The sequence below is a fragment of the Micromonospora sp. Mcm103 genome (assembly GCF_024519755.1).
GTDB classification, from domain to species: Bacteria; Actinomycetota; Actinomycetes; order Mycobacteriales; family Micromonosporaceae; genus Micromonospora; species Micromonospora aurantiaca.
In genome coordinates this window covers 280,337-335,279 of record NZ_JALJRJ010000005.1, presented here as the reverse complement: position 1 = coordinate 335,279, position 54,943 = coordinate 280,337, and the positions used below count along the sequence as shown (strand labels likewise).

Sequence of the window (54,943 nt, the reverse complement as noted above, 5' to 3'; positions counted from 1 at the left end):
GCAGATCGCCGTCAACGCCGGCATGGAGGGTGGCGTCGTCGTCGAGCGGGTTCGCAACCTCGACCCGGGTCACGGCCTCAACGCCGCGACCGGCGAGTACGTGGACCTGCTGGCCGCGGGCATCATCGACCCGGCCAAGGTGACGCGTTCCGCGCTGCAGAACGCCGCTTCGATCGCCGCGCTGTTCCTCACCACCGAGGCCGTCGTCGCGGACAAGCCGGAGAAGACCCCGGCCGCCCCGGCGGGCCCGGGTGGCGGGGAGATGGACTTCTGAGTCCAGCTCCATCCAGTACGCCGAAGGGGGCGGGCCGCGTCAGCGGTCCGCCCCCTTTCCGCGTTTCCGGTTCAGGTGGGCAGCGGGCGCTGGTTGCGCCGCTTGTGCGCCCTGTCGTACGGCGGCGGCAGTCGCCTCGGCTCGTCCACCGGCTGCCGTGACTCCTCCACCGGTGGCCCGTCGCCGCCGGTCAGCTCGGCGAGCTGTTCGGCGTCGCCGACGTCGAGCCGGTCGAACGGAAGCTGGCCGGGAAGCTCGTCGGACGGGCGCCGGCCCGCCGCCGGATCCTCGGCCCGTTCGTCATTCGTGGTCATGCACCGCCTCCTCTGCTCCGACCGTAGAGCCCGGTCGATGGCGAAGGAGGCCGAATGGCGCTATTGACGTCTATGCCCCTTTGACGGCTTTCCGATAGAGGAAGAACACCCGCTCGATCCGGGCGCCCGCCGCGTTCGAGTAGAACGGCACCGGCCCCACCCAGCCGATCTGCGCCGCGGTGATCCCGGCGGCCGCCTGGTCACGCAGGCAGCGGCGCAGCAGCACGCCGCCGATCCCGGAGCCCTCCGCCGCCGGTGCGGTGCCCATCGGCCCGAACCAGCTCGGCCGCGCCGACCCGTAGGCGGCGAACCCGAGGATCTCGCCGTCCCGCTCGGCCAGGTGCACACCCGCGTCCGGCCGCCCCACCGAGCCGGCCAGCTCACCGTCCCAGGTGCCGCCGAACGTGGACCTGGCGAACGCGGCGAGCGCCGGCAGGTCGTCGGAACCGGCCCGGCGTACCGTCACGCCCCGCCCGGCCAGCCGCTGCTCGGCGGCCTCGGTGGGACGCAGCGCCGCCGACCCGTCGGACAGCTCGGCGGTCATGTTCCAGGCGGTACGGTCCTGCCGGTAGCCGAGCCGCTGCGCGGCGCAGACCGCCGGGGTGTAGCGCACGTCGATACCCGGCCAGGCGTAGTGCGGCGGGTTGCCGGCGAGCAGCACCTCGGCCGCGCCGAGCGCGCCGAGCCGGCTCTCCGCCTCGGTCAGCAGCGCCCCGCCCACGCCCTGGCGGCGCTCTGTGGGCGAAACCGCGACCAGGTCGACGTGGCCGAGGCGCGGATCGGCCGCCGACAGCGACCCGACGAGTACGCCGACCAGCGCGCCGTCGCGTACCGCGCCGAGCACCACGACCGGCCGGTGCGCCGCCGCCCGCCGGGTCAGAGTGTCCACGATGCCCGGCGCCTCGGCCGCGTCCTCGGACAGGTCGAGCGCGCGCCGGCACAGGTCGACAACCGCAGGCGACGGCTCGGGCGGCAGATCGGTGATCTCCACGTTCATGGCTGCCGACGGTAGCGCCCTCCACCGGACGACGGGTGTCGGACCCGGTCTCTAGGCTGCGCCCGTGAGCATGAACGGGAATTGGACCCGGGTGACGCCCGACGAGTTGGCGCGGGCCAGAGCGGACCACGCCTGGGCCTACGAGTTCGCGCAGGCGGCGGCCGATGCCGAAGACGTGCGGCACGCCGGCACGGGCAAGGCCTGGCAGGCACTGCAGTTCCTGCTGGAGCGGCGCGGCGTCACGGTGCCGCTGGTCACCGGCGGCGAGCTGCTCGTCGCGCTGCCCGACGCCCCGCCGGAGGGCATGGACTGGGCGGAGTTCCTCGAGCCGTACGACTGGGGCTACGGCCCGCCGGCCTACCTGACGCCGGAGCAGGTGGCCGAGGCGGCGACCGCGCTGGCCGGGATCACCGAGGAGGACCTGCTGCGGGGCGTCGACCCGGCCGAGCTGACCGCTGCGGACATCTATCCGCTGATCTGGGACCGCGACGGTGAGCTGGACTGGGTGGCCCACCACCTGCCGTACGCCCGGGACTACTTCGCCGCGGCGGCGAAGGCGGGCGACGCGGTCATCTGCTGGCTCGACTGACCGGCGGGGCGTCGCGGTGGCCGGTGGTACGGCGGTGACGACGGGCGTTCACCCGGCCCGGGCCGCGCGCACCGCCGCGTACGCGTCCACGAGCCCGGCGCCGGAGACGTCCTGCGGTCCGCCGCAGGTGCCGGCGGGCGACGCGACCGGCTGGGCGGTGTCGCGCAGGATGGCCCGGGTCCGTTCCAGGTCCCCGAGCAGCGCGGGATTCGCCGACCACATCAGCGCCACCACGCCCGCTACCTGTGGCGTGGCCATCGAGGTGCCGTCCAGGGCGGCGTAACCACCGCCGGGCATCGCCGAGACCACAGCCGCACCGGGGGCGACCAGGTCCGGCTTGGCCTGGCCGTCCGGCGCCGGGCCCCGGCTGGAGAACTCGGTGACGCGGCGCTGCCGGTCCACCGCCCCGACGGTCAGCACGTCCGGGTACGGCGCGGGCGGGTCCGCGATCGAGCCGCACGACGGGCCGGTGTTCCCGGCCGCGGCCACCACCAGGATGCCCGCCGCGGTCAGCGCGGCGGTCGCCGGTCGCAGCGCCCCCGGGTCGCACCCCTCCACCGGCGGGCAGCCCCACGAGTTGGTGAGCACGTCCGGGGCGCGGGAGGGACGGCCGTCGGTCAGCGGGTTCCCGCCCGGCGGGAACGGGGCCAGCATGAACTGGAGGCAGTCGAGGTAGCGGGCCGGGCTGCCCATGTTGCGGTCCAGGTTGACGCAGCCGACCCAGCTCGCGCCGGGCGCGACGCCGATCCCGTCCCGGCCCACCGCGCTGCCCAGCGTGTGGGTGCCGTGGCCGCCCCGGTCAGCCGGGGCGCGGCGGCCCTCCCACGGGTCGTACCAGGAGTCGTCGCCGCCCCGGAAGCCGGACGCGAGCGCCGGGTGTCGGCCGTCCACCCCGGAGTCGGAGCTGCCGACCACCACGCCGGAACCGGTGACGCCCAGCTCGGACCAGACCCGGTCCGCGCCGATCAGCGAGATGTTCCAGGCCGGTCCGGCCGGTGCCGGCGCGTCGCCACGCGCCTGCGGGGCGAGCGCCGGCAGCGGGCGCACCCGCTGGCTCACCAGCACCCGGGCCACCTCGGGACGGCTGGACAACCAGGCCCGCACCGCCGGACCGCCGTCCGTCTCGATGGCGTTCACCAGGTAGTACGGCGTCGGGTTCAGCCGCATCCGGGTGAGCGTGCGGCGCAGGTCGCCCTGCGTGCGGTCGGCTGTCGCCACCAGCCGCCGGTAGACCTCCGTCGCCCGGGCGTCGCGCCCGGCCCGGCCCGGCGTCCCGGCCGGCAGGCCGGTCAGGTCGGCCTGCTCGCGCAGCACCACGAGCAGCCGCTCGCCGTACAGTCCGGGCTGGCCGGGGCCCACGTACACCACGGCGACGGCGGCGAGCAGCGCGGCGGCGGCCAGCGCGGCCGGACCGCGCCGGGGCGCGCGGGCGCGGGACCGGGCGAGCAGCACGCCGTACCCGACTGCGAGCAGGACCGCGACGGCGAACGCCACGCCGGTGCCCACCGCGACCCAGAACGGCATGTCGCGGGTGGCGGAGAGCAGGAGGCTGATCTCCTCCGGGTCGGTGAACGCCAGCGGCCCCAGCAGGGCGAGACCGACCAGCCGGCGCACCGGCGCGGGCCCGGCCGGACGGCCCGCGTGGCGGGCCGCCGCCTCCAGCGCGGCCAGCACGAACCCGAGCGGCGGCAGCAGGAGCAGCGCCGGCAGCTGCACGCCCGTCTGCCCGGCGCCGGCCGCGAGCGGTGTCAGCGCGACACCCGCGACCAGGCCGCCGACGAGCACCAGCCGGACCGGGCCGGGCCCGAACGCGGCCCAGAAGCCGGCGCCGAGCAGCGCCCCGGCGAGCGCGCCCAACGCGGCGGCGGCCAGGGCGGCCAGCAACGTCTCCAGCGCTCCGCCGAGCGCGCCCACCCAGGCCCACGGCAGGAGTACGGCCAGCCCGGCCGCGATCGCCAGCAGCGACACCGAGCCGAACCGGCCCTCCGGGGCCGCGTCCACGACCACCGGTGGCCGGACCCGGCCGAGACGGACGGCGACGAGCGCGAGCACCGCGGCGGTCACCGCGAGCGCGGCCAGGTACGCCTCGTGGTGCACCGGTGGCACCGTCCGCAGCAGCGTGGTCACGCCGAGCGCCACCACGGCGGCGGTCCAGGCCCGGCCGGTCGCCCGCAGCGCGGGGGAGCGGGGCGCGAGCGCCAGCGCCAGCGCCGGGGCGCCCGCCAGCAGCACCGTGGCCACCGCCACCACCGGCCAGGCCGCCACCGGCCGGTCCGCGCCGATGACCAGCGCCACCTGGTCGACCAGCCAGCCGGTGACCTGGCCCGGCACGGTGACCAGCACGATCCACACCCCGGTCGCCACCGCCGCGACGACCGGCCACGGACCGGTCTCGCGCGGTGGCGGCGGCGGTACGGGGGCGAGCGGCGGACCGGTCAGCATGGTCATCACGGTACGGCCGGGCCGTGTCGCCGCGCGCCCGGGACGGTTACCGTTGACTGGTGCGTGACCCGAGTGTGTCCCGATCCACGGCCGGCCGGCTGTCCCCCGAGCGCCGCGCCGACGACCTGCGCCGGCTCCGGGCCGAGCGGTTCGACGTGCTGGTCATCGGCGGTGGCGTGACCGGAGCGGGCGCCGCGCTCGACGCCGCGTCCCGAGGGCTGAAGGTGGCCCTGGTGGAGGCGCGCGACTACGCCGCCGGCACGTCCAGCCGGTCCAGCAAGCTGATCCACGGCGGCCTGCGCTACCTGGAGCAGCTGGAGTTCCACCTGGTCCACGAGGCGCTGACCGAGCGCGGCCTGCTCGCCACCCGGCTCGCGCCGCACCTGGTCCGGCCGGTGCCGATCCTGGTGCCGCTGCCCGCCGAGGGCGGCGCGCGTGACCTGCCCCGGCGGTTCTTCCGCCGCTCCTACTACGGTCTCGGCGTGGCCGCGTACGACGCGTTCGCCGGGGTCTTCGGCGGCGGGCGCGGCATGCCGCTGCACCGGCACCTCACGCGCGAGGGCACCCGCCGGATCTTCCCCAGCCTCCGGCCGGACAAGCTGGCCGGCGCGATCCGCTACTACGACGGCCAGGTCGACGACGCCCGCCTGGTGGTGACGCTGGCGCGCACCGCGGCGAGCCTCGGCGCGACTGTGGTGACGAGCGCCCGCGCGGTCGGCCTGACCCGGCAGGCCCGGGAGGTCACCGGCGTGCGGGTCCGCGACCTGGAGGCGCCCGCCGGTTCGCCGGACGCCGAGTTCGAGGTACGCGCCCGCACCGTGATCGCCGCCACCGGCGTGTGGAGCGACGACATGTCGCGGATGCTCAACGACGTCGGGCTGCGCCCGAAGCTGCGGGTCCGGGCCTCCAAGGGGGTGCACCTCGTGGTGCCGCGCTCGGCGATCGTCGGCGAGACCGGCCTGATCCTGCGTACCGCGACGAGCGTGCTGTTCGTGATCCCCTGGGGCGGGCACTGGATCATCGGCACCACCGATACGGACTGGCAACTCGACAGGTCCCACCCGGCCGCGACCGCGAGCGACATCGACTACCTGCTGTCGCAGGTCAACACCGTGCTGGACCGGCCGCTGACCACCGCCGACATCGAGGGCGTCTACGCCGGGCTGCGCCCGCTGCTGGCCGGCGAGGCGGACTCCACCTCCAAGCTGTCCCGCGAGCACGCCGTGGTGGAGCCGATGCTCGGCCTGCTGCTGGTCGCGGGCGGGAAATACACCACCTACCGGGTGATGGCCTCGGACGTGGTCGACCGCGCCATGCACCGGCTCGGCCGGACCCGCTCCTCGCGTACCGCCGACCTGCCGCTGCTCGGCGCCGACGGGTACGCCGCCATGTGGCGGGACCGGGCCGACCTGGCCCGCCGGCACGGGGTGGCGGTCGGCGTGGTCGAGCACCTGCTGGAGCGCTACGGCAGCCTCACCCTGGACCTGCTCGCCCTGGTCGACGCCGATCCGCTGCTCGGCTCGCCGCTGGCGGGCGCGCCGGAATACCTCGCCGCCGAGGTGACGTACGCCGCCCGCGCCGAGGGCGCGCTGCACCTGGAGGACGTGCTCACCCGGCGTACCCGGATCTCCATCGAGACCAGCCACCGCGGCCTGGAGTCGGCGGAGCACGCCGCCGAGCTGATGGGTGCGGTGCTCGGCTGGGACGCGGCGACCCGGGACCGGGAGGTCGCCCACTACCGGGCGCGGGTGCTGGCCGAGCGGGAGTCGCAGCTCATGCCGGACGACATCGCGGCCGACGCGGCCCGCCTCGGCGCGCCCGATGTGCGCGGATTCGCGGCAGACCGAGGGATCGACGGCCCGGGCGTTGAACTTCCGGCCTCCCCCAGGTAGGGGATCCCCGACCCGGGCCGCTCGGCTGCTGGTGCGCGCTACCTACGGAAGTGTAGGTTTCCCCGCGTGGTCCGCCCATCCTGGTTGCGCGTCCCCGCCCTGTCCGCTGTTGTGCTGCTGGCAACCGCTCTGACCGGCTGCTCCTTCGGCCGGGCCGAGGGCGCCACCACACCCGGGGCGGCCGGCACGGCGAGCCCGGCACCGGACGGCAGACGCGTCTCCCTGGTGCAGCGGCTCGGCGACGGCCCGGTCCGCAACCTCGACGTGGACCCGTCCGGCCGCTGGCAGTGCCGCGACTGCGCCGGCGACGGCGTGGACGCCACCGGCACGCTGAGCCCGGACCAGACGCGGCGGCTCCAGCGGATGCTCGCCGACCCGGCGATCGCGACGGAGACCGACCAGGCCCGCAACTACAAGCAGGGCTGCATCGGCGTGCTGACCTCGACGCTGCTCGTGCCGCCGGACCTGACCGTCACCATCCAGGACTGCCCGGGTGAGCCGAAGCCGAAGGTGGCCTACGACGTGCTGCTGCTCGTCACCCAGGCCACGCCCGCGGAGGACAAGGGCTAGAAAACCTTGCCGGGGTTGAGCAGCCCGGCCGGGTCCAGCGCCGCCTTGATCGCCTGGTGCACGCGTACGCCCACCGGGCCGATCTCGCGGGCCAGCCAGTCCCGCTTGAGCAGCCCGACGCCGTGCTCCCCGGTGCAGGTGCCGCCCAGGTCGAGCCCCAGCCGCATGATCTCGTCGAAGGCCTGCCGTCCCCGGGCCAGGCTCGCCGGATCGGCCCGGTCTACCACGATGTTCGGGTGCATGTTGCCGTCGCCGGCGTGGCCGACCACCCCGATCGGCACCCGGCACGCCTCGGCGATCCGGGCCACCCCGTCGAGCAGCTCCGCCAGCCGGCCGCGCGGCACCGCCACGTCGTCGATGACCAGGCCGCCGTTGCCGCCCGGGAACGTCTCGGCGGCGAACCGCTCCATCGCCGGGTGGGCCAGCCGCCGCGCCTGGAGCAGGGCCGCCGCCTCGGTCGCGTCGGTGGCCGCATAGACCTCGTCGGCGCCCGCCGCCGTGCACACCTCGGCGAGCCGGGCCAGGTCGTCGGCGGCCCGCGCACCGGTGTCCACCGCCGCGAGCAGCAGCGCCTCGGCATCGGTGCGCAGACCCATCGGCCGGTACGCCTCGATCGCCAGCAGATGCGTCCGGTCCAGCAGTTCCAGCAGGCTCGGCGTGAGCCCGCGCTCGGCGATCCCGGCGACCGCGCCACCTGCAGTCGCCACGGTGGGGAAGACCGCGACCAGGGTCAGTGACTCCTCCGGGGCCGGACGCAACGCCACGGTCACCTCGGTGATCACGCCGAGCGTGCCCTCCGAGCCCACGAACAGGCGGGTCAGGTCGTACCCGGCGACCCCCTTGGCGGTACGCCGCCCGGTGCGCAGCACCTCGCCGGAGGCGAGCACCACCTCCAGGCCCAGCACGTACTCGCTGGTCACGCCGTACTTCACGCAGCACATGCCGCCGGCGTTCGTGGCCACGTTGCCGCCGATCGTGGACGACTCCCACGAGCCGGGGTCCGGCGGATACCAGAGGCCGTGCTCCCGTACCGCGCGGGCCAGCGCCGCGTTCACCACCCCCGGCTGCACCACAGCGATCCGGCCGACCGGGTCGATCTCCCGGACCGCGTCCATCGCCACCGTGCTCACCACCACCGCGCCGTCGACCGCGTTCGCCGCGCCGGCCAGCCCGGTCCGCGCACCCTGCGGCACCACGGGTACGCCGTGCCGTCCGGCCGCGCGGACCACCGCCACCACCTCGTCGGTGTCGCGGGGGCGTGCCACCGCCAGCGGGGTGCCCGAGTCGCACAGGTCGGCCTCGTCGCGCTCATGCCCGGCCAGCAGGTCCGGGTCGGTCAGCACGGCGGCGTCACCGAGCGCGGCCCGCAGGTCGTCGAGGAGGGGATGGGCGGCCATGCCGGGAAGGCTACCGGCGTACCGTCTGTTGCCGTGCTCTACCTGGACCCGCCCGCCGTGCCCTGGCGCGGCCGGCTCTGGTCGCACCTGATCAGCGACGTCTCCTACGCCGAGCTGCACGCGTTCGCCGAGATGCTCGGCGCGCCCCGGCGCGGCTTCGACCGCGACCACTACGACGTGCCCGCCGAGCGGTTCCGGACAGCGGTCTGGCTGGGCGCCACCGTCGTGCCCTCGCGGGAGATCGTCCGCCTGCTGCGGGACGCCGGTCTGCGCCGCCCGAAGCACCGCGTCTCAGGTGAGCGCGGCCAGCTCCCGGGACAGGTTGGCCCGGGCCCGGTCCTCCCAGCGGGCGTGCGGCTCGGGTAGGCGGTACAGCGCCGGCAGGTCGAGCAGGTGCCGCAGCACCGCGGCCCGGCCGGTGCGGAAGTCCGGATCGGGCACGTGCGCGTACTCGGCGCGGATCGCCGCGGCATACCTGTCGTAGCGCTCCGCCGGGGCGGCGAGCACCGCCAGGTCCGCGTCGCACAGCAGCGCGCCGTCCTGGTCGTCCGGCCCGACCGCGTGGCCGGCGGTGAGCAGCACCAGGCGGCGTACCCCGGTCACCGTCGCGGCCGGGAGCCCGGCGGCGGCCAGCAGTTCCCCGGCCAGGCCGGCGCTGGCCCGCTCGTTGCCGTCGCCCGCCGCGCGCGGGTCGTAGACCGCGTCGTGGCACCACGCCGCCAGCCGGACCAGGTCCGGGTCGCGGGCCAGACCGGCGTACGCGTCGACCACGTCGAGCACCGCCCGCAGGTGCGCCTCGTCGTGGTAGCGCCGGTGCGGCTCCCGCCAGCCCGCCAGCAGCCGGGCACCGGCCCGGTCGACAGCCGCCGGATCGGTCGCGCCCGCCGCCCGTGCCGTGTCCCGCCAGCGTGCCGTCAGGTCGTCCATCGGGTGCAGTCTGCCCCACTCCGGCCCGGTCGGAGGGATTCAGCCGGAGCGGTACGGGTAGTACCGGCCATGGCCCGGGACGGACGACTGCAGTTCCTGCGTCGTGGCAAGCTGCGCGAAGGGCTGGCGGACCGGGACGGGCAGCGGATCGCCTCCGCGATGGAGGAACTGCGGCACCGGGGCAAGGCGACGCTGCACGACCGGCTGCACCGGGTCCGTACCGCGTTCGGCCTCGCCGTGCAGGCCGGCCTCGCGGCCGGTCTGGCCTATCTGATCTCGCACCGGCTGCTGAAGAACCCCCAGCCGGTCTTCGCCCCGATCTCCGCTGTCGGCACGCTCGCCGCCTCGGTGGGGCAGCGGTTCCGGCGTACGGTCGAGCTGATCGTCGGCGTGGCCGTCGGCGTGCTCGTCGGCGACGCGCTCATCTACTTCGTCGGCACCGGCGCCTGGCAGCTCGCGCTCGTGGTGACCTCGGCGATCCTGCTGAGCATCTTCGCCGGGGCGAGTGTCGCCATCGTGATCCAGGCCGCGGCCACCGCGGTGCTGATCGTGACGCTCAGCCCGTCCACCGAGAACCTGGAGTTCCCCCGCTTCATCGACGCGTTGCTCGGTGGCGGCATCGCGCTGCTGGTCACCGCCATCCTGCTGCCGCTCAACCCGCTACGGGTGATCAACCGGGCCGCCCGGCCCGCGCTGGACCTGCTCGCCGGCCAGCTCGACGCCTGCGCCGACGCGGTGCGCAACCGGGACCGGGACGCGGCCCAGCGGGCGCTGTTCCGGCTGCGGGAGAACAAGGAGGAACTGGCGGCCCTCTCCGAGGCGATCGAGGGCGCCAAGGAGACCAGCACGCTCTCCCCGGCCCGCTGGCACCGGCGCAGCGAGCTGACCCACTACGCGGAGGCGGCCGACCCGATCGACCGGGCGATGCGCAACAGCGGCACGCTGATCCGCCGCGCGGTCACCATGATCGAGGACGACGAGCCGGTCCCCGAGCCGATGCCGGACGCGATCGGTCACCTGGCCGAGTCGGTGCGCCTGCTCCGCCAGGAGTTCGCCGCCGGGCAGGAGCCGCAGGAGGCCCGCGAACGGTCGCTGCGCGCGGTGAGCGAGGCCGGCCGGGCGTACGCCGAGGGGGTCGGCTTCTCCGGCAGCGTGGTGATCGCGCAGGTGCGTACCACGGCGAGCGATCTGATGGTGGCCTCCGGGATCGAGCAGGAGGAGGCGAACCGGCTGGTCCGGCAGGCGTTCGGCGAGAACCGCCAGGGCGAACCCGCAGCCCAGAACCCCGCCGCCCACCCACCCACAGCCCCACCCGTCGGCTGACCCCGCCCCGCCCCCCGCCCTCGCCGCCGCCCCCGCCCCGCTCCCGCCCCCCGCCCCCGCCTTATCGCGTTGATCAAGGAGTTAGTGGACTCCGAGGAGATCAACTAGTGCACAAACTCCTTGATCACCGCACGTGGTCCGGGCGGGGGTGAGGCTGCGCGGGGGCGGGCTCGCCCGGCTACCCGTCCGGCGGCGATCATGGAGTTGGCTGCCGGGAAAGCGCTTTCCGGGCCGGTCAACTTCATGATCGACGAGGCGGGGGAGTGAGTGGGTGGGGTGCGGCGGGGGAGAGGGCTAGGAGAGGTGGGTCAGGGCCGTCAGTAGGGCGTCTACCTCGCTGGGCGTGGTGCCCAGGCCGAGGCTGGCGCGTAGGGCTGTGGGGGGCAGGTCGGTGCGGCCGGTACGGGCGGCGGCCTCGGCCAGCAGGCGCCGGGTCAGCGGGTGGGCGCAGAACAGGCCGTCGCGTACCCCGATCCGGTGCCGGCTCGCCAGGTGGGCGGCCACCTCGGCGGAGTCCCGCCCGGCGACCACGAAGCTGACGATGCCCACCCGCGGCGCTTCGGGGGAGAACATGCGCAGCTCCACCACGTCCGGCAGCGCGGCCAGGCCGGTACGCAGCCGGGCCAGCAGCGCCTGTTCCCGGGCGTGCAGCGCGTCCCGGTCGGCTGCGCCGAGCGCCTCGCAGACCGCGGCGAGCGCCACCGCGCCGAGCAGGTTCGGAGTGCCGGCCTCGTGCCGGGCCGGGCCGGTCGTCCAGCGCACCTCGTGCGTCGCCGCGCCGACGTGGCTGGTGGCGCCGCCTCCGGCCAGGTACGGCGGGGCCGCGTCCAGCCAGTCCGCCCGCCCGGCGAGCACGCCCGCGCCGAACGGGGCGTACAGCTTGTGCCCGGACACTGCCACGTAGTCCACGTCCAGCGCGGTCAGGTCGACCGGGGCGTGCGGGGCGAGCTGCGCGGCGTCGACCAGGATGCGGGCGCCGTACCGGTGCGCCACCCGGGCCAGTTCGGCGACCGGCCAGCACTCGCCGGTGACGTTGCCGGCGCCGGTGACCGCCACCAGCACCGGCAGGCCGGGCCGGGCGTCGCGGGCCAGTTCGCCGAGCGCCGCCGCGAGGGACCGGACCGCGCCGGCCGGGCTGTCCGGCACCGGCAGGCGTACCGAGCCGCGCGGCCAGGGCAGCAGGTTGGCGTGGTGCTCGCCGCCGAACGTGATCACGGTGGTGCCGGCGGGCAGCGCCCGGGCCAGCAGGTTCAGTGCGTCGGTGGTGTTCCGGGTGAAGATCACGTGGTCGTCGGGGCGGGCGCCGAGGAAGTCGCCCACCGTCTGCCGGGCCCGCTCGTATGCCAGCGTGCAGCGCCGCGACAGCGCGCCGGCGCCCCGGTGCACGCTCGCGTACCAGGGAAGAAGCCCGGCCACCGCGTCGGCCGCGGCCCGCGCGCACGGCGCGCTGGCGGCGTGGTCCAGGTTGATCTCCCCCGGTACGCCGAGCACGCCGAGCGGGCCGGGCCGGGCCGGCGCGGGCAGCACGGGCAGCGAGGGTACGAGGGTGACGGTCATGCCGGAGCCTCCGGGTCACAGGGACCCCAGGCGTGCCGGGACGGGGTCCGCGCTTGCCCGGCACGCGGAGCGGCACCGGGCCCGGTCATCACCCGGGGCACCCCACCGCGAACCTCGACGAGGGTTGCCGGCCAGCAAGCCGGGGCTTGACGCTGGCGCTCGTGACCTGTTCGGGAGCATAGCCGTGACGATGCGACCGGACCAGTGGGTCGCGGGTGACTACGCTGACCGCATGGCCGACACCCCGCCCGGCGCAGCACCGCCGCCACCGCACGCGCCCGCCGCCCCGCCCGCGGGGGCGCCGACGCCCGGGATGCCGTCGCGCCGGTTCGGCTGGCGACGGGCGTCGGTGCTGGCCGGGGTGGTGCTGCTGATCGCGGCCGGCGCGCTCTACATGGTCTACGAGCTGAGTGAGAGCCTGGGCGCGGAGGCGCTCCTGGTGGGCGCCGTCGCGGCGGTCCTGCCGGTGCCGGTGCTGGTCGCCTGCCTCCTGTGGCTCGACCGCTACGAGCCCGAGCCGCTGCCCTACCTCGTCTTCTGCTTCGCCTGGGGTGCCTTCGTCTCCACCGCCATCTCGCTGAAGGTCAACCAGACCGGCGCGCAGATCTTCGACGACCTGGGGCTGCCCGCCGCGCTCACCGCGGTGCTCGTCGCCCCGTTCATCGAGGAGCTGACCAAGGCGGCCGGCCCGCTCCTGCTGCTGATCTTCCGGCGCCGCGAGTTCTCCGGGATCACCGACGGCCTGGTCTACTGCGGGCTCTCCGCGGTCGGCTTCGCCATGGTGGAGAACATCCTCTACCTGGGCGGCTACGGCTACCGCACCGGCGTGGAGCAGTACGGCCCGGCCACCGGCACGCAACTGGTGATCGCGCTGTTCATCGGCCGGATCCTGCTGTTCGGCTTCGCCCACCCGCTGTTCACCTCGATGACCGGCGTCGGGCTCGGTATCGCGGCGCGTACCGCCGACCGCCGGGTACGGGTGCTCGCGCCGCTCGCCGGGCTGCTCGTGGCGATGATCCTGCACGGCACCTGGAACCTGCTGCCGACGCTGGCCCAGGCCATCGGGCAGCCGGTGATCGCGCTCTACGGCTTCATCGGCCTGATGATGCCGATCTTCTTCGCGATGGTGGGGCTGGCGATCTGGCTGCGCGCCTGGGAGGGCCGGCTCACCGAGCGCACGTTGCCCGACTACGTACGCGCGGGCTGGCTCACCCCGCCCGAGGTGGCGGCGCTGGGGAGCCTGGGCCGGCGGCACGCGGCGCGTACCTGGGCCCGGCGGGTCGCCGGCGAGGGCGGGGTACGCGCGATGCGCGGCTACCAGTTCGCCGCGACCCGGCTGGCGCTGCTGCGTGACGGGATGCGCCGGGGACTCGATCACAAGCCCGCCGAGCGGGAGCGGACGGCACGGGAGGAACGGGAGTTGCTGGACGCGATCACCGCGTACCGGTCTTTCTTCGTCGGTCGTGACCCGCAGGCGCCGGTCGGGGTCTGGGACGGTCAGCGCTACCACCTGCGGTTCCCGGACGGTTCGCAGCGCCCGGTGGAGGCGCCGGACGACCCGGTGGTGCCGATCCCGGTGGTGCTGGCCCCGCCGCCCGCCTTCCCGCCGAGCGGCTACGGCCCGAGCGGCTACGGCCCGAGCGGTCACGGCCCGGGCGGCTGGCACGACCCGGGCGCGCCCTGGCACCCCGGGCGCTGAGGCCGGCCGGTTCGTCGGGGACGCCGGTCAGCTCATCAGGCCGGTCAGGAAGTCGCCGAGCCCCTGGGCGATGGCCATCAGCGCGGCCCCGATCCCCTTGAACACCTGCGCCGCACCGTCCGGCCGGAACGCCATGAAGTAGATCAGGAACGCGAGGAATCCCCAGGCGAGGATCTTCTTGATCACTACCGGCATGGTGTCCCTCCCCAGGGCGCGCTGAGGTGCCTGGGCTTCCCGCCGGGCAGCGCCGCAAACGGCACCGCCGCGGAGCGAGCGGCGTCGGAGGGAGGACTACAGGTAGAGACCGGTGGAGCCGGCGGCGGTGCTCTCCACCCGCTCGGCCGCCACGGCGTGCACGTCCCGCTCGCGCAGCAGCACGTACGCCCGCCCGTGCAACTCGACCTCGGAGCGGTCGTCCGGGTCGAACAGCACCCGGTCACCGGCCACGATCGCGCGGACGTTCGGCCCGACGCCGACCGCTGTGGCCCAGGCCAGCCGCTTGCCCACGGCTGCCGTCGCGGGGATCACGATGCCGGCGGTGGAGCGGCGTTCCCCCTCCGCACCCTCGGTACGCACCAGCACGCGGTCGTGCAGCAGGCGGATCGGCAGCCCGGCGTCGAGACTCTGGTCGGCGGTCACGCGAAGACGCTACCGCGTGGCCGTCCGTCGATTCCGGCGTGGTTGGTGAGAGCGCCGGGAGGGCAATGTGTGGCCGAGTCGCCCTAGGGTGGGGCGTACGGACGTATCCTGTGCCCCCTGTGACCCGGTGGGGCCGATTTGCCGGAGGTGCGCTTGAGCCGCATGGAGCGGATGCGCGGACGGCTCCGCCGTGCGTACGAGTCGGGCCGCGAAGCCGCCCGGACCCGGCGGGCAGCCACCGCGGAGGCGGCGGACGGGGGCGTGGCCACGCCCGCCTCCCCGGGCCCGGCCGCCTCGCCGGAGGCGACGGTGGTGGGCGTCGAGCCGCCGGCGGCGTTGCACTCCTCGACTGTGAGCCGGGACGACACCGAGGTGCCGCACGCGCTGCGCATCGCCGCCGCGTGGTGCTGGCGGCTGATCGTGATCGGCATCGTCACCTGGGCCCTGCTCAAGATCGTCGGCACGATCAGCATCGTGATCATCCCGTTGACCGTGGCGCTGCTGCTCTCCGCGCTGCTCGCCCCGGCGGTCGGCTGGCTGCTCCGGGCCCGCCTGCCCCGCTCCCTGGCCACCGGTGTGGTGCTCGTCGGCGGCCTGGCCGCCGTGGTGGGCACGCTGACGCTGGTGGTCAACGAGTTCATCAAGGGCGTACCGGAGCTGAGCGAGAAGTCCTCGCAGGGCGTTCGGCAGATCCAGGACTGGTTCAAGACCGGCCCGCTGCACCTGTCCGACAGCCAGCTCGACCGCTACATCAACGAGGCGCAGAACTGGATCAACGGCAACACCGAGCGGTTCACCAGCGGTGCGCTCAGCACCGCCGCCACGCTCGCCGAGGTGCTCACCGGCACCGTGCTCGTGCTGTTCGCCACGTTCTTCTTCCTGCGTGACGGCAATTCGATCTGGCGGTTCCTGGTCCGGCTGCTGCCGGTCGCGGCCCGCTGGAAGGTCGACGACGCCGGTCGCGCGTCGTGGGCGACGCTCGGCGCGTACGTGCGGGCCACGGTGCTCGTCGCCTTCATCGACGCGGTCGGCATCGGCATCTTCCTGGTGCTGTTCGACATCCCGTTCGCGTTCCCGCTGGCCGCGCTGGTCTTCCTGGGCGCGTTCATCCCGATCGTCGGCGCGTTCCTGTCCGGAGTGGTGGCCGTGCTGGTCGCGCTCGTCGACAGCGGCCCGGTGACCGCCCTGATCATCCTCGGCGTGGTGGTCGGCGTGCAGCAGGTCGAGGGCCACGTGCTCCAGCCGCTGATCATGGGGCGCGCGGTGGCCATCCACCCGCTCGCCGTGATCATCGGCATCGCCGCCGGAGTGGTGCTCGCCGGCATCGCCGGCGCGCTGGTCGCGGTGCCGCTGATCGCCGTCCTCAACACCGCGGTGCGCCGGCTCGCCGCGCGTACCGTGCCGGACACCCCGCCGGACGCGGTGGTGGTCGCCTCCCAGGCGCCCTGACCAGGCACGACCCCGCCGACGCCCGCGTCACCCCGCCCGGGGAGGCGCGGGCGTCAGCTCTTGGCGAGCCGTTCCAGCGCGCCCCGGGCCACCTCGGGCCGGGTGGTGTACCAGAACGGCGGCAGCGAGCGGCGCAGGAACGGGCCGTACCCGCGTGCCGTCTCCAGCCGCGAGTCGAGCACCGCCACCACGCCCCGGTCACCGGTGGCCCGGATCAGCCGGCCGACACCCTGGGCCAGCCGGACCGCCGCGATCGGCACGCTCACCGCCGCGAAACCCGAGCCGCCGCCGGCGTCCACCGCCGCCGCCCGCGCCGCCGCGAGCGGCTCGTCCGGGCGGGGGAACGGCAACCTGTCGATCACCACGAGCTGGCAGGCGTCGCCCGGCACGTCCACCCCCTGCCAGAGCGACATCACCCCGAACAGGCAGCTCTCCCGCACCTCACGGAACCGGCGTACCAGCAGCGGCAGCGCCTCCTCGCCCTGGAGCAGCACGGGCAGGTCGGTCCGCGCGCGGACCAGCTCCGCGGCCTGCTGCGCGGCCCGTCGCGACGAGAAGAGCCCGAGGGTACGACCACCGAGCGCCTCGACCAGCGCCAGCAACTCCTCACCGGCCGGTCCGGGCAACCCGGAGACGCTGGGGCGGGGAAGGTGCGCGGCGACGTACAGGATGCCCTGCCGGGCGTAGTCGAACGGCGAGCCGACGTCGAGCGAACTCCAGCCCGGCCCCTCGGTCGCGGGGACGGTGCCGATCGACGCGCGGCTGCCCTCGGCGGCGGCCACCGGCGTGACCGGGGAACGGCCCGCGGCGGCAGCGGTGGCGATCGCGGCGGCGGCCGGTGACGGCGGGGCGGGCGGCGGCGCGTCCAGCCCCAGCGCCCGGGCCACCGTGTCGAAGCGGCCGCCCAGCGCCAGCGTGGCCGAGGTGGCGACCACCGTGCGCTCGTCGTACAGGTGGGTGGCGAGCGTGCCCGCCACCGACAGCGGCGCGACGACGAGTGCCCGGCGACTGCCGTTGTCCGGCTTCTCGACCCAGGCGACGTCGTGGTCGGCCTCCTCCAGCAGCCGCTGGGCGGTGGTGGACAGCTCGTCCAGCACGGCCTTGGCCTGCTGCTTGCGTACCGGATCGGGGTCGTCGGCCTTCACGTCGCCGATCCCCTCCAGCGCGGCCCGGGTCGCCGAGTCCAGCAGCGTGCACGCCTCGCGCAGCGCGGGCGGCAGACCGGCGGTGAGCCGCCCGGCCGGCGCCTCGGCCAGCCCCACGGCGAGCGCGTCACCCGCCTCGGTGAGCCGTTCGGCCACGTCGGGACGCAGCAGCGGCCGGGCCCGCCGGGTGGACCTGTCGATCAGCTCTGGCACCAGTTCCGCCTGGGCGGCCGACGAGACCCGGTCGGCCAGCTCGTGAGCCTCGTCCACCACGAGCAGCTTGTGCGGCGGCACGATGTGCCGCCCGGCGAGCATGTCGACGGCGAGCAGGCTGTGGTTGGTGACCACGATGTCGGCCTCGCGGGCGCGCGCCCGGGACGCCTCCGCGAAGCACTCCTGCCCGAACGGGCAGCGGCTCGCACCCACGCACTCCCGGGCTGGCATGGACACGCTGCGCCACACCTGGTCGTCCACGCCCGGATCCAGCTCGTCGCGGTCGCCGGTGGCGGTCTCCTCGGCCCAGTCGCGCAGCCGCTGCACCTGCTTGCCCAGCCGGCCCGCCTCGCCGAGCCACTTGGTGCCGCCGCTGTTGCCGGCGCGCGGCGCGTCGAACAGCGCGTCGTCCGGTTCGTCCTCGACCGAGCTGTCCAGCCGGGCCAGGCAGAGATAGTGGTGACGCCCCTTCAGCACGGCGAAGGTCGGGCGGCGGCCCAGCACCGGCTCGACCGCGTCGGCCAGCCTCGGCAGGTCGTGCTCGACGAGCTGGGACTGCAACGCCAGCGTGGCGGTGGAGACCACCACCGGCCCGTCCACTGTGAGCGCCGGAGCGAGGTACGCCAGGGACTTGCCGGTGCCGGTGCCGGCCTGCACCAGCAGATGCTCGCCGGAGGCGATGCTGCGCTCGATCGCCTCGGCCATCTGCTGCTGACCCGGCCGGGCCGCGCCGCCCGGAACCGCGCCCACCGCGGCGGTCAGCAGCTCTCCGGCACCGGCGCGGCCCTTGCGGCGCTTCTTCGGGACGGCCGGGCCGGTGGCGGTGCGGGACGGGGTCACCGTGCGACCGTACCCGCCGGCACCGACGGGGGTCCGGCCGCTCCGACGGCGTGGCGGGACGGCGGGTCGCGTCCGGTTACCTCCCGATCGCGTGGCGTGGCCGGAATCGGTTAGGGTGCCAGGCATGCCGAGCGATGTGGTCCGCGTGATCTACCGCAAGTACGACGGCAGCGCACACCGCGACTACCCGGCCCGCCGGCTCGCCGAGGACGATCTCGGCGTCTGGCTCGGCGTGCCCGCCGGCACCGAGTCCGTCTACCACGGCCGCCCGTCGGTCGAGCGGATCCCGTTCGTCCTGCTGGTGCCGCACCACGGCTGGTGGACCGGCATGTTCAACCCGCCGCCGCGCACCAGCGAGGTCTACTGCGACATCGCCACCCCGGCCCGCTGGGAGGGCGAGGAGACGGTCCACCTGATCGACCTCGACCTGGACGTGGTGCGCCGCCGCGAGACCGGCCTGGTCGAGCTGCGCGACGAGGACGAGTTCGCCGTGCACCGGGCCCGCTGGGGCTACCCGGAGGACGTGGTCACCGAGGCCGAGGCCGCGTCCCGCTGGCTGCTCGGCGCGCTCGGCGACGGCACCGAGCCGTTCGCCACGTCGTACCGGAAGTGGCTCGCACTGGTGGCCTGAGCCGGCTCACCAGCGCGGCGGCCAGGCGGCGTCCGGTCCCAGCGGCGGCAGCTCGCCGACCTTGGCCGGGTTGAGCTGGTTGAACACGCCGGTGACCCGCCCGTCGTGGACGGCGAACGAGGTGACCATCCGGATGGTTCGCCCGTCCCGGTGGAAGAACTCGGTCTGCCATCCCAGTGTGCCGTCCACCAGCACCGGGCGTCCGCGCAGGCCACCCCGCTGCCGGGCTTGGCCGTACAGGCCGAGGAGCAGGCGGGCGACCGAGTCGACGCCGACCACCGGCCGGCGGCCGGCCGGGAAGTGGCCGCCGGCGTCGCCGATCGACACGACGTCCGGGGCGAGTACGCGGACCAGCTGCTCCAGCTCACCGGACTCCACGGCGGCGGCGAACGCGGCGAGCACCCGCCGCTGTTCGGCGAGGTCGGCGCTGTGCCGGGGCGCGTCCGGCCCGTGCACCGCCCGGCGGGCGCGCGACGCCAGCTGACGGGCCGCCTCCGGCGTCACCGCGAGCACGTCCGCCACGCCGGAGAACGGCACCGCGAACACGTCGTGCAGCACGAACGCCACCCGCTGCTCCGGCGTCAGCCGTTCCAGCACCACCAGCAGCGCGGTGCCGAGCTGGTCGGCGCGTACCGCCCGCTCGGCCGGGTCGGGCGCGAACCCGTCCGCCGCCGGCACCGCTGTCACCATCGGCTCGGGGAGCCACTGACCGGGGTACGCCTCCCGGCGCACCCGGGCGGAGCGGAGCACGTCCAGGCAGATCCGGGAGCAGGTGGTGATGAGCCAGCCGCGCAGATCGCGTACGCGGGCGCGTTCCTCGGGGTCGCTCAGCGCGCCGGAGAAGCGCAGCCAGGTCTCCTGCACCGCGTCCTCGGCCTCGCTGCGGCTACCGAGCATCCGCTGCGCCACAGCCAGGAGACGCCCTCGTTCCGCCTCGAACTCCCCCGCAAGCTCGTCCACCCCCTCATTCTCCCGCCCCACCCCTCGCCACGGCACCCCACCCACCCTCGCCGGCACCCCACCCACCCTCGTTGATCTTGCACTTGCCGCCCCGGCAAACGGTGCTTTCCGGGCGTATCGGGGGCCGCAACCGCAAGATCGACGGGGCGAGGCGGGCGGGGACGGGCTCCGGGGGTGAGGATCGGGGGATGAGTGAGGTGGTGCGGCCCGTCGGTGGGCCCATGCGGGAACTGCTTCGGGTTTCGCCGGGCACTGTGGATCTGGCGGCTGTCGACCCCCGGTCGACGCCGGGGCTGCCGGTGGCGGCCGGACGCGGACCGGCGCGCAAGGAGTGGGCGCGGGCCCAGGTCGAGCTGATCGGCGCGGAACTCGGGCGGCAGCAGGAGATGCTGTACGCCTCGGCGCAGGGCGCCGCCGGCCCGGGCAGCGCCACCAGCGCTCCGGCGCAGGCGGACGCCGGGCTGGACGGCGACCGGCCGCGCCGGGTGCTGCTGGTTCTCCAGGCGATGGACTGCGGCGGCAAGGACGGCGCTGTGAAGCGGGTGGCGGGCGCGATGAACCCGCTCGGGCTGCACATCCGCTCGTTCGGGCCGCCGACCGAGGAGGAGTTGCGGCACGACTTCCTGTGGCGGGTACGCCGGGCGCTGCCGCCACCCGGGTACGTGGGCGTGTTCAACCGCTCCCACTACGAGGACGTGCTCATCGCCCGGGTCGAAGGGCTGGTCGACGAGGCGACCTGGCGGTCCCGGTACGCGATCATCAACGACTTCGAGCGGGAACTGACCGAGCAGGCGGTCACAGTGGTGAAGGTCATGCTGCACATCTCGTACGCCGAGCAGGGCGAGCGGCTGATGGAGCGGCTCACCGACCCGACGAAGTTCTGGAAGTTCAACCCCAGCGACCTGGACACCCGGGCACGCTGGGGCGACTACCAGGACGCGTACGCCGAGGCTCTCCAGCGTTGTGGCACGGACGCCGCGCCCTGGTTCGTGGTGCCGGCGGACCGCAAGTGGTACCGCGACTGGGCGGTCGCCCACCTGCTGCGGGAGACGTTCGACGGGTTGGATCTGGGGTATCCGCCTGCCGATTTCGACGTCGAACGGGAGCGTGACCGGTTACGGAACCAACTCGGCGGGTGACCAGATGAACGGAAGGTGAACGAGCGGTGAATCGGGCCTGACCAGGGGTGGGCCGATCGAAAGTGGGTTCGGCGCGGTCCCTAGCATGCGCAGAGCAGACGCCCGGGGGGCGACGGCCACCCTTCCACCGACACGACGAGGTCCGTGCTGTGAAGTTTTCCTTCCGTCCCACCGAGGGCGCTTTCTACGAGCTCTTCACCAGGGCCGCGCAGAACCTGGTGAAGGGGACCGAACTGCTCAACGAGCTGGGTCTGCCCGGTGCCGACGTGCAGTCGATCAGCGAGCGGCTGACCGACATCGAGCACGACAGCGACCAGATCACGCACGAGCTGTACAAGAAGATCAACTCCACGTTCATCACGCCGTTCGACCGGGAGGACATCTACCGGCTGGGCTCGCTGCTCGACGACGTGATGGACCACCTGGAGGCGGTCGGCAACCTGCTCTACCTGTACGGCCTGACCAAGCTCCCGTCGCTTCCGCGCGAGCTGCACGAGCTGGTGAACGTGCTCGACCTGCAGGCCAAGCTCACCGCCGAGGCGATGCCCCGGCTGAAGTCGATGAAGGATCTCGAGGACTACTGGATCGAGTGCAACCGGCTCGAGAACGACGGCGACCAGGCGTACCGGATGCTGCTGGTACGCCTCTTCTCCGGTGAGTACGACGCGCTCACGGTGCTGAAGATGAAGGAGGTGGCCGACGAGCTGGAGGCCGCCTGCGACGCCTTCGAGCACGTCGCCAACACCGTCGAGACCATCGCGGTCAAGGAGTCCTGATCCAGTGACACCCGAACTCATCGCCGTGCTGGCGGTGATCGCGGTCGCCATGGCGTTCGACTACACGAACGGCTTCCATGACGCGGCGAACGCGATCGCCACCAGCATCTCGACCCGGGCGCTGACCCCCCGGATCGCGCTCGCGCTGGCCGCCGTCGGCAACTTCGTCGGCGCGCACTTCGGCGCCGGGGTGGCCAAGACGGTCGGCGACGGGCTGGTGACGTTGCCGACCGGGGTGGAGAGCCTCGGCGTGGTCTTCGCCGGCGTGCTCGGCGCGATCATCTGGAACCTGATCACCTGGTACTTCGGCCTGCCGTCCTCGTCCTCGCACGCCCTCTTCGGCGGCCTGGTCGGCGCCACCCTGTTCGCCGCCGACGGCATCGTCCAGTGGGGCACCATCATCGAGAAGGTCCTCGTCCCGATGGTGCTCTCGCCGGTGGTCGGCCTGATCCTCGGCTTCCTGATGATGCTGGCGATCATGTGGCTGTTCCGGAAGGGCCAGCCCGGCAAGCTCAGCCGCGGCTTCCGGTGGGCGCAGACCGCGTCCGCCGCCGCCATGTCGGTCGGCCACGGCATGCAGGACGCCGCCAAGACCATGGGCATCATCGTGCTCGCGCTCTACACCGGTGGTTTCCAGGAGAGCAAGACGCACATCCCGGGCTGGGTGTTCTGGACCTCCGCCGCGATGCTGGCGGCCGGCACGTACGCGGGCGGCTGGCGGATCATCCGGACGCTCGGCCGGAAGATCATCGACCTCGGCCCCGCGGAGGGCTTCGCGGCCGAGACCGTGGCCAGCGCGGTGCTCTACTTCAACGCGCTGGTGCTGAAGGCGCCGATCTCCACCACGCACACGATCACCTCGGCGATCATGGGTGTGGGCGCGACGAAACGGCTCTCCGCGGTGCGCTGGAACGTGGCGGGCAACATCGTGATCGCCTGGATCATCACGTTCCCGGCTGCCGCCGCGATCGCCTGCCTCGCGTACCTGCTGGTCCGGCCCTTGTTCTGATTGAGCTGACGCCGAGGGGTTCCCCGCCGTGGCGGGGGACCCCTCACGCGTAGGAGACGCCGATCCGGGCCTTGATGTCGTCGATCAGGCCCATCACCTCGAGCGTGGCGGAGTGCGGCACCAGCGGGCTCTCGGTCAGTCCGGCCGCCAGGCAGCGCTGCACCTCGATCGCCTCGTACTGGTAGCCGCCGCCGGTCAGGTCCGCCGGGATCGTCTCCGGCTCGGCGCCGGCTCGGTGCAGCACCACGTGCGCGGGCCGGAAGAACAGCTCGGGCAGGTCGATCCGGCCGGTCGTACCGGTGATCGACGCGGAGATCGCGGTCGCCCCGACCATGCCGCAACTGAGCGTCGCCACCGCGCCGGAATCCCAGCCGAGCACCATGCCGGTGTTCTCGTCCACCGCCTCCGGGGTCAGCTTCGCCCACGCCTGCACGTGCTGCGGCACGCCGAGCACCAGGTGGGCCAGGCTCAGCGGGTAGACGCCGAGGTCGAGCAGCGCACCGCCGCCGAACGTGCGGGCCCGCATCCGGTGCTCCGGCGGGAACGGGCCGGCCACACCGAAGTCCGCCCGTACGTGTGTCACCTCACCGATCGCGCCGTCCCGGATCAGCTCCAGCACGCGCAGGATCAGCGGGTTCGTCCGCATCCACATGGCCTCCATGAGGAACAGACCTCGGGCGCGGGCCGTGTCCACCAGTTCGGTGGTGGTCGGCAGGTCCAGCGTGCACGGCTTCTCCACGAGCACGGCCTTGCCGCCGGCCAGGCAGGCGAGCGCCGCCTCGTGGTGCGCGGCGTGCGGGGTGGCCACGTAGATCGCGTCCAGGTCCGGGTCCGCGGCCAGTTCCGCCCACGAGGCGTACGCCCGCGGCACGTCGTGCCGGCGCGCGAACAGCTCGGCGCTCTCCCGGGTACGCGAGCCGACCGCGACCAGTTCGGCGTCCGGCACCAGCCGCAGGTCCTCGGCGAAGCGGGCGGCGATGTTTCCGGTGGCCAGGATTCCCCAACGCGTCATGCCCGGCACGCTATCCCTTCCCGCTCCGGGGCCGGCAGGGTGATCCACCCGTCGGGACGTCAGGCGGTGCCGCGGGCGTCGGCGGCGGCCCGGGCGGCCCGTTCGATCATCGCCCGACGCGCCGTCAGCGTCGGCTGGTCGGGCTCCAGGTGCGCGTACTCAACCCATGCCCCGGTCGAGCCGTCGAGCTGCTCGCGCAGGATGTCGGCGTGCCCCGCGTGCCGGCTGGTCTCGGTCAGGACGTGGACCATGACGTTGAACAGCTTGACGTCGGGGCGGGGCCACCACGGCACGTGGCCGGGGGCGTCGATCGCGAGGGCGTCGATCGTCGCGTCCGCGTGCTCCCACGTCCGCCGGTAGCGGCCGATCACCTCCTCGCGGGTCTCGTGCTCGCCCGCCCACATGTCGGTGTCGTCCGGATCCGGGGCGTCCCACCGGGGCAGCGGCTGCGGGAACGGCCTGCCGAACACCTCGCCGAAGTACCGGGCCTCCCCGGCCGCCAAGTGCTTGACCAGGCCGAGCAGGTTGGTGCCGGACGCGGTCAGGGGACGGCGCACGTCGTACTCGGACAGCCCGTCGAGCTTCCACAGCATCGCCTCGCGGATCTGACGCAGGTCGTTGTGCAGATACCGCTTCGCGAAGTCGTCGATCACGGGTCACCACCCTGCCAGTCACGGCCGGCGGACGCTGCCCCGTGCCGGCGACGGTCCGGCTGGTCCGGCCGGCCGCGCACGACCGGGCGCGACGAGCTGATGCCGCTTCGCGGCGAACACGTAGCGTGAAGATCGCGCAGGGTGACGACTGCTGACCGCCTCCTCGTCGAAGTCGGGCGCCCAAAGGCGATCAACCGGACATAAGGCGGCGCTGGCGCGAGCTGGGTTGACTACCTCTCGCCGCCTTTGCTCTGCAGCCTCATGCGCACCGTTCACGGACGGTTGCCAATGCGGATCTGGCTGCAGAGCAAAGGCGGCAGAGGGTGTCTGTTGCTCGGGGCCGAAAACTACGCATCGTGACCAGGCGGCGTGGTCGGGAGTGCTGGTGAGCGGTGTGCGCCCGCGCCCGGCCGCCCCCCGGCCGGGCCGCCCGGCGGGAACTAGGCTCGGCGCATGACGATCGACGGCTTCGCCGCACCTCCCGCCCTGGTGGAGCACGCCCGCCGGTTCCAGGCCGAGGGCGCCGTGCCCGCCGTACCCCGGGTCGCCGCCACCGTGCTGCTGCTCCGCCCGGCCGGCGACGGCTTCGAGGTCTACATGATCCGCCGGGTGGCGGCGATGACGTTCGGCGGCATGTACGCCTTCCCCGGCGGCGGCGTGGACCGCTCCGACTCGGAGGCGCACCTCGGGTGGGCCGGCCCGGAACCGGCGGTGTGGGGGGAGCGGCTCCGGCTCGACCCGTCCGCCGCGCAGGCGGTGGTGTGCGCCGCCGCCCGCGAGGTCTTCGAGGAGGCGGGCGTGCTGCTCGCCGGGCCGGACCCGGACACCGTGGTCGGCGACGTGAGCGGCGACGACTGGGAGGCGGCCCGCCAGGACCTGGAGGGACGGCGGGTCGGTTTCGCGGACCTGCTGGCCGGGCGCGGCCTCACGCTCCGGTCCGACCTGCTGCTGCCGTGGAGCCGCTGGATCACCCCGGAGTTCGAGCCGCGCCGCTTCGACACGTACTTCTTCGTCGCCCTGCTGCCCGAGGGGCAGCGGACCCGGGACGTCTCCGGCGAAGCCGACCACACGCTGTGGCTGCGCCCGGCGGACGCGCTGGCCCGGGCGGAGGCCGGCGAGCTGACCATGCTGCCGCCCACAATGGTCACGCTCGCCGAGGTCGCCGCCGCGGGCGACCTCGCCGGCGTGGCCCGCGCCGCGGCAGAGCGCGAACCGGGTACGCCGATCCTGCCCCACATCGACGGCCTGGACGGTGCCGAGCCCCGCTTCCTGCTGCGCTGACTCAGCCGAAGCGGCCGGTGATGTAGTCCTCGGTCTTCTTCTGGCTCGGGTTGCTGAAGATCTTCTGGGTGTTGTCGTACTCGATGAGGCGGCCCGGGTCGCCGGTCTTCTCGATCGAGAAGAAGGCGGTCCGGTCCGACACCCGCGCGGCCTGCTGCATGTTGTGCGTGACGATGATGATGGTGAACTTGTCCTTGAGCTGGAACATCAGGTCCTCGATGGCCAGCGTGGAGATCGGGTCCAGCGCCGAGCAGGGCTCGTCCATCAGCACCACCTGCGGCTCGACAGCGATGGTGCGGGCGATGCAGAGCCGCTGCTGCTGACCGCCGGACAGCCCCGCGCCCGGCTTGGCGAGGCGGTCCTTCACCTCGTCCCACAGGTTCGCCGAGCGGAGCGCCCGCTCGGCGGCCTCCTCCAGGATCGACTTGCGCCGTACGCCGTTGAGCCGCAGGCCCGCCACCACGTTCTCGAAGATGCTCATGGTGGGGAACGGGTTCGGCCGCTGGAAAACCATGCCGATCATGCGGCGGACCGCGGTGACGTCCACATCGCGGTCGTAGATGTCCTGGTCGTCGATGGTGAGGCTGCCCTCGACCCGGGCGCCGGGCAGCACCTCGTGCATCCGGTTGATCGACCGCAGGAAGGTGGACTTGCCGCAGCCGGACGGCCCGATCAGGGCGGTGACGGTCTTCGGCTCGACGGTCAGGTTGATGTTCTCGATCGCCTTGAACCCGCCGTAGTAGGCGGTCACGTTCGTGGCTTCGATGCGCTTGGCCATGGTGGCGGTACCTCCGGGGTTCATCGGCCGAGCCGGTTGCGGCGGGACAGCAGCTTCGCCGCCACGGTGAGGACGAGGACGAGAGCGACAAGGGTCAGCGCCGCGGTCCACGCCCGTGCCGGCGAGTACTTCGACGCCTCACCGGCCTGCTGGTAGACGAAGAGCGCCAGCGACGACTGGTTGTTCTCGAACGGGTTGAAGTTGATCGCCGCGCCGCCGCCGGCGACGAGCAGCACCGGCGCGGTCTCACCGGCGGCCCGCGCGATGGCGAGCATGATGCCGGTGACGATGCCGGGCAGCGCGGTCGGCAGCACGACCCGCAGGATGGTCTTCCACTTCGGTACGCCCAGGGCGTACGCGCCCTCGCGCAGCGGCGCCGGCACCAGCCGGAGCATCTCCTCGGTGGAGCGGACCACAGTGGGCAGCATCAGCACGCTCAGAGCCAGCGCGGCGGCGAAGCCGGAGAAGCCCGGCCGGCCGTCGTTGAACCACGGCGAGACGATCAGCACCCAGAAGGCCAGCACGAACAGGCCGGTGACGATCGACGGGATGCCGGTCATCACGTCCACGAAGAAGCGGATGGTGAACGCGAACCGGCCCCGGCCGTACTCGACGATGTAGATCGCGCAGAGCACGCCGAGCGGCACCGTGATCATCGTGGCGATGCCGACCTGCTGCAACGTGCCGACGATCGCGTGGTACGCGCCGCCGTTTGCGTCCCGCGACCCGATGTTGTTCATCGAGGTGCCGAAGAAGTTCGCGTCCAGCCGCTCGGAGCCCTTGCTCACCAGCGTCCAGACCACCGAGGCCAGCGGCAGCACCGCCAGCACGAACGCGGAGTGGATCAGCGCGCTCCAGGTGCGGTTGCGGGCCGACCGGCGGCCCTCCACCGCGTTCGCCGCGACGAAGAGACCGGCCAGGTAGAGCAACGCGCCGACCACCACGACCAGGACCGGGCCGCCGATGCCGGCGCCGTACACCAGGGCCGCCGCGAGCAGCAGCGCCGCGACGGCGATGACCGGAGCGGCGTACGCGGGAAGTCGCCTCGCCCGCAGCGTGGCCGGCTGGGCCGGCGGGCGCGGGCGGCGGGGGGTGAGGGTGGTTGTCATGCGGCCGACTCCGTGAACTCGCGCCGCCGGTAGATGATCGCCCGCGCGGTGATGTTGACGATCAGCGTGATCGCGAACAGCACCAGGCCGGAGGCGATGAGTGCGCCCCGGCCGGTGTCGTTCGCCTCGGCGAACCGGTTGGCGATGTTGGCGGCGATCGAGTTGCCGCCGCTGGCCAGGATGTTGAACGAGATGGCGTACGTCGAGCCGAGCGTGAGCGCCAGCGCGATGGTCTCGCCCAGTGCCCGGCCCAGGCCGAGCATCACCGCGGCGATGACGCCGGGCCGCCCGTACGGCAGGACCGCGGTGCGGATCATCTCCCAGCGGGTGGCGCCGAGAGCGAGCGCGGCTTCCTCGTTCGCGGTCGGGGTCTGCCGGAACACCTCGCGGGACAGCGAGGTGATGATCGGCAGCACCATGATGGCGAGCACCACCGAGCCGAGCAGGATCGAGTTGCCGTACGGGCCGTCGCCGAAGATCGGGATCCAGCCGAAGTACCTGTTCAGCCAGGCGGACAGGTCGGCGACCGGCTGGGCGAAGTAGTCCCGGCCCCAGAGTCCGAAGACGACGCTCGGCACGGCGGCGAGCAGGTCGATCAGGAAGCCCAGGGCGTTGCCGAGCCGCCGGGGCGCGTAGTGCGACAGGTACAGGGCGATGCCCAGCGCGACCGGCACCGCCATGAGCAGCGCCAGCAGCGAGCTCAGGACGGTGCCGAAGGCGAGCGCGCCGATGCCGAACTGCGGCGGGTCGTCGTTCGGGAACCAGCCCTCGAACGTCCAGAACGACTCGGTGTTCGCCCGCAGCGCCGGGACGGCCTTGGCGACCAGGAAGATCGCGATGGCCGCGATGACCACCAGGACCGTGGTGCCGGCGGCCAGGGTCAGACCGCGGAACGCCCGTTCCGCGCCGAAGGCGCGGGCCCGGGGGAGGGCACCGCCGCCGCCGAGGCCACCGTCGGGGCGGCCCGGGTTGCCGGGGCGCTCGGCCACACGCGCCGAGGCACCGGCGGGTCGCTCGTGGCTCGTGGCCACGGGGTTCCCGCCGGTGCCGGCGTGGGCCGAGCGGTGAGGGGTGTCACCCATCTGCTCGCTCGCTTCGTGTTGAGGAGGTGTCGGTCGGAGCGTCAGGAGAGGCTCTTGACCGCGGCCTCGACCTTGGTGCGGACGGTCTCGGGCAGCGGCGCGTAGCCCAGCTCGACGAGCTCCTTCTGCCCCTCGGCGCTGGCGGCGTGGCCGAGCAGGCCCTTGACCAGCGGCAGCTTGTCGGCGGCGAGGCCCTTGCTGCAGACGATCTCGTAGGTCGCCAGGACGATCGGGTACGCCCCGGCCTCCTTGGTGTTGTAGTCGATCGACATCTTCAGGTCGTTGCCCTGGCCCTCGAACTTGGCGCCCGCGATGGTCTTGCCGGCCGAGTCGCCGGTCAGCTCGACGAACTCGCCGTTGCCGTTCTTGATCTTGGCCATCTTCAGGTCGGAGTTCTCGGCGTACGACCACTCGACGTAGCTGATGGTGCCGTCGGTGCTCTTGACCTTGCTGGCCACCCCGTCGGACTTGGCCGCGCCGACGCCGCCCGGGGCCTTCCAGGCCTTGGAGTTACCGAGCGTCCAGTCCGCCTCGGCGGTCTTGGAGAGGTACTTGGTGAAGTTGTCGGTGGTGCCCGACTCGTCGGAGCGGTGCACCGCCTGGATCGCGGTCGACGGCAGCTTGGCGTCCGGGTTGTCGGCCTTGATCGCCGCGTCGTCCCACTTGGTCACCTTGCCGGCGAAGATCTTCGCCAGCGTGGCCGGGCTGAACTGGAGGTTGTCCGCGCCGCCCACGTTGTAGACGACAGCGACCGGGCCGATGACCATCGGCAGGTTGAGCGCCTGGCCGCCGACGCACTTGGCGTCGGCCTGCGGCTGCTCCTCCGGCTTGAGGGGGGAGTCCGAGCCGGCGAAGTCGGCGGTGCCGGCGATGAACGCCTGGATGCCGGCGCCCGAACCGCTGGGCTCGTAGTTGATCGTGGTGCCGGCGCACTTCTGCTGGTACGTCTTGATCCACTCGGCCATGGCGTTCTTCTGGGCGGAGGAGCCCTGGGCGTTCAGCGTGCCCGTCGCGCAGTCCACCGCGGCGGTGGAACCGGAGGCGCCGACCGGCTCGTTGTTGTCCGAGCCGCAGGCGCTGAGACCGAGAACCGCGGTAAGAGCGAGACAGGCGATGGCGCCGTGCCGCTGGAGCTTCACTTCAGGGGTTTCCCTTCACGTCTTTGGTCAGGTCGCCCGGAGTGCCGGGGGCCGGCGCTGACCGGCTGACACGAAAGGTAGGAGGGCCAGGTGGACGGTTCGCCGGACGCAAGTGAACGCGCGGTGAACACGTTCAGCCGACGAGGTGGCCGTACGCTGAGGAAGGGTTGTCCATTTCGTGAACTAGCAGCCTGCTATCGCCTTTGTGGCGAATTTCCAGGGCCGGCGAGCGTTCAGCCGAGCTGGTAGTTGACGTGCGCGGACCAGTGCGCGAAGCCCAGCCGCTCGTAGAGCGCCACAGCGGCGGTGTTGCTCTCGTCCACGTAGAGCATCACCCGGTCCAGCCCGCGCTCGTCGCGCAGGTGGGTGAGGCCGGCGGCGGTGAGCACCCGGCCCAGCCCACCCCGGTGCGCGGACGGGTCGACGCCGAGCACGTACACCTCGCCGATGCGGGCCGAGCCCTGCCGCTCGTGCACCTTGGTCCAGTGGAAGCCGAGCAGCCGCCCGGTGGCGGAGTCGACGGCGAGCAGGAACCCGGCCCTGTCGAACCACGGCTCGGCGATGCGGACGCGCAGGTCGTCGAGCGTCCACTTGCCCTGCTCGGGGTGCTGGGCGAAGGCGGCGTTGTTCACCGCCAGCCAGGCCTCGTCGTCCTCGCCGGGGCGGAACGCGCGCAGCGTCACGCCCTCCGGTACGACCGGCGCCGGCATCTCGGCGGTGAGCGGACGGCGCATCTGCCAGAGCACCCGCGCCCGGGAGAAACCCAGGTCGACAGCCAGCGCGGCGGCCGACGGGTGGTCACCGTGCGCCCACGCGCGCAGCGGCCCGGGAGCGGCGTCCACCACGGCGCGGGCCAGCGCCCGGCCGGAGCCGCGCCGCCGATACGCGGGGTGCACGACCATCTCCACGCCGACTCCGTCGGCCGGGGCGGTGGTGTCGAGGTGCGCGTACCCGGTGAGGGTGCCGTCGGTGGTGCGGGCGGTGAGGTGCGCGGCGGGCGCCTCGGGGTCGCGCAGCCGCAGCAGCACGTGCTCGTCGAGCGGGTCGGCGCCGTCGGTGTCACCGGCGGCGCGGGCCAGCGCGAGCACCTCGGCGACCTCGTCCGGCGTCAGCCGGTCCGGCCGGTCGATCCCGTCCGGCGTCAGCCGGTCCGGCCGGTCGATCCCGTCCGGCGTCAGCCGGTCCGGCCCGGCGATCCGGTCGGCGGCGGGGCCACTCGTCGGCTCGGTGCTGCTCATCTGAGTCACGGTAGCGCTCGGCGGGCCGTGGTTCGCGTCCGACGACGACGGTGATCGGTGGCGCTCGTCACGGGCTGCCGACGGGCAGCGGCTCCAGCTCGAACCGGGCCAGCAGTTCGGGCAGGAGTTGCTGCAACGCGCTGACCGTGCCGGACCGGTCCCCACCCGCGTCGTGCATGAGCACTATCGCGCCGGGACCCATCTGCGAGCGGACCATCGCCTCGATGGTGGTGGCGCCCGGCGCCTTCCAGTCCGACGGGTCCACGCTCCAGTGCAGCGGGGCGAGGTTCAGGTCGGCGCAGGCGGACATGACGGACGGCGTCCAGGCCCCGCCGGGCTGGCGGTAGTACGCGATCCGCGCGTCGGGCGCGGCGGCCAGGATCGCGTCGTTCGTGCGCAGCAGGTCGGCGCGGATCGTCGCCGGGGATCGCTTGCCCAGGTTGACGTCGTGGTTCCAGGAGTGGTTGCACAGCGTGTGGCCCTCGGCCACGATCGAGCGCACCAGATCGGGGTGGGCCTCGACGTTCTCGCCGACGACGCAGAACGTCGCCCGTACGCCGTACTGGGCCAGCAGCGCGAGCACCTGCGGGGTCCAGCGGGGATCGGGGCCGTCGTCGAAGGTCAGCGCGACCCGGGACGAGCCGGTGGCGACCTGGGCGCCGTACGGGCCGTCGCCGTCGGGTGGGACGGGGGCGGCGTCCGGCGCGGCGTCGGGGCTCGGCCGAGGGCTGGTCGTGCCGCTCGGGAAGTCGGTGCTGGGTGGCTGCTCGCCGTAGCGCGGCCCGGTGAGCGTGGTGGCGACTCCGGCGGCCGACGGGTGCGGGTCCGGCACCAGGCTGCGGCCCAGCACGAAGGCCGAACCGAGCAGGCCGGCCAGCACGACTGTCACGAGCCCGGCGGCGCGCAGCGTCGGGGCCCGCATCAGCGGCACCGCCCGTTCGTCGCCCCCGTGTTCACCGCGCGCACCGCCGCCCCCTTAGCCCGACAATTCCGGCAGCCAGGATATGGCTGACTGATCGGGCAAAAAGGGCATACGAGAAAAGTGCCCTCTAGCGGGGTGGAGCGTGGGCGGTCAGACCGGCAGCGGGGCGGGCTCCGGCTCCGGCAGCGAGCGCGACGGCGGGACGACGAACTTGTAGCCGACCTGGCGGACGGTGCCGATCATCGACTCGTACTCCGAGCCGAGCTTGGCGCGCAGCCGCCGCACGTGCACGTCCACCGTCCGGGTGCCGCCGAAGTAGTCGTAGCCCCAGACCTCACGCAGCAACTGGTCCCGGGTGAACACCCGCCCCGGGTGCTGGGCCAGGAACTTCAACAGCTCGAACTCCTTGTACGTGAGGTCGAGCGGCCGGCCCTTCAGCTTGGCGGCGTACGTGTCCGGGTCGATGTTCAGCTCGCCGGCCCGGATCGAGCCGCCGGCGCCGGCGGTGGCGTTGCTGAGCCGGCCCACCGCGAGCCGCAGCCGCGCCTCCACCTCGGCCGGCCCGGCGCCGGCCAGGATCACGTCGTCGACGCCCCAGTCCGCGTTCAGCGCGATCAGGCCCGCCTCGGTGACGACCGCGACGAGCGGTACGCCGAGCCCGGTGGCGTGCAGCATCCGGCAGGTGGCCCGCGCCTCGCTCAGCTCGGAGCGGGCGTCCACCAGGACGGCGTCCGGCGTCGGGCCGGAGACCAGCGTGCGGACGTCACGGGGTGCGGTGCGGACCGAGTGGGGCAGCAGGTCGAGTGCCGGCAGCACCGACGACGGCTCACCGGCCCGCGCGGTCACGAGCAGCAGGAGCTCCACGATCACCTCCGTCCCGGCGGCCTTCCGGCCGCGCGCGACCAGCGACACGCCCGGCTACGGGCGGCACTGTGAACTTGCGTGGGTCCCGGCGTCGTCGACGGGCGGGTAACGGCCTGAGCGTAACCGATGGACCGGCCGTCACCCTCGCGCGATTTACCGTTTGCCCTTTCTGCCCTCGATCGCGGCGCAGGTTTTAACGTCGCCGAAACCGGGACCTCCGCCGAGCCGCCCGGGTCTGGCACGATCGGGGCGTGTTTCCCTCCACCTCGCGCGACACCGGCCGTGAACCGTGGGCCGACGACCCGTCCGCCGGGCCGTCCGGCCCCGCCCGTGGCTACCCGCCCGCCCCGCGCACCGGCCCCGCGGACGAGGAGGGCGACCGGCCGGAACGCAAGGGCCCGCGCCGGCTGCGCAAGGGCGGGCCCGGCCGGCGTCCCGACGACGAGTCGGACGAGGAGCCCGAGGAGGAGGTGCCGCCGGTCCCGGTCCGCCGCCCGCTGGCGCTCACCGTGGCCGGCTTCGCCGCGCTGCTCGGCGTCGGCCTGGTGCTCGGCGCGCAGACCTCGGGCCCGGGGCACCGGCTGCCGTTCGCCGCGATCATCTTCGGTGTCCAGTTGCTGTTCGTGCTGGCCTGGACGATGGCCATGCGGCCGCCCGCGCTGCTCGTGGTCGCGCTCGTGAGCGCCGCGACGGCGGTGATCGCCGACGTCGCCGCCGTACGGTCGGACATCGCCGGCCTGGCCCCGCTCGGCTACGCCGCGCTCGCCGGGCTCCTGCTCGCCGTGCTGGGACAGCTCGTCCGGCGGGTGGACCGGGTCCGGGTGACCGACTCGCTCGGCGGCACCCTGCTCATCGTGGTCGGCGTGGTCTCCTTCGCCACGCTCGTCGTGCTCAGCCGGATCCCCAAGGGCACCCAGGCGATCACGGTCTGCCTCACCGCCGCCGGGGTCGCGCTGCTCGTGGCCCGGCTCACCGACGCGGTCGCGCCGTGGCCCCGGCTCGCCCCGCAGGTGCCGCGCGGCGCGGCGGGCGTGGTCGTCGGCGCCATGCTCGGCACGCTCACCAGCGCCGTGCTCGGCAGCTACCTGGTCGGTTTCACCCCGACCAGCGCCGCCCTGGTCGGCGTGGTCAGCGCGGCCACCGCCGTCCTGGCCGACCTCGCCGTGGGGTACGCCGAGGCGGGCCGGCTGATGGCCGGTGAACCGCCGACGATGTGGGTGGCCCGGCACATGCAGGGGCCGCTGGGCGGGTTCGCGCTGGCCGCGCCCGCCGCGTACGCCATGTGCGTGCTGTTCCTGTGACGCGGTTGGGGAGGATTCGCCTCGGGTAAGTACGGTTGCGCCGCGAGGCGCGGTGACGGCGGCGAGGACGGGAGGCGGCGTGGCAGAGGCGTATCCGGCGGAGGGTCGACCCCGGCGACGGGGCCGGAAGGTGCTGATCGGCTTCCTCGTCCTGCTGCTGGTGCTGGCCGGGCTGCTCGTGGTCGCCGACCGGGTCGCCGCCGGCGTGGCCGAGCGCGCCATCGCCGACCAGGTCCGGCAGGAGATCGCCAAGCAGGACGCGCAGTCCGCCGCGCCGCAGGTCGAGGTGGGTGGCTTCCCGTTCCTCACCCAGGTGCTCGACGGCCGGTACGAGCGCATCTCGATCCAGCTCACCGACGTACGCGGTGACGTGCAGGGCGACGCGGTCGAGGTGCCGAAGCTGGACGTGGACGCGCGCAACGTGACCGCCTCGCTGGACACGCTGCGCTCCGGCCGGGGCGACGTGGTGGCCGAGAGCGTGGACGGGCGGGGCACCGTCACCTACGAGAGCCTGGCCAAGCTGCTGGACCGTCCCGGGCTGACGCTGGGCGAGCGCAACGGCAAGCTCGCCGTCACCGCCCCGGTGGACGTCCTCGGCATCAAGCTCACCGTCAACGGCACCGCCGACGTCACGGTGGCCGGCAACAAGGTGGCGCTGCGCTTCAACGACCTCACCGCGGACGGCCTGCCGAACGTGCCGCTGGCCCGGGCCGCGCTGACCCGGTACGCGCAGGGCATCTCGATCGACGTGCCGCTGCCGGAGCTGCCGTTCCAGCTCAACCTGCGCAAGGTGGAGCCGAAGCCGGAGGGCCTGGTGGTCACGGCGGACGCGGCGAACGTGCCCATCAACTCCGCGGGCTGAGAGCCGCACGCGGCCGGTCCGGGGAGCGGGCCGGCCGTCCCGGATGCTGGTCGGCCTGGTGGCAGCTGTCGCCTCGGCTGGTAATCTCCCTGCCCATGGGGACCCACCTCACCAAACGGCGCGCGGTCGACCTGTGCCGCGTGGCCACCTGCCTGTGTCGCCCCGTCATCTGACGGCGGGGCTGTCTCCGGCCGCCTGAACGGCGGCCACCAGGGTCCACGAACCTTCCCCGGTTCCCCCTCCTCAACGCCCGGCAGCGGCGCCGTCGCACGTACCCGTGATCCGTTCCTAGCTCAGGGTCCGCGTGTGGTGCGACAACCATCGACATCGATTCCCACGCGCAGGCTCACCAAACCATCCTCACCAGGGAGTGATCTGATGAGTCGCGACACCGCACTCGTCTCGGCCGAGTGGGCCGAGAAGAACCTCGGCGCCCCGGGCGTCGTCTTCGTCGAGGTCGACGAGGACACCTCGGCCTACGACACCGGGCACATCGCCGGCGCCGTCAAGCTCGACTGGCGCACCGACCTGCAGGACCAGATCCGCCGGGACTTCGTCAACAAGACCCAGTTCGAGGCGCTGCTGTCCGACCGGGGCATCGCCAACGACGACACTGTGATCCTGTACGGCGGCAACAACAACTGGTTCGCCGCGTACGCGTACTGGTACTTCAAGCTCTACGGCCACGGCGACGTCAAGCTGCTCGACGGCGGTCGCAAGAAGTGGGAGCTGGACGCCCGCCCGCTCGTCACCGACGTGGTGGAGCGGCCGAAGGCGCAGTACGTCGCGCAGGAGCCGGACACCTCGATCCGCGCGTTCCGCGACGAGGTGGTCGACGCGATCGGCACCAAGAACCTGGTCGACGTGCGCAGCCCCGACGAGTACGCGGGCCGCCTGCTCGCCCCCGCCCACCTGCCGCAGGAGCAGGCGCAGCGGGCCGGTCACATCCCGACCGCGATCAGCGTCCCGTGGTCCAAGGCGGCGAACGAGGACGGCACGTTCAAGTCCGACGACGAGCTGCGCAAGATCTACGCCGACGCCGGGCTGGACGACGGCAAGGAGACGATCGCGTACTGCCGGATCGGCGAGCGCTCCTCGCACAGCTGGTTCGTGCTCCAGGAACTGCTCGGGCACCGCAACGTGAAGAACTACGACGGTTCCTGGACCGAGTACGGCTCGCTCGTCGGCGTGCCGGTGGCGCTCGGCGACGAGCCGGGGGAGGCCTGATGACCGCCGCCTCCGCCGCCTCGACGGCTGCCGCCGGCTGCGCCGCGCCGGACCAGTCCGCCCCCCTCCCGGCGAGCCTGGACCTGGAGAAGGAGACCGTCATCACCGGCCGCGTGCTGGCCGAGTCCGGTGAGGTCGTGCCGGGCGCGTACGTGCGCCTGCTCGACTCGACAGGCGAGTTCACCGCCGAGGTGGTGACGTCGGCGGCCGGGCAGTTCCGGTTCTTCGCCGCGCCGGGCTCGTGGACGCTGCGGGCGTTGTCCCGCCACGGCAACGGCGACACCGCCGTTGCCGCGGCCCGCGGGATCAACGAGGTGACCGTCTCGGTCGCCGCCTGACCCACGCTCTGATCGTGGCCCGCCACCCCACCCGGGTGGCGGGCCACGAGCCGTTCCGGCGACTGTGCGCCTCGACAGTGGCTGGCAGGCTGGACGGCGGTGCGCCCCGGACGCGCCGGAGGGGGATCAGGTGCCCGACGACGCCGCTGCCCACGCCCGTCGCTATCTGATCGATTTCGTCGACGGCAACCGGGGCGAGGAGATCGCCCGCGAACTCCAGCGCGCCGACGGGTCCGGCCGGTCGCGCCCGTTCGACGTCTCGGTGGCCAGCCTCGACACCGACCTGTCGTTCCTGACCAAGCGGGCCACGCTCGTCACGGCCAAGCTGGTCCTCTCCCAGCCGGGCGGCGAGCGCTGCTATCTGGCCCACCGGGAGATCTGCAAGAGGTGCGGCAAGGATCCGGATCACTGCGACCCGCGCTGCCGGTACGAGGACATCCGGATCGACGAGCTCTACGCCGAATGCGACGACCTGGACCGCCTCGGCGCGTACCTGCGGGACTGCGCGCCGCTGCTGGAGCTGGGGCAGCTCGTCTACTTCCCGCAGACCTTCCGCCGCAGCCACCTGGAGTCTCGCGCGCCGGACGCCCAGTCCACCTCCTCGCTGTTCGACACAGCGGGCCGGATCGAACTGGGCGACAACCCGGACCGCACGCTCGACCTGATCGTCAAAGGGCACCGGGTCGTCGACGTGCCGAGCGGGGATCCGGTGAAGGCGCGACTGGTGACACCGCTGCTCCAGCTCGATCTGCCGATGCTGGAGGGCACCTCGCTGCGGGACTACTGCGCCATCCTGACCCAGGAGAGCGACGCGCTCGCCGCGACCCAGGCGTACCTGCGGGGCCGGATGCTGGAGGTCGACACCGATCCGGATCGGGCGCTGGTGCAGCTCGTGAAGCTCGACGCGGAGATCCAGGAGGGGGTGCGGGCGGCCCGGGCCGAGGTCGCCCGGGTGTCCCGGCGCTCGGCCGTACAGGCCGCCGGCGCGGCGGTGGCGACGGTCGCGGCGACCCTGGTGGCGGTCGAGGGCGCGCATCTGGCGCCGGTGCTCGGCATGCTGGGCGCGGGCGGCTTCTTCTCCGCTGTGCTCGCCGCCGACCAGTACGCCGACCGTCGCGGCGAGCTCCGGCAGCGTCCCTTCTACCTGCTGTGGCTGCTGTCCCGCCGGTCGGTGCCGGTCTGAGCGAGGGTGCCGAGGCGCGACCGGGCGCCTCGCGGACACGTGACACCATTGCCGGGTGACTGCCGTCGAGACGGGTTACGCCCCGCCCACCCCGCCCGGCCGGCCCGGCCCCGGTGGCCGACGCCGGCTGCGCTGGCTGGCGGTCGCCACTGTGGCGTGGGCCGTGCTGCTCGCCGGTCTGACCTGGTGGTCGGTACGCACCGACGCGCCGACGGTCAAGGAGCAGCGCTCGCTGGACCAGGCCGGCCCGGTGGTGGACCGCGCGATCGGTGAGCTGACCGCCGCGGCCGGCACCGCGGGCGTACCGGCGCTCCTGCCGGACCGCCTGGAGCGCGGCTGCCGGATCACGCCGATGGACGACGGCGCGACGCTGGAGCGCGGCGTCGAGGTGGCGATCGGCGGCGACGACGTCCGCGAGGTGCTGCGCGGCATCGCCGACCGGCTGCCGTCGGGCTGGCGGGCCGGCGTGTCGACGCTCGACGGCGAGCCGCTGCTGCGCGCCGACGCGGGCGAGTTCGTCACGGTCGAGGGCCGGGACGGTGGCCCGGGCCGGGTGCTGCTCACCGCCGACACCGGCTGCCGCCCGGCGGGCTCCGGCTACCGGGCCCCGTCCGCCGACGCCGCCGCGGAGTCGTCCGTGCTGGCGTCGGCGCTGGGCCGCTGGGGCGGCGCGACCGGGCCGGTGCAGGTGCTGGCCGCGCCCTGCCCGGGTGGCGGGACCGTCCGCACGGCCCGGTCCGAGGCCGCAGTGCCGGCCGACCGGTCGCTGGCCGCCGCGTTCGGCGCCGGCGCCGCGCCGGTGGTGGACTCGGCCGACGCGTACGCACGCCCGGGCGACCCGGCGGTGCTGGCGCAGCGGGCCGGTGAGCGGGTCCGGGTCGCGGTCACCACGCTCTGCCGGGCCTGACGTCAGCCGCCGGGCAGGGTGAGTGCCGGTGGCGCCGGCTGTTCGTGCGGCTCCCGGCTGCGTCCCAGCGCGTCCACCCGGCCCCAGCGGCCCGGGATGTCGAGCAGTTCCACCCGGCCCATCCCGGGCGGCACGGCCGGGTCGATGATCAGGTGATCGCCCTGCGGCTCCAGGCCCAGGATCACCCGGAGCAGCAGTAGCGGCGTGCCGGCGGACCACGCCTGCGGGCTGCCTGCGGTCGGGTACTCCACGGGGTAGTCGGTGAGGGCGCGCTCGTAGCCGGCGAACGCCTCGGGCAGCCGCCCGTCGAAGAAGTGCGACGCGCTGAGCAGGGCGTCGCAGATCCGGCCGGCCTCCTGGCGGAAGCCGTACCGCCACAGGCCCCAGGCGATGATCGAGTTGTCGAACGGCCACACCGTGCCGACGTGGTAGCCGACCGGGTTGTACCGGCCCTGGTCGTCGGCGAGCGTGCGTACGCCCCACCCGGAGAACAGGCGCGGGCCGAGCAGGTGGGCGGCGACGGCGGGGGCGCGGGACTCGTCGACGATGCCGCTCCACAGCAGGTGGCCGATGTTGGAGGTGAGCGCGTCCACCTGCCGGCCCAGCGGGTCGAGCGCCAGCGCGTAGTACTCCCGGTCCGGGATCCAGAAGTCGCGGTTGAACCGTTCCTTCAGCGCCGCCGCCTCGTGTTCCAGCCGGTCGGCGTACGTCGGGTCGTTCCAGTAGGTGCGGGCCAGGCGGGCGCCGCGCAGCTTCGCGTCGTACGCGTACCCCTGAAGTTCGCACGTGGCCCGGGGGAACTCGGGCATCCGCCCGTCGGCGTAGGAGATGGCGTCCGGCGAGTCCTTCCAGCACTGGTTCGGCAGCCCGGTCTCCGGGTTGCGGGACATGTACCAGACGTAGCCGGTGCCGAGCAGGTCGCCGTACGTGTCCAGCCAGGTCAGCGCCGCCCGCGTCTCGTGTTCCAGCTTGCGCACCAGGTCGGCGTCACCGGTCCACCGCTCGTACTCGTCGAGCAGGATCACGAACAGCGCCGTGGTGTCCGCGGCGCCGTAGTACGGCGAGTGCGGCTGTTCCTCGAAGCCGGCGGTCTCGCCGTAGCGCAGCTCGTGCAGGATCTTGCCGGGCTCCTCGTCCCGGAAGTCGTCGACCCGGCTGCCCTGGAGACCGGCGAGCATGACGATCGTGGGCTTGACCATCTCGGGCAGGAACGGCAGCACCTGGAGCGAGGTGAAGATGCTGTCCCGGCCGAACAGCGTCATGAACCAGGGCAGGCCGGCGGCGAGCAGCCGGACGCCGAGCGTGATCGACTCGTACCGGAGGGCGGCCAGGTCGTTGAGGCTGCGCCGGTACGCCCCGGCCAGCGGCTCGCAGTCGCAGCCGAGCTTCGGCGCGCGGCTGATCAGGTCGCTCTGTTCCGCCTCGATGTCGGCTGCCGTCCGCTGGCCGCCCAGCGGCAGGATGGCCCGGATGTCCTCGCCCCGGGCGCCGTAGATGACAGTGTCGATGTGTAGCCGGGTGGTCCACTCACCGTGCGGAGCGACCCGGATCCGGAAGGTCATCCCGTCCGTGTCCACCTCGGCCGGCGCGCTGCTGCTGACCAGCGTCTCGCGGTGGAACGCCTTTCGGCGATAGGTCAGCCGCAGGCCGTCCTTCTCCACCGTCGGCGTGGTGCGTCCCTTCTTCTGCCGCTTGTTCTTGATCTCCAGGAGATCGGCGAAGTCGGAGCCGATGTTCAGCCGGAGGTGGAACTCCTTCTCCTGTGCGGAGTGGTTGAGCAGGGTCAGTTCCTCGTCCAGGCTGCCGCCGATCGCCCGGCTGCGGATCACCGAGACGTTCGCGTCCAGATAGTGCGTCGGCTCGCCGGGGACCAGGAAGAACCGCGTCTTGTACGACAGCGAGTCGTCGATGGAGAGCGCGTGCAGGGGTTCCCCGTCGAGGGTGAGGATCCAGGTGGAGAGGAACCGGGTGTCGAAGGAGAACAGCCCGGTGGGGAAGTCGTACGACGGCTGGATGTTGCCGCGATCGTCGCTGACCAGGAACGTGTTGCCGTCGAGGATCCTGACCCGGTCCTTCACGCCAGCCGCCGGACGTGGTCGCGGGCGGCGTCCCGCGGATCCCGTACCTCGGGCGGGGCCGGCAGGAACCGGCGGAACGCCAGGAACAGCACGACGTGCCCGCTGAACGTGGCCTCGTTGCGCAGCACCGCGGCCATGCCGGCCTCCCGGCCGGTGACCAGCTTCTCGAACAGTTCGGTGGAGACGGTCAGCACGCCGTCGGCCTGCCCCTGCTCCTCCCGGCTCACCTGGGCCGATCCGGGTGCCAGTCGCACGTACCAGTGCTCGGTACGGTTGCCGTCGGCCAGGTCGATCTGGAGCGTGCCGCCGATCGGGCTGTTCAGCACCGACGCGGCGCGCGCCGGTAGCGACGCGAAGAACTGTTGGATCGCCTCACTCACGTTCACATGGTAGGCGTAATCCGGACATGTCGGGTCAGGATCGGCTCACCGGTCAGAGTGGACGAGCCGGGCGGATCGCTCAGTAGACGAGCGCCTGCGCGCCCTCGGCCATCGCCTCCTCGACGAACACCGCGGCGCCCGCGATGCGTACGCCGGGGATGACGTCGCCAGGTCCGATGTCCCGCCGGGCCGCGCACTGGGTGCAGGCGGTCACCCGGCCCGTGGTCAGGACCACGTGCAGCAGTTCGCCGAGCGGCGCGGAGTGCGGCAGCTCGAACGTCTCCGCCCGCCCGGGGAGCGCGAACCAGGTGGATTCACCGGTGAGCCAGAGCGACACGTCCACCCCGGCTGCGGCTGCGGTGGAGGCGACAGTGAACGCCTGGGCGCAGCGTTCCGGTGAGTCCGCGCCGGCGGTGGCCTTGACGACGAGAGTGCGCGCCATGACGCCAGCATAGGATGGTCCGGATGGTTACCGAGATCGGGTTCGTCAGCCTGCTGGTCGCCGGCCTGGGCGCGCTCGCCGGTGGCCTGGTCTATGTCGCGGTCCGCATAGCTAGAGGTAAATGGTGAGCGCGAGGAGAGAGCCGGTTTTGCGAGCCCCGCAGTCGCGAACGAAGGTGGCGCTGTGAATAGTGAGAATCCGCTTCAGCCGCCGTGGTTGAACGCGCCGCCGGTCGAGGAGTACCCGTACGAGGAGAGCCACGACCTGCGCGTCGGCCCGAAGCTGCACCCGAGCCTGGACGGCCTGCTGCCGTACGTCGGGGTGTGGCGCGGCCGGGGCCGGGGTGGGTTCCCGACGATCGAGGACTTCGACTACGCGCAGGAGATCCGGATCAGCCACGACGGCCGGCCGTTCCTGTTCTACGAGTCGCGGGCGTGGATCCTGGACGAGCAGAGCCGTCCGGTCCGTCCCGCCGGTCGTGAGGTGGGCTGGTGGCGTCCGGTGCTCGACGGTGAGCGGGTGACCGACGAGCTGGAGGCGCTGATGACCACGCCGACCGGCGTGATGGAGCTGCACATCGGCAAGCGCAAGGGCACCCAGATCGAGTTCGCCACCGACGCCGTCGTGCGTACCGCCACGGCGAAGGAGGTCACCGCCGGTGCCCGGCTGTTCGGCATCGTCGAGGGTGCCCTGCTCTACGCGCAGGAGATGGCCGCCGTGGGCCAGCCCCTGAGCCCGCACCTCTCCGCCCGCCTCACTCGGGTAGCCGGCTGACCCTGACCCTGCCCCGGCGCGTGATCGCGTCGATCATGAGGTTGGCGGCGACAAATCGGACAACGAACGCCGCCAACTTCATGATCGACCGAGTGGGGGACGGGGGAAGTTCAGGAGAGATCGCAGCCTCGGGGTCAGAGGCGAACCCGGGCGAGGGGTTCCGTCCAAGGACGTGACCTCCACCGGGCCGCGCAGCGAGCTGGTCAGCCAGATCGCCTCGGCCTCGTGCAGGTCGGCCACCGTGGGCAGGTGCTCGCCTGCGGTCAGGCCCAGCTCGGCCGCCCGGCTCAGCAGGTGGTGGGCGGTCACGCCGGGCAGCACGCCGGTCTCCGCCGCCGGGACCGTGCAGAGCGTGCCGCCGCGCAGCCACACCACGTTCGCGGTGGGGCCCTCCAGCACGTAGCCGTCGGTCGAGACCCAGAGCACGTCGTCCACGCCGGTCCGCTGCGCCCAGCGCCGGGCGGCGGTGCTGAGCGCGTACGAGGTGGACTTCACACCGCTCGGCAGCCACCCCAGCTCGGGGCGGGACCGGGCGGCCACCCCGAGCGGCAGCGTGGCCACAGTCACCCCGGTGCGCCGGGCCGCCCGGGCCGACGCCGGCACCTCGCCCAGCGTGGCGTACACCGTGGGTGGCCCGCCGCCCTCCGGCCCCCGCGTGCAGACCAGCCGCAACGCGCCCTCGGTCTGCGCGGGCCAGCCGGCGCGCACGGTGTCCAGCAGTTCGACGAGCGCGGCGTCAGGGGGCAGCGGCAGGTCGATCGCCGCCGCGCCGGCCCGCAGCCGGGCCAGGTGCGGCTCCAGCAGCCAGGGGCGGCCGTTCCGCAGGTGCAGCGTCTCGAACAGGCCGTCGCCGTGCAGGACACCCCGGTCGTCGCCGCGCAGCACCGGCTCACCCACCGGTACGAGTCCCCGGCCGAGCACCGCCACCCGTGTCGTACCCATTGGCGCAGCGTAGTGGCGTACCCCCGGCGGCGGACCGGCCCGCGCGGCGGCCGAACTATGATCGAAGGGTGTCCGAATCCTCCCTCGCGGAAATGCTCCGCTCGCGCGGGCTGCGGCTGACGGCGCAGCGGCAGCTGGTGCTCCAGGCCGTCCTGGATCTGGGGCACGCCACCCCGGAGCAGGTGCACACCGCGGTCCGCGAGGTGGCGGCCGGCGTCAACATCACCACCATCTACCGCACTCTCGAGCTACTGGAACGGCTCGGCCTGGTCACGCACACGCACCTGTCGCACGGCTCGCCGACCTACCACGCGGCCGGCGAGCACCAGCACGTGCACCTGGTGTGCCGGGAGTGCGGGGCGATCGACGAGATCGCCCCGGAGATGCTCCGCCCGCTCGCCGACCAGCTGGCCGAGCAGCGCGGATTCCAGGTCGACATCGGGCACGTCGCGCTCTTCGGGGTCTGCGGCCGCTGCGCACAGGACGGGGAACGCACATGATCGACATCGCGGGTGCGGTGACCACCGACGCCATCGACGACCAGACCCGGGACCAGCCCGAGCCGGCCCACCGGGCGGCCGGGGTCGGCCCGGTGGCCGCCCACTACGGCGACCCGATGCGCGAGCAGCGGCTCCTGGCCACCGGTGTGGGCCTGGTGGACCGCTCGCACCGGGGTGTGGTCGCGGTGCCCGGCGAGGAACGGATCAGCTGGCTGCACACGCTCACCAGCCAGCACCTGGCCGCGCTGGTCCCCTGGCAGGGCACCGAGCTGCTGGTGCTCTCCCCGCACGGGCACGTCGAGCAGCACGCGATGGTCGCCGACGACGGCGAGACCACCTGGCTCGACACCGAGCCGGGGATGACCGAGGGCCTGCTGTCGTACCTGGAGAAGATGCGGTTCTTCAGCAGGGTCGACCCGCGCGACGCCACCGCCGACCACGCGCTGCTGTCGCTGGTCGGGCCGGAGGCGCAGGGCGCGCTCGACACGCTCGGTGTCACCGGGCTGGCCGCGCCCGACGTCGCAGCGGTGCCGGGTCCGAAGTTCCGTTCCGGCGAGCTGCCCGCGCGGCCCTCCGTGGTGTACGACGTCAAGCCGCTCCCGGTCGGCGGCTGGGCCCGGCGGGTGGCGCTCGGCGTCGACCTGCTCGTGCCCCGGGCCGCCATGAACGGGGTGGTGGCGGAACTGCGCGGCGCCGGGGTCCCGGTGGCCGGGCTGTGGGCATACGAGGCGATCCGGGTGGCCGCCAAGCGGGCCCGGGCCGGCGTGGACACCGACCACCGGACGATCCCGGCCGAGGTGGACCTGATCGCCCCGGCAGTGCACCTGGACAAGGGGTGCTACCGGGGGCAGGAGACGGTCGCCCGGGTGCACAACCTGGGCAAGCCGCCCCGCCGGCTCGTCCTGCTGCACCTGGACGGCGTGGCGAGCGACCAGCCGCCGGTGGCCGGTACGCCGGTGACGCTCGACGGCCGGACGGTCGGCTTCGTGGGCACCGCCGTGCAGCACTACGAGCTGGGTCAGGTGGCGCTCGCCGTGCTGAAGCGCAACACGCCCGACGACGCCCGCCTGCTCGTCGGCGAGAGCGCCGCCGCCATCGATGTGTAAGGAAGGGCCCCTTCGTAACGCCATCGGTGGCGGAAGGATCCCTTCATGACGCCGCTCGCACCGGAAATTCTGCGGTCGACCCGGTGCCGGGTGCCGGTCTAGGATCCGGGGCATGACGACAGGGACGTTGATCACGGTTGCCCCCACCGGCGCGGAGTCGGCGAAGGCGGAGGTGCCGGCGCTGCCGGTGACGCTCGACGAGCTGCTGCTGACCGCCAAGGAGTGCGAGGCGCTCGGCGCCGCCGTGATCCACGTCCACATCCGCGACGACGACGCGCGTCCCACGCTCGACCAGGGGCGGTTGCGCGACACGGTGACGGCGCTGCGGGAGAGCACCGACCTGATCGTGCAGCTCTCCTCCGGCGGCGCGGTGACCGACCCGGAGTCGGCCCGGCTGGCGGTGCTCGACGCCGCACCCGACATGGCCTCCTGCACCATGGGCACCGTCAACTTCGGCGACGACGTGTTCCTCAACCGGTGGGAGTTCATCGTCGACCTGCACACCCGGATGCAGGAGCGGGGCGTCGTCCCCGAGTACGAGATCTTCGACCTGGGCCACCTCACCGCCCTGCAGCGGCTGCTCGGCAAGTACGGCCTGCCGCACGGCGGGCACGTGCACGTCGACTTCGTGATGGGCGTACCGGGTGGCATGCCCGGCACCACGGCGACCCTTGTGGCGGCCCAGCAGATGCTTCGCGACCTGCCCGAGGGCACCACGTTCTCGGCCACCGGCATCGGGCGCAGCACCATCCCGGTGATGCTGGCCTCGCTGTCGACCGGCGGTCACCTGCGGGTCGGCATGGAGGACACGGTCACGTACGCCAAGGGCCGCCCGGTGGAGTCCAACATGCAGCTCGTCGCGCGGGCGGTGGGCTTCGCCCAGCTCGCCCAGCGTCCCCCGCTGACCACCGCCGAGGCCCGTACGCTGCTCGGCGTCCCGACTACCGTCCGGTAAGCGGCGCACCCCGCTTCGACCCCGTACCGCCCCGGTCGACGTCGCAGGTCACCCCGCCGCCGACCGGGTCCGTCCCCTCGGTACCGTCCATACCGTGGGAAAAACGTACGAGGGCGGCGTGCCGCTCGCCGAGGTGGTCCGGTCCGGCTTCGTGGAGGGCGTCCACCGGGGTTCCGTGGTGGTGCTCGACGCCGCCGGTGAGCCGGTCGCCGGGGCCGGTGACGTCACCTCGCCGATCTTCCCCCGCTCGTCGAGCAAGCCGATGCAGGCGATCGGCATGCTCCGGGCCGGCCTGCCGCTCACCGATCCGGCCGACATCGCGCTCGTCGCGGCCAGCCACGCGGGCGAGGAGTTCCACGTCGAGCGGGTGACCGCGCTGCTGCGCGACGCCGGCCTGACCGAGGAGGCGTTGCACTGCCCGCCGGACCTGCCGTTCGGCGAGGCCGCCCGGGAGGCGGTGCTGCGGGCCGGCGGCGGCCCGGCCCGGGTGCTGATGAACTGCTCCGGCAAGCACGCCGGCATGGTGCGCACCTGCCTGGCGGCGGGCTGGCCGCTGGACGGCTACTGGCGGCCGGAGCACCCGCTCCAGCAGTGCCTGACCGCCACGATCGAGGAGATCACCGGTGAGCGGGCGGCGGCGGTCGGGGTGGACGGCTGCGGTGCGCCGGTGCTGGCCGTGTCGCTGACCGGGCTGGCACGGGCGTTCCTGCGGCTGGTCGGCGCCGAGCCGGGCACCGTCGAGCGGACGGTGGCGGACGCGATGCGGGCGTACCCGGAGCTTGTCGGCGGCACCCAGGCGGAGGACACGCGGCTGATGCGCGGCGTACCCGGTCTGCTCGCCAAGATCGGCGCGGAGGGTGTGATCGCGGCGGCGATCCCGGAGGTCGGCGCCGTGGCCCTGAAGATCGACGACGGCGCCGCGAGGGCCCGCACACCTGTCCTGGTGTCCGCCCTGGCCCGCCTGGACGTGCGCGCCCCGATCCTCACCGAGTACGCCGAGCCACCCCTGCTGGGCGGCGGCCTCCCGGTAGGAGCCATCCGCCCTCTCTGGTAACCCCACCCGCCCTCCAGCCTCGGCGATCTTGCACTTGCTGCCCCGGCAAATCGCCCATCCCGGGCGCCCCGAGGGCCGCAAGTGCAAGATCAACGCGATAAGGGGAGGGAGGGGGGTCAGGGGAGGAAGGGCAGGAGGGCGGCGTTGGTCTCGGTGGGGCGCTCCAGGGGGAGCAGGTGGGCCGCGTCGGGGACGTCGGGCATGCGTACGCCCTGGGGGGCCTCGTCGGCGATGCGGTCGGCCAGGCGGCGGATGTCGGCCAGGTCGTCGGCGCCGGTGCCGACCAGCACCGGTACGCGCAGCTCGCCCAGCCGGTCGATGGCCGGCGGGTCCAGTTCGCCCACCTCGATCGCGCTCAGCGCCTGCTCGGCGGCGAGCGCCCGGCGGTCCATCTCCTCGGCGAACCGGATCAGCTCCGGGTCGACGTCCTCCGGGCGGCGGGTCGGGCCGACCACCCAGAATCGCACCTCACCCGCGGCGGTGGCGGCGAAGTCCTCCGGGTCCACGTCGCCGACCAGCTCCTCCCAGAGCTGCTCGGTCTCCTCGGACCACTCGTTGCCGGAGACCGGGGCGCCGAAGAGTGCCAGCGCCGAGACCCGCTCCGGGTGGGCGAGCGCGGTGTCCACCGCGACCCGGCCGCCGAACGAGCAGCCGACGAGTGCGGCGCGCTCGACGCCCAGCGCGTCGAGCAGCCCGACCACGTCGTCGTGGTGGGCGAACGGCGTGGTCGGCAGCTCCGACTCGCCGTAGCCGCGCAGGTCCGGTGCGATCACCCGATGCCGCTGCGCGAGCGCCGGGATCTGCCCGCGCCACATCCGCCGGTCCGCGATGCCGGCGTGCAGCAGCACCACGGCGGTGCCGGTGCCGCTCTCGTCGTACGCGAGCTGGGCACCGTTGATATCGATCTTGGTCACGGGGGAGAACGGTACGGACCGGACATGGCCTCCGCAACCCACCTTCGGTGACCCTGCTAACTCTGGCTAGCGTTTTGCTTGCAGTAGTTAGCGGCCCGAGCTAGCGTTGAGTCATGGCCACCAGCAAGGACCTTCCCGATGTCGGCGGGTTCATTCGCGACCTGCGGCGCAACGCGAAGATCTCACTGCGCCAGCTCGCCGAGCAGGCGGGCGTCAGCAATCCCTACCTGAGCCAGATCGAGCGCGGGCTGCGCAAGCCGAGTGCCGAGGTGCTCCAGCAGCTCGCCAGCGCGCTTCGTGTCTCCACCCCGGCGATGTACCTGCGCGCCGGGCTGCTGGACGACAAGGAGGGCCAGGGCGTGCTCGCGGCGATCGCCGTCGACCCCGAGCTGACCATGGCCCAGAAGCAGTCGCTCACCCAGATCTACGAGACGTTCCGGCGCGAGAACGCCCGCCTGGCCGAGGCGACCGATGCGGCCACGACGGCGGAGACGGCCGAGAAGACCGCCGCGACCGAGCCGGCCACCGCGCCGGAGGCCCCGGCGACGGTGGCGGCGGCCGCTACCGGTCCGGTCACGCCGGAGGGCACGCCGACCGAGGCGGTCCTCGAATCGGTGGCCGTCACCGAAGCGGGTGCCGCGCCCGCCCCGACCACCGCGCCCGCCCCGACCACCGCCGCCCCGCAGGACACGACCGCCCGCCGGGCGGCCCGGAAGGCCGCCGGTGCGGCCGAAGAGGAGCAGTCATGACCACCCAGCCGAAGACCAACCGCATCCCCGCACCCCTCTACGCCGCCGCCGGCGCCGGTGAGCTGGCCCTGGAGCAGCTGCGCAAGCTGCCCACCGTGGTCAGCGGCCTCGGCACCCGGGTCGTGACCGACCTCGGCGGCAAGGCCGTCGTCACCGGCTTCGAGCTGCGCCAGAAGGCCACCGAGACGCTGAAGACCGCCAACCAGACCGCCACCGGGCTGCGCGAGCGCGCCGTCGCCACCGACCTCGACCAGCTCCGCGAGGCCGCCAACCTGGAGAAGCTGCGCGAGGCGGCGAACCTGGACAAGCTCCGCGAGGCCGCCACCCGCAACGCCGCCGTCGTGGTGGCCGGGGCGCACGCCGCGCAGGAGCGCGCGCTGGCCGCGTACGCCGAGTTGGTCGCCCGTGGTGAGCGCGTCGTCGGCGCCGGCGTGCTGGAGGCCGCCGACACGGTGAACGCCGACATCGAGGCCACCGCGGCGACCGGCACCGAGGTCGCCTCGAAGACCGAGATCACCCCGAAGCCGGAGACCGCGCCGAAGGCCGCCGCGACGACCGAGGTGCCCAGCCCGGCCGAGGTGGCCGAGGTGGTGGCCGCCAAGCCGGCCGCGGTGAAGCGCACCCGCGCCACCAAGGCGACCGCGACCAAGGTCGCCGGCAAGACGACCGCCACCAAGGCCGCGAAGCCGGCCACCCCGTCGGCGAAGCTGCCGAAGACGACGAAGCGGACCCGCCCGGCCGCCGAATGATCTGATGCTCCACCGAGACCCCGGACAACGTCCTGTCGGACGTTTCCGGGGTCTCGGCATAAGCTTGCACCCATGGCCACCGCCGCGCCGATCTTCGCGTTCGCAGTCCAAAGCGTGATCCAGCTGATCCTGCTCGTCTTCGCCCTGGTCGTACAGGGAGTGGCGCTGGTGCACGCGGTCACCCAGCGCGGCGACGGTTTCGCCGCGATCGGCACGCTGCCCAAGGGCGGCTGGATCGCCATCCTGGCCGTCTGCCTGGCGCTCACCCTGCTCGGCTTCGGCCCGATCAGCCTGTTCGGACTGATCGGCATCGCCGCCGGTCTGATCTACCTGCTCGACGTGCGGCCCGGCCTGCGGGATCTGCACGACGGCCGAGGGTCCTGGTGAGAGGTTTCCGCTGGCCTCCGCCGCCGGACGGCGGTCCCCGCACCTGGGGGCCCGGCCCCGGCGCGCCCCGGACCGGGCGTCCCGCGCTGCCCGAGCCGGAGACGGAGCTGGTCGCCACCCCGCACGGGGTGAGCCTGGAACGGCTGGTCACCGGCACCGGTGACCCGGTCACCGTGTTCGCGCATGGGCTGGGCAGCGGCATCGCCACCACCCGCCCGTTCGGCAGCGGCGTCGCCGGGCGGCGCGTCTTCTTCCAGTTCCGCGGGCACGGCCGCTCCGACTCCCCGCCCGGGCCGTGGAGCTACCTGGACCTCGCCCGCGACCTGCGCGCCGTCGCCGACCTGAGCGGCGCCACCCGGGCGTTCGGCGCCAGCCTCGGCGCGGGCGCGCTGTGCCGGCTGCTCGCCGAGAGCCCGGAACGCTTCGAGAAACTCGTCTTCTTCCTGCCCGCCGTGCTGGACACACCGCGCGGCGAGGTGGCCCGCGCCCGGCTCACCGGCCTGCTCGACGCGGTGGCCGAGGGCGACGCCTCGGCACTGGCCGACGCGGTGTCGCTGGAACTGCCGCCGTCGGTGCGCAACACCCCGGCCGGGTGGTCGTACCTGCGGCAACGGCTCGACCAGCTGCTGCGTGACGGGCTCGCGCCGGGGCTGGCCGACCTGCCCGCCCAGGCCCCGCTCGACGACGCCGGGTCGCTCGCCGCGGTCACCGCGCCGGCCCTGGTCATCGCCGCCGCCGAGGACGACCTGCACCCGGTCGCCGTCGCCGAACGGCTCGCCGCCGCGCTGCCGAACGCCACACTGCACGTGTACGACAGGCCCGGCGTGCTCTGGACCGAGCGCGCCGACCTGCGGGAGCGCGTCTCGGAGTTCCTGAACGGGTAACGTCGCCCTCCATGGGCGTCACACACCACGGCCGTACGCACCGGCTCGACCTCGCGGACCCGACCCTGCGCGAGTGGACCTGCCGGGTGCTGGAGGCCGATCCCGAGCAGGGCATCGTGCTGGACCGGTCCGCGTTCTACCCGGGTGGCGGCGGGCAGCCGCCGGATCACGGGGTGCTGCTCTGGCAGGGCGTACAGACCCGGATCGTCGGCACCCGCAAGGGCGACGACCTGTGGCTGATCCCGGCCGAGGGTGACCCGGTGCCCCCGGTCGGCACCGAGGTGGTCGGCGCGGTGGAGGACGCCCGCCGGACCATGCTGATGCGTACCCACTCCGGCCTGCACGTGCTCTGCGGCGTGGTGTTCCGCGACTTCGGCGCGCTCGTGACCGGCGGCAACATGGAGCCGGGCGAGGCGCGGATGGACTTCAACCTCCCCGAGGTGCCGCCGGACTTCAAGGCCCGCATCGAGGAACTGGTGAACGCCGAGGTGGCGGCCGACCGGTCGGTGGCGGTGCGGGTGCTGCCGCGCGCCGAGGCGCTCGCCCTGCCGGACATCATCCGTACCCAGTCGAACCTGATCCCGCCGGAGGAGCAGGAGGTGCGGATCGTCGACATCGTCGGGCTGGACGTGCAGGCCGACGGCGGCACGCACGTCGCCTCCACCGCCCAGATCGGCAAGGTCCAGGTGGTCAAGGTGGAGAGCAAGGGGCGGGCCAACCGCCGGGTACGCGTACGCCTGGCGGACTGAGTCAGCCGGGCGCGCGCCGGGACCGCAGCGCGCGCGCCTTCTGCCGGTTGCCGCAGCGCTCCATCGCGCACCAGCGGCGCTGCCCCGGCCGCGAGGTGTCCACGAAGACCAGTCGGCAGTCGTGCGCGCCGCACTCCCGGATCCGGTCCGCGTACGGGCCGGTGAGCAGGTCGACCGCGTCCCGGGCGAACGTCGCGACCACCTGAGCGCCGGTCAGCGGCGTACGCCAGGACCGGTTGCCGTCGGGACCGGCCTGCGGGCTCAGCGGTAACCCGGCCGCGGCGTCGTTCACCACCGCCAGGTCCGCGGCGGGCGGGGCCTCGTCGCGGGTACGCGACTGCGCCACTCGCCAGAGCGCGTCGCGCAGCCGGCGGGCGGCGGCCAGGTCGTCCGCGTCGACGGTGACGGTGGCGGGGTCCAGGCGCAGCCGGGACACGGCCAGCCAGCCTGCGAGGTCGTCCGGCCGGTGCAGCACCTCGTAGCGGGCGAACGCGCCCGGACCGCCGGTGGTCAGCAGCTCCAGGCAGAGTGCGCCCGGGTCGAAGCGATATCTCGTGCCTTCGGGACTGATCAGGGTGAGTCCGCTTGCGCCGTCCGTCACGTAACCACTATAACTGGTTACACCAGCTGACCACGGAGGACACATGGCGCGGGACTGGAAACTCGTCATCGACTGTGCCGACCCGATCGGGCTGGCCCGCTTCTGGGCCGAGGCGCTCGGCTACCAGGTCGAGGACAACAGCGTGCTGATCGAGCGGCTGGCCGCCGCCGGTGCGGTGCCGCCGGAGGCGTACGTCGAGGTGGACGGCCGCAAGGCGTGGCGCGAGCTGGCGGCGGTACGCCACCCGGACGACCCGGTCGACCCGGCCAGCGGCACCGGGCTGGGCCGGCGGTTCCTGTTCCAGGCCGTCCCCGAGCCCAAGCGGGTGAAGAACCGCCTCCACGTCGACCTGCACGTCGGGCCGGAGGGGCGGGCGGCCGAGGTGAAGCGGCTGACCGCGCTCGGCGCGACGGTGCTCGCCGAGGTCGCCGACCGGGGCAGCGAGCACACCACGATGGCCGACCCGGAGGGCAACGAGTTCGACGTGCAGTGACCGCTCAGCGCGGCAGGTACGCCGCCCGGACGGCGAGCAGCCAGCGTTCGACGATCTCCTCGTCCGGGCGCTCCGGCAGCGGCGAGCGGGTCCGGTCGAACTCCGCCTCGGCGGCCGCCACCAGGGCCTGCGCCTCGTCCAACGCGCCGCCGGCGACCCGTTCGCCGAACGCGCGGAACCACTCCGGGTCGGCGAGGCGGATCTCCAGCACGCCTGTCGCGTACAGCGTCCGGCCCTGGTGCAGCAGCCGGGCCAGGTGCCGGGCGTGCTTCGCCGAACGCCGTCGCCCACCGCTGTCCGCCGTGGCGGCGGCGAGCTTGCGGAACTGCTGTGAGGCGTACCCGAGGTAGGCGTCGCGGACCCGCGGCGCGCTGAGAAACGCCGAGCGGATCGCGATCAGCTCCTCGCCGAATCCGGTACGGGTCTCGTAGCAGTCCTCGGGCAGCCACATCAGCTCGGTGGCGGTCGGGTTGCCGCTCAGCGCCAGCAGCGCGTACTTGCGGGCCTCGTGCAGCGTGACGTCCGGGTCGGTGGTCACCACCGACTCGCGGGGCGGGCGCAGGCCGTGGAACGCGACTGTGGGCGCGGCGAACACGCCGATCCGGTCGGTGTCCGACCCGGGACCGGCCAGCCCGTACGCGACCGAGCCGACGATCCCGGACAGCAGCAGGTGCATACCGGTGATGATCGCCCATTCGGTTCGTTCGGGAAACCGGACTTCCGCTGTCAGGTATCGCTGACACGGTGATCCCATGAACTCACCACTGACCGGAACTGTCGCGCTCGTCGCGGGCGCGACCCGGGGCGCCGGCCGGCAGATCGCCGTGCAGCTCGGCGCCGCCGGGGCCACCGTCTACGCCACCGGCCGCACCACCCGGGAGCGCCGCTCCGAGATGGACCGGCCGGAGACGATCGAGGAGACCGCCGAGCTGGTCACGGCCGCCGGAGGCACCGGCATCGCCGTCGCCGTCGACCACCTCGACCCCGAGCAGGTACGCCGCCTGGTCGAGCGGATCGACGCCGAACAGGGCCGTCTCGACGTGCTGGTGAACGACGTCTGGGGCGCCGACCCGCTGATCACCTGGGAGAAGCCGGTCTGGGAACAGCCGCTCGACGCCGGTTTCCGCACGCTGCGGCTGGCCGTCGACACGCACATCATCACCAGCCATTTCGCGCTGCCGCTGCTGATCCGCAACCCGGGCGGCCTGGTCGTCGAGGTCGGCGACGGCACCAAGGAGCACAACGACAGGGAGTACCGCCTGTCGGTCTTCTACGACCTGGCGAAGGTGTCGGTGAACCGGCTCGGCTTCAGTCAGGCCCACGAGCTGGCCCCGCACGGCTGCACCGCCGTCGCGCTCACGCCGGGCTGGCTGCGCTCGGAGGCGATGCTCGAACACTACGGCGTCACCGAGGCCACCTGGCGCGACGCCGCCAAGACCGAGCCGCACTTCGTCATGTCGGAGACGCCGGCGTTCGTCGGTCGCGCGGTGGCCGCCCTGGCCGCCGACCCGGACCGGGCCCGCTGGAACGGCCAGTCGCTGGACAGCGGCGGCCTGGCCCAGGTGTACGGCTTCACCGACGTCGACGGCAGCCGCCCGCACTGGGCCCGCTACTACGAGGAGGTGGTAAAGCCGGGCAAGCCCGCCGACCCGGACGGCTACCGCTGACCGTCTGACGGCGGATCGGTGTAGAGCGCCGCCGCGCGGCGGGTCGCCTCGGCGAAGCGCGCCCGCAGCCGCGGCGGCGCCAGCACCTCCACCTCCGGGCCCAGCGCCAGCAACTGGGTGTACGCCACGTCGACCGACTCGACCGGCAGCCGCAGCGCCAGCCGGCCCTGCTCGTCCGGCGGCCCGGCCGCGTCCACCGCCTCGGTGTAGACGAACGGTGCGTCCACCAGGTACCGCAGCGCCCGCAACCCGGCCGGGCCCAGCCGCACCGTCACCCGCTCCCGCAGCAGCTCGCGCAGGAACGCGCCGGCCTGCTCCCGCCAGTACGCGCCGAGGTCGAAGTCCTCGTCCCGCTCGAACCCGTCGGCGCCCACCTCGACCGCCACCACCCGGTCCACCCGGTACGTCCGCCAGCCGTCACCGACCCGGCCGACCAGGTACCAGACCCCGTTCTTCAGCACCAGCCCGTACGGCGCAAGCGTGCGGGTCACCTCCCGGTCCCCGCGCCGGTAGCGCAGCTCCACCATCCGGTCCCGCCAGACCGCCCGCGCCAGCTCGGCGAGCGTCGGCGGCGGCGCGGTCTCCCGGAACCAGCCGGGCACGTCCAGGTGGAACCGCTGCCCGGTACGCGCGGGCGCGTTCCGCAGGCTCGGCGGCAACGCGGCCAGCACCTTCAGCTCGGCGGCGGCCACCGAGTCGGCAAGTCCCATGTCCCCTGCGGGTCCGGGCAGCCCGGCCAGGAACAGCGCCTCGGCCTCGTCCCGGCTCAACCCGGTCAGCCGGGTCCGGTAGCCGCCGAGCAGCCGGTAGCCGCCGGCCCGGCCCCGGTCCGCGTACACCG

At 73.6% G+C, this 54,943-nt stretch carries 60 protein-coding genes and 1 riboswitch (2 of these 61 cut by a window edge); of the genes, 33 read left to right on the top strand and 27 right to left on the bottom strand.

What is annotated here, in order from left to right; genetic code table 11:
- A protein-coding gene (gene groL, locus OC439_RS10670) for a chaperonin GroEL (protein WP_030502773.1) crosses the window boundary here: on the top strand, positions 1–274 show its 3' end. 1,349 nt of this gene lie to the left of the window's left edge; 274 of the gene's 1,623 nt are visible here — the last part of the coding sequence; its start codon lies off the left edge, out of view; it ends in the stop codon at positions 272–274.
- A gap of 71 nt (positions 275–345) precedes the next feature.
- Here groL and OC439_RS10665 read toward each other — a convergent pair whose 3' ends face one another.
- Positions 346–588, bottom strand: a complete 243-nt coding sequence (locus OC439_RS10665) for a hypothetical protein (RefSeq protein WP_262013250.1) — start codon at positions 586–588, stop codon at positions 346–348.
- Positions 589–658: 70 nt separating this feature from the next.
- Entirely contained in the window at positions 659–1,585 is a 927-nt protein-coding gene (locus tag OC439_RS10660) for a GNAT family N-acetyltransferase (protein ID WP_262013249.1), read from the bottom strand.
- Positions 1,586–1,655: 70 nt separating this feature from the next.
- On the opposite strand from OC439_RS10660, the gene OC439_RS10655 reads away from it, so the two are divergent.
- Positions 1,656–2,174 carry a YfbM family protein gene (locus OC439_RS10655; protein ID WP_262013272.1) on the top strand — a complete coding sequence of 173 codons (519 nt, stop codon included), beginning with the start codon at positions 1,656–1,658 and terminating at the stop codon, positions 2,172–2,174.
- A gap of 48 nt (positions 2,175–2,222) precedes the next feature.
- Here OC439_RS10655 and OC439_RS10650 read toward each other — a convergent pair whose 3' ends face one another.
- Positions 2,223–4,622 carry a S8 family serine peptidase gene (locus OC439_RS10650; protein WP_262013248.1) on the bottom strand — a complete coding sequence of 800 codons (2,400 nt, stop codon included), beginning with the start codon at positions 4,620–4,622 and terminating at the stop codon, positions 2,223–2,225.
- 68 nt (positions 4,623–4,690) lie between these two features.
- Here OC439_RS10650 and OC439_RS10645 point away from each other — a divergent pair, with 68 nt between their 5' ends.
- Together OC439_RS10645 and OC439_RS10640 are read left to right on the top strand one after the other, a co-directional pair.
- Entirely contained in the window at positions 4,691–6,508 is a 1,818-nt protein-coding gene (locus OC439_RS10645) for a glycerol-3-phosphate dehydrogenase/oxidase (protein WP_262013271.1), read from the top strand.
- Positions 6,509–6,574: 66 nt separating this feature from the next.
- The gene (locus OC439_RS10640) at positions 6,575–7,078 is read left to right on the top strand and encodes a hypothetical protein (RefSeq protein WP_262013247.1); all 504 of its coding nucleotides are present in this window, start codon (positions 6,575–6,577) and stop codon (positions 7,076–7,078) included.
- Here OC439_RS10640 and OC439_RS10635 read toward each other — a convergent pair.
- Positions 7,075–8,475, bottom strand: coding sequence for an FAD-binding oxidoreductase (locus OC439_RS10635; protein WP_262013246.1), 1,401 nt, complete (start codon positions 8,473–8,475; stop codon positions 7,075–7,077). The genes OC439_RS10640 and OC439_RS10635 overlap by 4 nt on opposite strands.
- Before the next feature lie 33 nt (positions 8,476–8,508).
- Here OC439_RS10635 and OC439_RS10630 point away from each other — a divergent pair, with 33 nt between their 5' ends.
- Positions 8,509–8,841: a DUF4031 domain-containing protein gene (locus tag OC439_RS10630; RefSeq protein WP_194801852.1), complete on the top strand. Its 333-nt coding sequence runs from the start codon at positions 8,509–8,511 to the stop codon at positions 8,839–8,841.
- Here the strand turns inward: OC439_RS10630 and OC439_RS10625 are convergent.
- The gene (locus tag OC439_RS10625; RefSeq protein ID WP_262013245.1) at positions 8,767–9,402 is read right to left on the bottom strand and encodes a metal-dependent phosphohydrolase; all 636 of its coding nucleotides are present in this window, start codon (positions 9,400–9,402) and stop codon (positions 8,767–8,769) included. The two genes, OC439_RS10630 and OC439_RS10625, sit on opposite strands and share 75 nt — an antisense overlap.
- A gap of 69 nt (positions 9,403–9,471) precedes the next feature.
- On the opposite strand from OC439_RS10625, the gene OC439_RS10620 reads away from it, so the two are divergent.
- On the top strand, positions 9,472–10,725 hold the full coding sequence (locus tag OC439_RS10620; RefSeq protein ID WP_262013244.1) for an FUSC family protein: 1,254 nt from the start codon (positions 9,472–9,474) through the stop codon (positions 10,723–10,725).
- 294 nt (positions 10,726–11,019) lie between these two features.
- On the opposite strand, the gene OC439_RS10615 is transcribed toward OC439_RS10620, so the two are convergent.
- Entirely contained in the window at positions 11,020–12,282 is a 1,263-nt protein-coding gene (locus tag OC439_RS10615) for an aminotransferase class V-fold PLP-dependent enzyme (protein WP_262013243.1), read from the bottom strand.
- A gap of 44 nt (positions 12,283–12,326) precedes the next feature.
- A riboswitch (SAM riboswitch) is annotated at positions 12,327–12,449 on the bottom strand.
- A 23-nt stretch (positions 12,450–12,472) separates the two neighbouring features.
- On the opposite strand from OC439_RS10615, the gene OC439_RS10610 reads away from it, so the two are divergent.
- Complete coding sequence (locus OC439_RS10610; RefSeq protein ID WP_262013270.1) at positions 12,473–13,981, top strand: PrsW family intramembrane metalloprotease; 1,509 nt, start codon at positions 12,473–12,475, stop codon at positions 13,979–13,981.
- A 27-nt stretch (positions 13,982–14,008) separates the two neighbouring features.
- Here the strand turns inward: OC439_RS10610 and OC439_RS10605 are convergent, their stop codons facing one another.
- Complete coding sequence (locus tag OC439_RS10605) at positions 14,009–14,176, bottom strand: hypothetical protein (protein WP_167796936.1); 168 nt, start codon at positions 14,174–14,176, stop codon at positions 14,009–14,011.
- Between the two features lie 96 nt (positions 14,177–14,272).
- Positions 14,273–14,620, bottom strand: a complete 348-nt coding sequence (locus tag OC439_RS10600; protein WP_013288840.1) for a GroES family chaperonin — start codon at positions 14,618–14,620, stop codon at positions 14,273–14,275.
- Positions 14,621–14,782: 162 nt separating this feature from the next.
- Here OC439_RS10600 and OC439_RS10595 point away from each other — a divergent pair, with 162 nt between their 5' ends.
- Positions 14,783–16,069 carry an AI-2E family transporter gene (locus OC439_RS10595; protein ID WP_262013269.1) on the top strand — a complete coding sequence of 429 codons (1,287 nt, stop codon included), beginning with the start codon at positions 14,783–14,785 and terminating at the stop codon, positions 16,067–16,069.
- Between the two features lie 53 nt (positions 16,070–16,122).
- Here OC439_RS10595 and OC439_RS10590 read toward each other — a convergent pair whose 3' ends face one another.
- Entirely contained in the window at positions 16,123–18,267 is a 2,145-nt protein-coding gene (locus OC439_RS10590) for an ATP-dependent DNA helicase (protein WP_262013242.1), read from the bottom strand.
- Between the two features lie 124 nt (positions 18,268–18,391).
- On the opposite strand from OC439_RS10590, the gene OC439_RS10585 reads away from it, so the two are divergent.
- A complete protein-coding gene (locus OC439_RS10585; RefSeq protein ID WP_262013241.1) occupies positions 18,392–18,898 on the top strand; it encodes a DUF402 domain-containing protein in 507 nt (168 codons plus the stop codon).
- A 6-nt stretch (positions 18,899–18,904) separates the two neighbouring features.
- On the opposite strand, the gene sigJ is transcribed toward OC439_RS10585, so the two are convergent.
- Positions 18,905–19,858: an RNA polymerase sigma factor SigJ gene (sigJ, locus tag OC439_RS10580; RefSeq protein ID WP_262013240.1), complete on the bottom strand. Its 954-nt coding sequence runs from the start codon at positions 19,856–19,858 to the stop codon at positions 18,905–18,907.
- A 188-nt stretch (positions 19,859–20,046) separates the two neighbouring features.
- On the opposite strand from sigJ, the gene OC439_RS10575 reads away from it, so the two are divergent.
- The 3 genes from OC439_RS10575 to OC439_RS10565 all read left to right on the top strand — a co-directional run bounded on the left by OC439_RS10575 (position 20,047) and on the right by OC439_RS10565 (position 22,782).
- Positions 20,047–20,997 (top strand): PPK2 family polyphosphate kinase, encoded by a 951-nt coding sequence (locus tag OC439_RS10575; RefSeq protein ID WP_262013239.1) that lies wholly within the window; start codon positions 20,047–20,049, stop codon positions 20,995–20,997.
- 149 nt (positions 20,998–21,146) lie between these two features.
- Positions 21,147–21,773 (top strand): DUF47 domain-containing protein, encoded by a 627-nt coding sequence (locus OC439_RS10570; RefSeq protein WP_013288834.1) that lies wholly within the window; start codon positions 21,147–21,149, stop codon positions 21,771–21,773.
- A 4-nt stretch (positions 21,774–21,777) separates the two neighbouring features.
- Positions 21,778–22,782, top strand: a complete 1,005-nt coding sequence (locus OC439_RS10565) for an inorganic phosphate transporter (RefSeq protein ID WP_262013238.1) — start codon at positions 21,778–21,780, stop codon at positions 22,780–22,782.
- A gap of 43 nt (positions 22,783–22,825) precedes the next feature.
- On the opposite strand, the gene OC439_RS10560 is transcribed toward OC439_RS10565, so the two are convergent.
- Both OC439_RS10560 and OC439_RS10555 read right to left on the bottom strand, forming a co-directional pair.
- Positions 22,826–23,794, bottom strand: coding sequence for a Gfo/Idh/MocA family protein (locus OC439_RS10560; protein ID WP_262013237.1), 969 nt, complete (start codon positions 23,792–23,794; stop codon positions 22,826–22,828).
- Between the two features lie 59 nt (positions 23,795–23,853).
- Entirely contained in the window at positions 23,854–24,447 is a 594-nt protein-coding gene (locus OC439_RS10555; protein ID WP_262013236.1) for a DinB family protein, read from the bottom strand.
- A 453-nt stretch (positions 24,448–24,900) separates the two neighbouring features.
- Between OC439_RS10555 and OC439_RS10550 the strand changes: the two genes are divergently transcribed.
- A complete protein-coding gene (locus OC439_RS10550) occupies positions 24,901–25,728 on the top strand; it encodes an NUDIX hydrolase (RefSeq protein WP_262013235.1) in 828 nt (275 codons plus the stop codon).
- 1 nt (position 25,729) lies between these two features.
- Here OC439_RS10550 and pstB read toward each other — a convergent pair whose 3' ends face one another.
- From pstB to OC439_RS10515, 7 genes are all read right to left on the bottom strand, one after another.
- Complete coding sequence (gene pstB, locus OC439_RS10545) at positions 25,730–26,506, bottom strand: phosphate ABC transporter ATP-binding protein PstB (RefSeq protein WP_013288829.1); 777 nt, start codon at positions 26,504–26,506, stop codon at positions 25,730–25,732.
- A 20-nt stretch (positions 26,507–26,526) separates the two neighbouring features.
- Positions 26,527–27,615: a phosphate ABC transporter permease PstA gene (pstA, locus tag OC439_RS10540; RefSeq protein WP_262013234.1), complete on the bottom strand. Its 1,089-nt coding sequence runs from the start codon at positions 27,613–27,615 to the stop codon at positions 26,527–26,529.
- Positions 27,612–28,697 carry a phosphate ABC transporter permease subunit PstC gene (gene pstC, locus OC439_RS10535; RefSeq protein ID WP_262013233.1) on the bottom strand — a complete coding sequence of 362 codons (1,086 nt, stop codon included), beginning with the start codon at positions 28,695–28,697 and terminating at the stop codon, positions 27,612–27,614. The genes pstA and pstC overlap by 4 nt, the downstream gene beginning before the upstream one ends.
- Before the next feature lie 41 nt (positions 28,698–28,738).
- Positions 28,739–29,836 (bottom strand): phosphate ABC transporter substrate-binding protein PstS, encoded by a 1,098-nt coding sequence (gene pstS, locus OC439_RS10530; RefSeq protein WP_262013232.1) that lies wholly within the window; start codon positions 29,834–29,836, stop codon positions 28,739–28,741.
- Between the two features lie 233 nt (positions 29,837–30,069).
- Positions 30,070–31,074, bottom strand: a complete 1,005-nt coding sequence (gene mshD / locus OC439_RS10525) for a mycothiol synthase (protein ID WP_262013231.1) — start codon at positions 31,072–31,074, stop codon at positions 30,070–30,072.
- 67 nt (positions 31,075–31,141) lie between these two features.
- Positions 31,142–31,996: a polysaccharide deacetylase family protein gene (locus tag OC439_RS10520; protein ID WP_262013230.1), complete on the bottom strand. Its 855-nt coding sequence runs from the start codon at positions 31,994–31,996 to the stop codon at positions 31,142–31,144.
- A 150-nt stretch (positions 31,997–32,146) separates the two neighbouring features.
- Entirely contained in the window at positions 32,147–32,866 is a 720-nt protein-coding gene (locus tag OC439_RS10515) for a winged-helix domain-containing protein (RefSeq protein ID WP_262013229.1), read from the bottom strand.
- Between the two features lie 245 nt (positions 32,867–33,111).
- Between OC439_RS10515 and OC439_RS10510 the strand changes: the two genes are divergently transcribed.
- The 7 genes from OC439_RS10510 (at position 33,112) to OC439_RS10485 (ending at position 38,678) form a co-directional block, all read left to right on the top strand.
- Positions 33,112–34,161: a hypothetical protein gene (locus OC439_RS10510; RefSeq protein ID WP_262013228.1), complete on the top strand. Its 1,050-nt coding sequence runs from the start codon at positions 33,112–33,114 to the stop codon at positions 34,159–34,161.
- 79 nt (positions 34,162–34,240) lie between these two features.
- On the top strand, positions 34,241–35,023 hold the full coding sequence (locus OC439_RS10505; protein WP_030272146.1) for a DUF2993 domain-containing protein: 783 nt from the start codon (positions 34,241–34,243) through the stop codon (positions 35,021–35,023).
- Between the two features lie 95 nt (positions 35,024–35,118).
- Positions 35,119–35,196 (top strand): Ms5788A family Cys-rich leader peptide, encoded by a 78-nt coding sequence (locus OC439_RS30290; protein ID WP_310503780.1) that lies wholly within the window; start codon positions 35,119–35,121, stop codon positions 35,194–35,196.
- 205 nt (positions 35,197–35,401) lie between these two features.
- The gene (locus OC439_RS10500; RefSeq protein WP_262013227.1) at positions 35,402–36,250 is read left to right on the top strand and encodes a sulfurtransferase; all 849 of its coding nucleotides are present in this window, start codon (positions 35,402–35,404) and stop codon (positions 36,248–36,250) included.
- A complete protein-coding gene (locus tag OC439_RS10495) occupies positions 36,250–36,588 on the top strand; it encodes a DUF1416 domain-containing protein (protein ID WP_135242226.1) in 339 nt (112 codons plus the stop codon). Before OC439_RS10500 ends, OC439_RS10495 begins: the two co-directional genes overlap by 1 nt.
- A gap of 130 nt (positions 36,589–36,718) precedes the next feature.
- A complete protein-coding gene (locus OC439_RS10490; protein ID WP_262013226.1) occupies positions 36,719–37,771 on the top strand; it encodes a hypothetical protein in 1,053 nt (350 codons plus the stop codon).
- Positions 37,772–37,826: 55 nt separating this feature from the next.
- A complete protein-coding gene (locus OC439_RS10485) occupies positions 37,827–38,678 on the top strand; it encodes a hypothetical protein (protein ID WP_262013225.1) in 852 nt (283 codons plus the stop codon).
- A gap of 2 nt (positions 38,679–38,680) precedes the next feature.
- Here OC439_RS10485 and OC439_RS10480 read toward each other — a convergent pair whose 3' ends face one another.
- From OC439_RS10480 to OC439_RS10470, 3 genes are all read right to left on the bottom strand, one after another.
- Positions 38,681–40,756, bottom strand: coding sequence for a glycogen debranching N-terminal domain-containing protein (locus OC439_RS10480; RefSeq protein ID WP_262013224.1), 2,076 nt, complete (start codon positions 40,754–40,756; stop codon positions 38,681–38,683).
- Positions 40,753–41,142: an SCP2 sterol-binding domain-containing protein gene (locus OC439_RS10475; RefSeq protein ID WP_262013223.1), complete on the bottom strand. Its 390-nt coding sequence runs from the start codon at positions 41,140–41,142 to the stop codon at positions 40,753–40,755. The genes OC439_RS10480 and OC439_RS10475 overlap by 4 nt, the downstream gene beginning before the upstream one ends.
- 73 nt (positions 41,143–41,215) lie before the next feature.
- Complete coding sequence (locus OC439_RS10470) at positions 41,216–41,578, bottom strand: DsrE family protein (protein ID WP_135242222.1); 363 nt, start codon at positions 41,576–41,578, stop codon at positions 41,216–41,218.
- Positions 41,579–41,601: 23 nt separating this feature from the next.
- On the opposite strand from OC439_RS10470, the gene mtfM reads away from it, so the two are divergent.
- A complete protein-coding gene (gene mtfM / locus OC439_RS30285) occupies positions 41,602–41,706 on the top strand; it encodes a small membrane protein MtfM (protein WP_013288813.1) in 105 nt (34 codons plus the stop codon).
- A gap of 55 nt (positions 41,707–41,761) precedes the next feature.
- A complete protein-coding gene (locus OC439_RS10465; protein ID WP_262013222.1) occupies positions 41,762–42,352 on the top strand; it encodes an FABP family protein in 591 nt (196 codons plus the stop codon).
- 78 nt (positions 42,353–42,430) lie between these two features.
- On the opposite strand, the gene OC439_RS10460 is transcribed toward OC439_RS10465, so the two are convergent.
- Entirely contained in the window at positions 42,431–43,294 is an 864-nt protein-coding gene (locus OC439_RS10460) for an aminotransferase class IV (protein WP_262013221.1), read from the bottom strand.
- Positions 43,295–43,386: 92 nt separating this feature from the next.
- Here OC439_RS10460 and OC439_RS10455 point away from each other — a divergent pair, with 92 nt between their 5' ends.
- From OC439_RS10455 to OC439_RS10440, 4 genes are all read left to right on the top strand, one after another.
- Positions 43,387–43,794 carry a Fur family transcriptional regulator gene (locus OC439_RS10455; RefSeq protein WP_194801998.1) on the top strand — a complete coding sequence of 136 codons (408 nt, stop codon included), beginning with the start codon at positions 43,387–43,389 and terminating at the stop codon, positions 43,792–43,794.
- Positions 43,791–44,900: a YgfZ/GcvT domain-containing protein gene (locus tag OC439_RS10450; RefSeq protein WP_262013220.1), complete on the top strand. Its 1,110-nt coding sequence runs from the start codon at positions 43,791–43,793 to the stop codon at positions 44,898–44,900. The genes OC439_RS10455 and OC439_RS10450 overlap by 4 nt, the downstream gene beginning before the upstream one ends.
- A gap of 112 nt (positions 44,901–45,012) precedes the next feature.
- Positions 45,013–45,855 (top strand): 3-keto-5-aminohexanoate cleavage protein, encoded by an 843-nt coding sequence (locus tag OC439_RS10445; protein WP_262013219.1) that lies wholly within the window; start codon positions 45,013–45,015, stop codon positions 45,853–45,855.
- A gap of 94 nt (positions 45,856–45,949) precedes the next feature.
- Entirely contained in the window at positions 45,950–46,909 is a 960-nt protein-coding gene (locus OC439_RS10440; RefSeq protein WP_262013218.1) for an asparaginase, read from the top strand.
- Between the two features lie 116 nt (positions 46,910–47,025).
- Here OC439_RS10440 and OC439_RS10435 read toward each other — a convergent pair whose 3' ends face one another.
- Positions 47,026–47,823: an alpha/beta fold hydrolase gene (locus OC439_RS10435; RefSeq protein WP_262013217.1), complete on the bottom strand. Its 798-nt coding sequence runs from the start codon at positions 47,821–47,823 to the stop codon at positions 47,026–47,028.
- A 113-nt stretch (positions 47,824–47,936) separates the two neighbouring features.
- Between OC439_RS10435 and OC439_RS10430 the strand changes: the two genes are divergently transcribed.
- From OC439_RS10430 to OC439_RS10410, 5 genes are all read left to right on the top strand, one after another.
- Entirely contained in the window at positions 47,937–48,572 is a 636-nt protein-coding gene (locus OC439_RS10430) for a helix-turn-helix domain-containing protein (RefSeq protein ID WP_262013216.1), read from the top strand.
- Entirely contained in the window at positions 48,569–49,321 is a 753-nt protein-coding gene (locus OC439_RS10425) for a hypothetical protein (protein ID WP_262013215.1), read from the top strand. Before OC439_RS10430 ends, OC439_RS10425 begins: the two co-directional genes overlap by 4 nt.
- Before the next feature lie 72 nt (positions 49,322–49,393).
- Complete coding sequence (locus tag OC439_RS10420; protein WP_262013214.1) at positions 49,394–49,708, top strand: DUF2516 family protein; 315 nt, start codon at positions 49,394–49,396, stop codon at positions 49,706–49,708.
- Positions 49,705–50,592: an alpha/beta fold hydrolase gene (locus tag OC439_RS10415; RefSeq protein ID WP_262013213.1), complete on the top strand. Its 888-nt coding sequence runs from the start codon at positions 49,705–49,707 to the stop codon at positions 50,590–50,592. The genes OC439_RS10420 and OC439_RS10415 overlap by 4 nt, the downstream gene beginning before the upstream one ends.
- Positions 50,593–50,603: 11 nt before the next feature.
- Positions 50,604–51,341, top strand: a complete 738-nt coding sequence (locus tag OC439_RS10410; protein WP_262013212.1) for an alanyl-tRNA editing protein — start codon at positions 50,604–50,606, stop codon at positions 51,339–51,341.
- Between the two features lies 1 nt (position 51,342).
- Here OC439_RS10410 and OC439_RS10405 read toward each other — a convergent pair whose 3' ends face one another.
- Positions 51,343–51,942: a CGNR zinc finger domain-containing protein gene (locus OC439_RS10405; protein ID WP_262013211.1), complete on the bottom strand. Its 600-nt coding sequence runs from the start codon at positions 51,940–51,942 to the stop codon at positions 51,343–51,345.
- 43 nt (positions 51,943–51,985) lie between these two features.
- Here OC439_RS10405 and OC439_RS10400 point away from each other — a divergent pair, with 43 nt between their 5' ends.
- Positions 51,986–52,435, top strand: coding sequence for a VOC family protein (locus tag OC439_RS10400; RefSeq protein WP_013288799.1), 450 nt, complete (start codon positions 51,986–51,988; stop codon positions 52,433–52,435).
- 4 nt (positions 52,436–52,439) lie between these two features.
- Here OC439_RS10400 and OC439_RS10395 read toward each other — a convergent pair whose 3' ends face one another.
- The gene (locus OC439_RS10395) at positions 52,440–53,111 is read right to left on the bottom strand and encodes a nucleotidyltransferase domain-containing protein (RefSeq protein WP_262013210.1); all 672 of its coding nucleotides are present in this window, start codon (positions 53,109–53,111) and stop codon (positions 52,440–52,442) included.
- 76 nt (positions 53,112–53,187) lie between these two features.
- On the opposite strand from OC439_RS10395, the gene OC439_RS10390 reads away from it, so the two are divergent.
- Positions 53,188–54,102, top strand: coding sequence for an SDR family oxidoreductase (locus OC439_RS10390; protein ID WP_262013209.1), 915 nt, complete (start codon positions 53,188–53,190; stop codon positions 54,100–54,102).
- Here the strand turns inward: OC439_RS10390 and OC439_RS10385 are convergent.
- Positions 54,093–54,943, bottom strand: the 3' portion of a protein-coding gene (locus OC439_RS10385; RefSeq protein WP_262013208.1) for a helix-turn-helix transcriptional regulator. It continues 142 nt past the right edge of the window; only the last 851 of its 993 coding nucleotides appear in the window; its start codon lies beyond the right edge, outside the window — the gene reads right to left on this strand; its stop codon occupies positions 54,093–54,095. The genes OC439_RS10390 and OC439_RS10385 overlap by 10 nt on opposite strands.

Bases quoted from the DNA above. Each gene is read 5' to 3' on its own strand.
- OC439_RS10665 (WP_262013250.1), bottom strand. From the start codon at position 588: ATGACCACGAATGACGAACGGGCCGAGGATCCGGCGGCGGGCCGGCGC.
- OC439_RS10660 (WP_262013249.1), bottom strand. From the start codon at position 1,585: ATGAACGTGGAGATCACCGATCTGCCGCCCGAGCCGTCGCCTGCGGTT.
- OC439_RS10655 (WP_262013272.1), top strand. From the start codon at position 1,656: ATGAACGGGAATTGGACCCGGGTGACGCCCGACGAGTTGGCGCGGGCC.
- OC439_RS10650 (WP_262013248.1), bottom strand. From the start codon at position 4,622: ATGACCATGCTGACCGGTCCGCCGCTCGCCCCCGTACCGCCGCCGCCA.
- OC439_RS10635 (WP_262013246.1), bottom strand. From the start codon at position 8,475: ATGGCCGCCCATCCCCTCCTCGACGACCTGCGGGCCGCGCTCGGTGAC.
- OC439_RS10625 (WP_262013245.1), bottom strand. From the start codon at position 9,402: ATGGACGACCTGACGGCACGCTGGCGGGACACGGCACGGGCGGCGGGC.
- OC439_RS10620 (WP_262013244.1), top strand. From the start codon at position 9,472: ATGGCCCGGGACGGACGACTGCAGTTCCTGCGTCGTGGCAAGCTGCGC.
- OC439_RS10615 (WP_262013243.1), bottom strand. From the start codon at position 12,282: ATGACCGTCACCCTCGTACCCTCGCTGCCCGTGCTGCCCGCGCCGGCC.
- OC439_RS10610 (WP_262013270.1), top strand. From the start codon at position 12,473: ATGCGACCGGACCAGTGGGTCGCGGGTGACTACGCTGACCGCATGGCC.
- OC439_RS10605 (WP_167796936.1), bottom strand. From the start codon at position 14,176: ATGCCGGTAGTGATCAAGAAGATCCTCGCCTGGGGATTCCTCGCGTTC.
- OC439_RS10595 (WP_262013269.1), top strand. From the start codon at position 14,783: ATGGAGCGGATGCGCGGACGGCTCCGCCGTGCGTACGAGTCGGGCCGC.
- OC439_RS10585 (WP_262013241.1), top strand. From the start codon at position 18,392: ATGCCGAGCGATGTGGTCCGCGTGATCTACCGCAAGTACGACGGCAGC.
- OC439_RS10575 (WP_262013239.1), top strand. From the start codon at position 20,047: ATGAGTGAGGTGGTGCGGCCCGTCGGTGGGCCCATGCGGGAACTGCTT.
- OC439_RS10560 (WP_262013237.1), bottom strand. From the start codon at position 23,794: ATGACGCGTTGGGGAATCCTGGCCACCGGAAACATCGCCGCCCGCTTC.
- OC439_RS10550 (WP_262013235.1), top strand. From the start codon at position 24,901: ATGACGATCGACGGCTTCGCCGCACCTCCCGCCCTGGTGGAGCACGCC.
- pstB (WP_013288829.1), bottom strand. From the start codon at position 26,506: ATGGCCAAGCGCATCGAAGCCACGAACGTGACCGCCTACTACGGCGGG.
- pstA (WP_262013234.1), bottom strand. From the start codon at position 27,615: ATGACAACCACCCTCACCCCCCGCCGCCCGCGCCCGCCGGCCCAGCCG.
- pstC (WP_262013233.1), bottom strand. From the start codon at position 28,697: ATGGGTGACACCCCTCACCGCTCGGCCCACGCCGGCACCGGCGGGAAC.
- mshD (WP_262013231.1), bottom strand. From the start codon at position 31,074: ATGAGCAGCACCGAGCCGACGAGTGGCCCCGCCGCCGACCGGATCGCC.
- OC439_RS10520 (WP_262013230.1), bottom strand. From the start codon at position 31,996: ATGCGGGCCCCGACGCTGCGCGCCGCCGGGCTCGTGACAGTCGTGCTG.
- OC439_RS30290 (WP_310503780.1), top strand. From the start codon at position 35,119: ATGGGGACCCACCTCACCAAACGGCGCGCGGTCGACCTGTGCCGCGTG.
- OC439_RS10500 (WP_262013227.1), top strand. From the start codon at position 35,402: ATGAGTCGCGACACCGCACTCGTCTCGGCCGAGTGGGCCGAGAAGAAC.
- OC439_RS10495 (WP_135242226.1), top strand. From the start codon at position 36,250: ATGACCGCCGCCTCCGCCGCCTCGACGGCTGCCGCCGGCTGCGCCGCG.
- OC439_RS10470 (WP_135242222.1), bottom strand. From the start codon at position 41,578: ATGGCGCGCACTCTCGTCGTCAAGGCCACCGCCGGCGCGGACTCACCG.
- mtfM (WP_013288813.1), top strand. From the start codon at position 41,602: ATGGTTACCGAGATCGGGTTCGTCAGCCTGCTGGTCGCCGGCCTGGGC.
- OC439_RS10460 (WP_262013221.1), bottom strand. From the start codon at position 43,294: ATGGGTACGACACGGGTGGCGGTGCTCGGCCGGGGACTCGTACCGGTG.
- OC439_RS10455 (WP_194801998.1), top strand. From the start codon at position 43,387: ATGCTCCGCTCGCGCGGGCTGCGGCTGACGGCGCAGCGGCAGCTGGTG.
- OC439_RS10450 (WP_262013220.1), top strand. From the start codon at position 43,791: ATGATCGACATCGCGGGTGCGGTGACCACCGACGCCATCGACGACCAG.
- OC439_RS10445 (WP_262013219.1), top strand. From the start codon at position 45,013: ATGACGACAGGGACGTTGATCACGGTTGCCCCCACCGGCGCGGAGTCG.
- OC439_RS10430 (WP_262013216.1), top strand. From the start codon at position 47,937: ATGGCCACCAGCAAGGACCTTCCCGATGTCGGCGGGTTCATTCGCGAC.
- OC439_RS10425 (WP_262013215.1), top strand. From the start codon at position 48,569: ATGACCACCCAGCCGAAGACCAACCGCATCCCCGCACCCCTCTACGCC.
- OC439_RS10420 (WP_262013214.1), top strand. From the start codon at position 49,394: ATGGCCACCGCCGCGCCGATCTTCGCGTTCGCAGTCCAAAGCGTGATC.
- OC439_RS10410 (WP_262013212.1), top strand. From the start codon at position 50,604: ATGGGCGTCACACACCACGGCCGTACGCACCGGCTCGACCTCGCGGAC.
- OC439_RS10400 (WP_013288799.1), top strand. From the start codon at position 51,986: ATGGCGCGGGACTGGAAACTCGTCATCGACTGTGCCGACCCGATCGGG.
- OC439_RS10395 (WP_262013210.1), bottom strand. From the start codon at position 53,111: ATGCACCTGCTGCTGTCCGGGATCGTCGGCTCGGTCGCGTACGGGCTG.
- OC439_RS10390 (WP_262013209.1), top strand. From the start codon at position 53,188: ATGAACTCACCACTGACCGGAACTGTCGCGCTCGTCGCGGGCGCGACC.